At 73.0% G+C, this 55,973-nt stretch carries 52 protein-coding genes and 1 pseudogene (2 of these 53 only partly in view); 29 read left to right on the top strand and 24 right to left on the bottom strand.

Translation table 11 applies throughout. The features are described 5' to 3' along the window. The 3 genes from CG747_RS30575 to CG747_RS30565 all read right to left on the bottom strand — a co-directional run. On the bottom strand, window positions 1–722 hold the 5' portion of the coding sequence (locus tag CG747_RS30575) for an amidase (protein ID WP_100605081.1). The gene continues 643 nt to the left of window position 1, outside the view; only the first 722 of its 1,365 coding nucleotides appear in the window; it begins with the start codon at window positions 720–722; the stop codon falls past the left edge of the window. Window positions 723–813: 91 nt separating this feature from the next. Continuing rightward, window positions 814–1,818, bottom strand: coding sequence for an NADP-dependent oxidoreductase (locus CG747_RS30570; protein ID WP_100605080.1), 1,005 nt, complete (start codon window positions 1,816–1,818; stop codon window positions 814–816). A gap of 145 nt (window positions 1,819–1,963) precedes the next feature. Further along, a complete protein-coding gene (locus CG747_RS30565) occupies window positions 1,964–4,036 on the bottom strand; it encodes a thioredoxin domain-containing protein (protein WP_100605079.1) in 2,073 nt (690 codons plus the stop codon). A 215-nt stretch (window positions 4,037–4,251) separates the two neighbouring features. Between CG747_RS30565 and CG747_RS30560 the strand changes: the two genes are divergently transcribed. Next, complete coding sequence (locus CG747_RS30560) at window positions 4,252–7,533, top strand: tetratricopeptide repeat protein (RefSeq protein WP_100605078.1); 3,282 nt, start codon at window positions 4,252–4,254, stop codon at window positions 7,531–7,533. Window positions 7,534–7,713: 180 nt separating this feature from the next. On the opposite strand, the gene CG747_RS30555 is transcribed toward CG747_RS30560, so the two are convergent. Both CG747_RS30555 and mca read right to left on the bottom strand, forming a co-directional pair. Beyond that, window positions 7,714–7,962, bottom strand: a complete 249-nt coding sequence (locus tag CG747_RS30555) for a hypothetical protein (RefSeq protein WP_100605077.1) — start codon at window positions 7,960–7,962, stop codon at window positions 7,714–7,716. A gap of 4 nt (window positions 7,963–7,966) precedes the next feature. Continuing rightward, on the bottom strand, window positions 7,967–8,839 hold the full coding sequence (gene mca / locus CG747_RS30550; protein ID WP_100605076.1) for a mycothiol conjugate amidase Mca: 873 nt from the start codon (window positions 8,837–8,839) through the stop codon (window positions 7,967–7,969). Window positions 8,840–8,970: 131 nt separating this feature from the next. Between mca and CG747_RS30545 the strand changes: the two genes are divergently transcribed. Continuing rightward, window positions 8,971–9,387: a DUF4307 domain-containing protein gene (locus tag CG747_RS30545; RefSeq protein ID WP_100605075.1), complete on the top strand. Its 417-nt coding sequence runs from the start codon at window positions 8,971–8,973 to the stop codon at window positions 9,385–9,387. Between the two features lie 248 nt (window positions 9,388–9,635). Then, window positions 9,636–10,133, top strand: coding sequence for a transcription elongation factor GreA (gene greA, locus CG747_RS30540; protein WP_100605074.1), 498 nt, complete (start codon window positions 9,636–9,638; stop codon window positions 10,131–10,133). A gap of 118 nt (window positions 10,134–10,251) precedes the next feature. On the opposite strand, the gene CG747_RS30535 is transcribed toward greA, so the two are convergent. The 3 genes from CG747_RS30535 to ilvA all read right to left on the bottom strand — a co-directional run bounded on the left by CG747_RS30535 (window position 10,252) and on the right by ilvA (window position 13,848). Continuing rightward, the gene (locus CG747_RS30535; RefSeq protein WP_257980853.1) at window positions 10,252–11,007 is read right to left on the bottom strand and encodes an ABC transporter permease; all 756 of its coding nucleotides are present in this window, start codon (window positions 11,005–11,007) and stop codon (window positions 10,252–10,254) included. A gap of 115 nt (window positions 11,008–11,122) precedes the next feature. Continuing rightward, window positions 11,123–12,199 (bottom strand): ATP-binding cassette domain-containing protein, encoded by a 1,077-nt coding sequence (locus CG747_RS30530; RefSeq protein WP_100605072.1) that lies wholly within the window; start codon window positions 12,197–12,199, stop codon window positions 11,123–11,125. A gap of 374 nt (window positions 12,200–12,573) precedes the next feature. Then, window positions 12,574–13,848, bottom strand: coding sequence for a threonine ammonia-lyase (gene ilvA, locus CG747_RS30525; RefSeq protein ID WP_257980849.1), 1,275 nt, complete (start codon window positions 13,846–13,848; stop codon window positions 12,574–12,576). 183 nt (window positions 13,849–14,031) lie between these two features. On the opposite strand from ilvA, the gene CG747_RS30520 reads away from it, so the two are divergent. The 3 genes from CG747_RS30520 to CG747_RS30510 all read left to right on the top strand — a co-directional run bounded on the left by CG747_RS30520 (window position 14,032) and on the right by CG747_RS30510 (window position 15,525). Then, window positions 14,032–14,532 carry a MarR family winged helix-turn-helix transcriptional regulator gene (locus CG747_RS30520; protein ID WP_100605071.1) on the top strand — a complete coding sequence of 167 codons (501 nt, stop codon included), beginning with the start codon at window positions 14,032–14,034 and terminating at the stop codon, window positions 14,530–14,532. A gap of 262 nt (window positions 14,533–14,794) precedes the next feature. After that, window positions 14,795–15,259, top strand: a complete 465-nt coding sequence (locus CG747_RS30515; RefSeq protein ID WP_100605070.1) for a sigma factor-like helix-turn-helix DNA-binding protein — start codon at window positions 14,795–14,797, stop codon at window positions 15,257–15,259. After that, on the top strand, window positions 15,256–15,525 hold the full coding sequence (locus CG747_RS30510) for a hypothetical protein (protein WP_100605069.1): 270 nt from the start codon (window positions 15,256–15,258) through the stop codon (window positions 15,523–15,525). Before CG747_RS30515 ends, CG747_RS30510 begins: the two co-directional genes overlap by 4 nt. 72 nt (window positions 15,526–15,597) lie before the next feature. Here CG747_RS30510 and CG747_RS30505 read toward each other — a convergent pair whose 3' ends face one another. Further along, window positions 15,598–16,758 carry a cystathionine gamma-synthase gene (locus CG747_RS30505; RefSeq protein WP_100605068.1) on the bottom strand — a complete coding sequence of 387 codons (1,161 nt, stop codon included), beginning with the start codon at window positions 16,756–16,758 and terminating at the stop codon, window positions 15,598–15,600. Between the two features lie 212 nt (window positions 16,759–16,970). Here CG747_RS30505 and CG747_RS30500 point away from each other — a divergent pair, with 212 nt between their 5' ends. Together CG747_RS30500 and msrA are read left to right on the top strand one after the other, a co-directional pair. After that, window positions 16,971–18,113, top strand: coding sequence for a hypothetical protein (locus tag CG747_RS30500; RefSeq protein WP_100605067.1), 1,143 nt, complete (start codon window positions 16,971–16,973; stop codon window positions 18,111–18,113). Window positions 18,114–18,269: 156 nt separating this feature from the next. After that, the gene (gene msrA / locus CG747_RS30495; RefSeq protein ID WP_100605066.1) at window positions 18,270–18,950 is read left to right on the top strand and encodes a peptide-methionine (S)-S-oxide reductase MsrA; all 681 of its coding nucleotides are present in this window, start codon (window positions 18,270–18,272) and stop codon (window positions 18,948–18,950) included. A gap of 103 nt (window positions 18,951–19,053) precedes the next feature. Here msrA and CG747_RS30490 read toward each other — a convergent pair whose 3' ends face one another. Then, the gene (locus tag CG747_RS30490; protein WP_100605065.1) at window positions 19,054–19,488 is read right to left on the bottom strand and encodes an ArsI/CadI family heavy metal resistance metalloenzyme; all 435 of its coding nucleotides are present in this window, start codon (window positions 19,486–19,488) and stop codon (window positions 19,054–19,056) included. A 79-nt stretch (window positions 19,489–19,567) separates the two neighbouring features. On the opposite strand from CG747_RS30490, the gene CG747_RS30485 reads away from it, so the two are divergent. The 3 genes from CG747_RS30485 to CG747_RS30475 are packed head-to-tail and all read left to right on the top strand — an operon-like array spanning window position 19,568 to window position 21,511. Beyond that, window positions 19,568–19,969: a helix-turn-helix transcriptional regulator gene (locus CG747_RS30485; RefSeq protein WP_100605064.1), complete on the top strand. Its 402-nt coding sequence runs from the start codon at window positions 19,568–19,570 to the stop codon at window positions 19,967–19,969. After that, window positions 19,966–21,081 carry an ACR3 family arsenite efflux transporter gene (gene arsB / locus CG747_RS30480; RefSeq protein WP_100605063.1) on the top strand — a complete coding sequence of 372 codons (1,116 nt, stop codon included), beginning with the start codon at window positions 19,966–19,968 and terminating at the stop codon, window positions 21,079–21,081. The genes CG747_RS30485 and arsB overlap by 4 nt, the downstream gene beginning before the upstream one ends. Further along, window positions 21,074–21,511 carry an arsenate reductase ArsC gene (locus CG747_RS30475; protein ID WP_100605062.1) on the top strand — a complete coding sequence of 146 codons (438 nt, stop codon included), beginning with the start codon at window positions 21,074–21,076 and terminating at the stop codon, window positions 21,509–21,511. The genes arsB and CG747_RS30475 overlap by 8 nt, the downstream gene beginning before the upstream one ends. Before the next feature lie 96 nt (window positions 21,512–21,607). Here CG747_RS30475 and CG747_RS30470 read toward each other — a convergent pair whose 3' ends face one another. The 3 genes from CG747_RS30470 to CG747_RS30460 all read right to left on the bottom strand — a co-directional run bounded on the left by CG747_RS30470 (window position 21,608) and on the right by CG747_RS30460 (window position 25,366). Then, window positions 21,608–23,032, bottom strand: a complete 1,425-nt coding sequence (locus tag CG747_RS30470; RefSeq protein WP_100605110.1) for a DUF2786 domain-containing protein — start codon at window positions 23,030–23,032, stop codon at window positions 21,608–21,610. 277 nt (window positions 23,033–23,309) lie between these two features. Beyond that, window positions 23,310–24,617: an Ig-like domain-containing protein gene (locus CG747_RS30465; RefSeq protein ID WP_180985762.1), complete on the bottom strand. Its 1,308-nt coding sequence runs from the start codon at window positions 24,615–24,617 to the stop codon at window positions 23,310–23,312. A 410-nt stretch (window positions 24,618–25,027) separates the two neighbouring features. Then, window positions 25,028–25,366: a hypothetical protein gene (locus CG747_RS30460; protein ID WP_257980848.1), complete on the bottom strand. Its 339-nt coding sequence runs from the start codon at window positions 25,364–25,366 to the stop codon at window positions 25,028–25,030. 108 nt (window positions 25,367–25,474) lie between these two features. On the opposite strand from CG747_RS30460, the gene CG747_RS30455 reads away from it, so the two are divergent. Beyond that, complete coding sequence (locus CG747_RS30455; protein ID WP_100605059.1) at window positions 25,475–25,897, top strand: hypothetical protein; 423 nt, start codon at window positions 25,475–25,477, stop codon at window positions 25,895–25,897. 96 nt (window positions 25,898–25,993) lie between these two features. On the opposite strand, the gene hutH is transcribed toward CG747_RS30455, so the two are convergent. From hutH to CG747_RS30430, 5 genes are all read right to left on the bottom strand, one after another. Continuing rightward, window positions 25,994–27,538, bottom strand: a complete 1,545-nt coding sequence (gene hutH, locus CG747_RS30450) for a histidine ammonia-lyase (protein WP_100605058.1) — start codon at window positions 27,536–27,538, stop codon at window positions 25,994–25,996. A gap of 131 nt (window positions 27,539–27,669) precedes the next feature. Continuing rightward, window positions 27,670–28,839, bottom strand: coding sequence for a diguanylate cyclase domain-containing protein (locus CG747_RS30445; RefSeq protein ID WP_374701840.1), 1,170 nt, complete (start codon window positions 28,837–28,839; stop codon window positions 27,670–27,672). A gap of 113 nt (window positions 28,840–28,952) precedes the next feature. Next, entirely contained in the window at window positions 28,953–29,747 is a 795-nt protein-coding gene (locus tag CG747_RS30440; protein ID WP_100605057.1) for an enoyl-CoA hydratase/isomerase family protein, read from the bottom strand. Window positions 29,748–29,846: 99 nt separating this feature from the next. Further along, window positions 29,847–31,130: an adenylate/guanylate cyclase domain-containing protein gene (locus tag CG747_RS30435; protein ID WP_100605056.1), complete on the bottom strand. Its 1,284-nt coding sequence runs from the start codon at window positions 31,128–31,130 to the stop codon at window positions 29,847–29,849. 274 nt (window positions 31,131–31,404) lie between these two features. Then, window positions 31,405–32,274 carry a biotin--[acetyl-CoA-carboxylase] ligase gene (locus CG747_RS30430; RefSeq protein ID WP_100605055.1) on the bottom strand — a complete coding sequence of 290 codons (870 nt, stop codon included), beginning with the start codon at window positions 32,272–32,274 and terminating at the stop codon, window positions 31,405–31,407. Window positions 32,275–32,405: 131 nt separating this feature from the next. Between CG747_RS30430 and CG747_RS30425 the strand changes: the two genes are divergently transcribed. The 7 genes and pseudogenes from CG747_RS30425 to CG747_RS30400 all read left to right on the top strand — a co-directional run bounded on the left by CG747_RS30425 (window position 32,406) and on the right by CG747_RS30400 (window position 38,189). Continuing rightward, window positions 32,406–33,995, top strand: a complete 1,590-nt coding sequence (locus tag CG747_RS30425; protein ID WP_100605054.1) for an acyl-CoA carboxylase subunit beta — start codon at window positions 32,406–32,408, stop codon at window positions 33,993–33,995. Between the two features lie 25 nt (window positions 33,996–34,020). Beyond that, window positions 34,021–34,236 (top strand): acyl-CoA carboxylase epsilon subunit, encoded by a 216-nt coding sequence (locus CG747_RS30420; RefSeq protein WP_100605053.1) that lies wholly within the window; start codon window positions 34,021–34,023, stop codon window positions 34,234–34,236. Between the two features lie 109 nt (window positions 34,237–34,345). Beyond that, a complete protein-coding gene (mmpB, locus tag CG747_RS49900) occupies window positions 34,346–34,474 on the top strand; it encodes a morphogenic membrane protein MmpB (RefSeq protein ID WP_257980847.1) in 129 nt (42 codons plus the stop codon). 182 nt (window positions 34,475–34,656) lie between these two features. Continuing rightward, the gene (locus CG747_RS30415; protein WP_100605052.1) at window positions 34,657–36,141 is read left to right on the top strand and encodes a penicillin-binding protein 2; all 1,485 of its coding nucleotides are present in this window, start codon (window positions 34,657–34,659) and stop codon (window positions 36,139–36,141) included. A 251-nt stretch (window positions 36,142–36,392) separates the two neighbouring features. After that, window positions 36,393–37,034, top strand: a pseudogene (locus CG747_RS30410) (tyrosine-protein phosphatase); the annotation flags it as partial. 11 nt (window positions 37,035–37,045) lie between these two features. After that, a complete protein-coding gene (locus tag CG747_RS30405) occupies window positions 37,046–37,549 on the top strand; it encodes a hypothetical protein (protein ID WP_100605050.1) in 504 nt (167 codons plus the stop codon). Between the two features lie 28 nt (window positions 37,550–37,577). Further along, window positions 37,578–38,189 carry a nucleoside triphosphate pyrophosphatase gene (locus tag CG747_RS30400; RefSeq protein ID WP_100605108.1) on the top strand — a complete coding sequence of 204 codons (612 nt, stop codon included), beginning with the start codon at window positions 37,578–37,580 and terminating at the stop codon, window positions 38,187–38,189. 263 nt (window positions 38,190–38,452) lie between these two features. Here the strand turns inward: CG747_RS30400 and CG747_RS30395 are convergent, their stop codons facing one another. Further along, window positions 38,453–38,911 carry a hypothetical protein gene (locus tag CG747_RS30395; protein ID WP_100605049.1) on the bottom strand — a complete coding sequence of 153 codons (459 nt, stop codon included), beginning with the start codon at window positions 38,909–38,911 and terminating at the stop codon, window positions 38,453–38,455. A gap of 458 nt (window positions 38,912–39,369) precedes the next feature. Here CG747_RS30395 and CG747_RS30390 point away from each other — a divergent pair, with 458 nt between their 5' ends. Then, window positions 39,370–41,139, top strand: a complete 1,770-nt coding sequence (locus CG747_RS30390; protein ID WP_100605048.1) for a biotin carboxylase N-terminal domain-containing protein — start codon at window positions 39,370–39,372, stop codon at window positions 41,137–41,139. 73 nt (window positions 41,140–41,212) lie between these two features. On the opposite strand, the gene CG747_RS30385 is transcribed toward CG747_RS30390, so the two are convergent. After that, window positions 41,213–42,397, bottom strand: a complete 1,185-nt coding sequence (locus CG747_RS30385) for an esterase family protein (RefSeq protein ID WP_100605047.1) — start codon at window positions 42,395–42,397, stop codon at window positions 41,213–41,215. A 271-nt stretch (window positions 42,398–42,668) separates the two neighbouring features. Between CG747_RS30385 and CG747_RS46940 the strand changes: the two genes are divergently transcribed. Continuing rightward, the gene (locus CG747_RS46940) at window positions 42,669–42,842 is read left to right on the top strand and encodes a hypothetical protein (protein WP_308303812.1); all 174 of its coding nucleotides are present in this window, start codon (window positions 42,669–42,671) and stop codon (window positions 42,840–42,842) included. Window positions 42,843–43,029: 187 nt separating this feature from the next. Further along, a complete protein-coding gene (locus CG747_RS30380) occupies window positions 43,030–43,599 on the top strand; it encodes a TetR/AcrR family transcriptional regulator (RefSeq protein ID WP_100605046.1) in 570 nt (189 codons plus the stop codon). Window positions 43,600–43,791: 192 nt separating this feature from the next. Here the strand turns inward: CG747_RS30380 and CG747_RS30375 are convergent, their stop codons facing one another. Continuing rightward, window positions 43,792–44,766, bottom strand: a complete 975-nt coding sequence (locus CG747_RS30375) for a DeoR/GlpR family DNA-binding transcription regulator (protein WP_100605045.1) — start codon at window positions 44,764–44,766, stop codon at window positions 43,792–43,794. Window positions 44,767–45,047: 281 nt separating this feature from the next. Next, window positions 45,048–46,493: an NAD(P)H-quinone dehydrogenase gene (locus CG747_RS30370; RefSeq protein ID WP_100605044.1), complete on the bottom strand. Its 1,446-nt coding sequence runs from the start codon at window positions 46,491–46,493 to the stop codon at window positions 45,048–45,050. A 140-nt stretch (window positions 46,494–46,633) separates the two neighbouring features. On the opposite strand from CG747_RS30370, the gene CG747_RS30365 reads away from it, so the two are divergent. The 3 genes from CG747_RS30365 to CG747_RS30355 all read left to right on the top strand — a co-directional run bounded on the left by CG747_RS30365 (window position 46,634) and on the right by CG747_RS30355 (window position 49,792). Next, window positions 46,634–47,071, top strand: coding sequence for a gamma-glutamylcyclotransferase (locus CG747_RS30365; protein ID WP_100605043.1), 438 nt, complete (start codon window positions 46,634–46,636; stop codon window positions 47,069–47,071). 127 nt (window positions 47,072–47,198) lie between these two features. Next, window positions 47,199–48,014: a purine-nucleoside phosphorylase gene (locus CG747_RS30360; protein WP_100605042.1), complete on the top strand. Its 816-nt coding sequence runs from the start codon at window positions 47,199–47,201 to the stop codon at window positions 48,012–48,014. Between the two features lie 92 nt (window positions 48,015–48,106). Then, entirely contained in the window at window positions 48,107–49,792 is a 1,686-nt protein-coding gene (locus CG747_RS30355; protein ID WP_100605041.1) for a phospho-sugar mutase, read from the top strand. A 115-nt stretch (window positions 49,793–49,907) separates the two neighbouring features. Here CG747_RS30355 and CG747_RS30350 read toward each other — a convergent pair whose 3' ends face one another. Together CG747_RS30350 and CG747_RS30345 are read right to left on the bottom strand one after the other, a co-directional pair. Next, window positions 49,908–50,537 (bottom strand): PH domain-containing protein, encoded by a 630-nt coding sequence (locus CG747_RS30350; protein WP_100605040.1) that lies wholly within the window; start codon window positions 50,535–50,537, stop codon window positions 49,908–49,910. A gap of 113 nt (window positions 50,538–50,650) precedes the next feature. Then, on the bottom strand, window positions 50,651–51,376 hold the full coding sequence (locus CG747_RS30345) for a TetR/AcrR family transcriptional regulator (RefSeq protein ID WP_100605039.1): 726 nt from the start codon (window positions 51,374–51,376) through the stop codon (window positions 50,651–50,653). A gap of 147 nt (window positions 51,377–51,523) precedes the next feature. On the opposite strand from CG747_RS30345, the gene CG747_RS30340 reads away from it, so the two are divergent. The 4 genes from CG747_RS30340 to CG747_RS30325 form a co-directional block, all read left to right on the top strand. Continuing rightward, a complete protein-coding gene (locus CG747_RS30340; RefSeq protein ID WP_100605038.1) occupies window positions 51,524–52,978 on the top strand; it encodes a serine hydrolase in 1,455 nt (484 codons plus the stop codon). Window positions 52,979–53,196: 218 nt separating this feature from the next. Beyond that, window positions 53,197–54,192: a deoxyribose-phosphate aldolase gene (gene deoC / locus CG747_RS30335; RefSeq protein ID WP_180985766.1), complete on the top strand. Its 996-nt coding sequence runs from the start codon at window positions 53,197–53,199 to the stop codon at window positions 54,190–54,192. Between the two features lie 2 nt (window positions 54,193–54,194). Continuing rightward, on the top strand, window positions 54,195–55,625 hold the full coding sequence (locus CG747_RS30330) for an aldehyde dehydrogenase family protein (RefSeq protein ID WP_100605037.1): 1,431 nt from the start codon (window positions 54,195–54,197) through the stop codon (window positions 55,623–55,625). Continuing rightward, window positions 55,618–55,973 carry the beginning of an aldehyde dehydrogenase family protein gene (locus tag CG747_RS30325; RefSeq protein ID WP_100605036.1) on the top strand. The gene runs 505 nt beyond the window's last position, so 356 of the gene's 861 nt are visible here — the first part of the coding sequence; the start codon lies at window positions 55,618–55,620; its stop codon lies off the right edge, out of view. Before CG747_RS30330 ends, CG747_RS30325 begins: the two co-directional genes overlap by 8 nt.

The following is a 55,973-nucleotide window of genomic DNA, read 5'->3' as shown; positions in this document are numbered from 1 at the left end:
GGCCCGTCGCCGTCCGCGGTCCGCCATCCGTCGCAGAGCACCGGCGCGGCCAGCGCAATCCCGGCCAGCTCCGTCGCGTAGCACCCGAGGGTGTCGAAGCTGCTCGCGTTCGGGATCACCCCGTCGAGGGGGATCCGCCCGTAGGTCGGCTTGAAACCGACCACTCCGCAGTAGGCGGCGGGCCGGATCATCGAACCGACCGTCTGCGTCCCGATGGCCAGCGGGATCATCCCGGCGGCGACCGCGGCCGCCGAGCCGCTGCTCGAACCCCCGGGCGAATGCGCCGGGTTGTGCGGATTGCGGGTCGGCCCCGGGGCGGTCACCGCGAACTCCGCGGTCACCGTCTTGCCCGCGATCAGCGCCCCCGCGGCGCTCAGCCGGTCCACGACGGCCGCCTGCGCACCGGCCAGCTCCTCGGGCGGCAGCGCCGAACCCGCCCGGGTGGGCAGCCCGTCGACGTGCACGATGTCCTTGATGCCGACCGGGATGCCGTACAGCGCGGGGCGCCCGGCGGGGCCCGGTGGACCGGCCGCGGCCAGCTCCCGGGCCGCCGCCGACAACCGTTCACGGCGCCCCGGCTCCGGCACGAAGGCCTGGATCCTGGGGTCCACGGCGTCGATCCGGTCGCAGGTGCGGCGCACCGCGTCGAGGGGGTCGTCCACACCGGACCGCAGCGCCGCGGCCTCCTGGACGAGCGAGCGGTACCCGAGCAAGGTCGTCACCCTTGCAGGCTACCTCCGGATCGGAATTCACCCGGAGGAATGACAGCACCCGGTACCGCCCGGCAGCGGCCCCTCGCCCGTGGGCCGCGCCTCACAACTCCACCAGTACGGCGCCCAGATGGCGGCCCGCGATCAGGTCCTGGAGCGCCCGCGAGGCCTGCTCGATGCCGTGGAGCCGGGAGTGCGGGAAGGTGAGGGTGCCGTCGCGCAGCCCCTGGCCGAACAGCTCGTTCCACTCCGGGATCAGGTCCAGGTGGTCGTAGAGGGCGACGCCGCGCAGGGTGATGCTCCGGGACAGCAGCGACAGGGTGTCGATCGGCGTGGTGGACGTGGCCCCGTCGGCGAGCTGGGTGGAGAGCGCACCTACGAGGGCGAGCCGGGCGCCGCGGTTGGCGACGGCGATCGCGGCCTGGAGCTGCTCGCCGCCCACGTTGTCGAAGAGCGCGTCGATGCCCTCCGGGGCGGCCGCGCGCAGCTGCTCCTCGATGGGCCCGGCGCCGCGGACGACCACCGCGTCGTAGCCGAACTCCTTGAGCAGCCGGTCGGCCTTCTCCCGCGATCCGGTACTGCCGATGACCCGCGCGGCGCCGCGCAGCTTGGCGATCTGCCCGGCCAGCGAGCCGACGCCGCCGGCCGCCCCGGTGACGAACACCGTGTCCCCGGGTCGCACTTGGGCGCCGCGGTCGATGCCCATCAGGGCGGTGGGCCCCTGCGAGAGGTAGCCGGCCGGGTCGGGCAGCTCGCCGGGGGTGAGGCGCCGGACCTCTCCCGTGTCGAGCAGGGCGTACTCGCGCCAGCCGAGGCGGTGCTCCACCAGGTCGCCGGGCCGGAGGTCGGTCCCGGGGGCGGCGACCACCTCGCCGACGGCCGCCCCGTGGAGCGCCTCGCCGATCCCGAAGGACGGCATGGGGACGGTGGTGACCTCGTCCATCAGGGTGCGCATCACGGCGGCGACGGCCATCAGGGAGTTGCGTACCAGGACCTGGCCCGCCGCCGGTTCCGGGACGGGGACCTCCACGATCTCGAAGAGGTCGTCGGTGACGGGACCTGTGGGACGGGCGGCCAGGCGGACTTCGCGGTGCGTGCGGTTCGTCATGCCCCGAGGCTAGAACTTGACGCACACGTCAAGTTCAATCCGGTCGCTGGTCCTAGGACTTGAGGCGGGGGCGGGGCCGGCCGGGCCGCACGGCGCCGGGGGACACGACGGCAGGCCCTACGGGCCGCGGCCCCGCCGCACCGCCTCAGGACCGCAGCCGCTCCGCCAGTTCCTCCGGGTCCGTCGTCGGCCGCTCGCAGGTGAAGTGCCGGCATACGTAGGCGGCCGGCTTGCCGTCGACCAAGGGGCGCGCCATCAGCAGCGGCACCTCTGCGGCGGCGTCCCCCTCGGGGGCGCCCAGCGCCACCACCGTCCCGGGGGCGGTGCCCAGCAGCGCGGCGCGGTGCAACGCGCGGGTGGCCGGATCGTCCGGCGGGCCGACCACCGCGACCTCGCGCGGCCCGTCCAGGGCGGCCTCGGCGACCGCCAGCCCCCAGCCGATGAAGCGCGGCGCCCGGCTGCCGAGGGCGGTGACGATGCCCAGGGCGCGTTCCGCGGCGTCCCGATGGAGCGCGCTGCCGGTCAGCGCCGCGTACGAGAGCAGCGCCCCGGCCGCGGCGGTCCACCCGGAGGGCGTGGCGTTGTCGGTCGGGTCCTGGGGGCGGCGGATCAGCCGCTCGGCGTCCGCGGCGGTGTCGTAGAGCGTGCCGTCCGGGGCGGTGAACTGCACCAGGACGGTGTCCAGGAGGAAGCCCGCGAACTCCACCCAGACGCCCTCCCCGGTGGCCGAGGCCAGCGCGAGGAAGCCCTCGGCGACGTTCGCGTAGTCGTCCAGGACGCCGGCGTTGGCGCCTGCCGTGCCGTCCCGGGAGGTGCGGTGCAGCCGGGCCTGCCAGTCCATGTGGACGCGGACCAGCAGGTCGGCGGCGTCGGTGGCGGCCTGAACCAGGTCGGGGCGGTCGAAGTAGACGCCGGTCTCGGCGAGTGCGGCGATGGCCAGCCCGTTCCAGGAGGCGACGACCTTGTCGTCGCGCCCGGGGCGGGGACGCTCCGCACGGGCCGCGAGCAGCCGCTCCTTCACCGACGCCGCCCGCTCGACGTCCACCGGGCCGTGGGTGTCGGGGAGTTGGAGCACGGAGGCGCCCTCCTCGAAGGTGCCCTCCTCGGTGACGCCGAAATACGTGGCGGCGAACTCGGCGTCCTTCTCCCCCAGGACGGCGCGCAACTGCTCCGGTGTCCACACGTAGTACGCGCCCTCGGTGTGCCGCCCCGTCCCGTCGTCGCTGTCGGCGTCCAGCGCGGAGGCGAAGCCGCCCTGTTCCGTGCGGAGTTCGCGGACCATGAAGTCGGCGGTCTCCAGGGCGATCCGCCGGGCCAGGTCGCCGAGTCCGCCGGCGGCTGCGCCGTCGGCGGTGGCGCGCCACAGGTGGGCGTAGGCGCGGCACAGCAGGGCGTTGTCGTAGAGCATCTTCTCGAAGTGCGGAACGACCCATTCCCGGTCGACGGAGTAGCGGGCGAAACCGCCGCCGAGCTGGTCGTAGATCCCGCCGCGGGCCATCGCAGCGGCGGTCGACTCGGCCATCTCCAGGGCGCCGGCGGAACCCGTCCGGGCATGGTGGCGGAGCAGGAACTCCAGGACCATGGACGGCGGGAACTTCGGCGCGCCGCCGAACCCGCCGTGCACCGCGTCGCATTCGCGGGTCAGCCCCATCAGGGCGGCGTGCAGCTCCTCGGGGCGCGGGGGCCGCTGGTCCCCCGCGGGCAGCGACTCGGCCAGCGAGCGGCCCGCGAGGTCGGCGACGATCCGGCCGGCGACCTCGCCGACCTCGTCGCGCCGGTCGGTCCAGGCCCCCCGGACCCCTTCGAGGACCTGCCCGAAGGAGGGCATGCCGTGGCGCGGCTCGGGCGGGAAGTACGTGCCGAAGTAGAAGGGCTCGGCGTCGGGGGTGAGGAACACGGTCATCGGCCAGCCGCCCTGGCCGGTGGCGGCCTGCACGGCCTCCATGTAGACGGCGTCGACGTCCGGGCGCTCCTCGCGGTCGACCTTGACGGCCACGAAGTGCTCGTTGAGCAGCGCGGCGACGGCTGTGTCCTCGAAACTCTCGTGGGCCATGACGTGGCACCAGTGGCAGGAGCTGTAGCCGACGCTGAGCAGCACCGGCACGCCGCGCCGCCGGGCCTCCTCGAACGCTTCGGGGGACCACGGCCACCAGTCGACGGGGTTGTCGGCGTGTTGGAGCAGATACGGGGAAGTCTCATGAGCCAGGCGGTTCGGCATGGGGCCATCCTCTCCCAACGGGGCAGCGGATTCCGGGAGAGGCGGGAGTTATCCACAGCCCTGCCGGAAACCGCCCGGACGCGAAACACTGTGGGGACGGCGGTGATCACGCCGGGGCGGGCCGCGAGGGCGCGGGGACGCGCCGGCGGGTAGGGGTGATCCGCCGGCGACCGCTGGACCGCCAGGACTGCTGGCGACTGTTGGAGGGGGATGGCATGCCGGGCGAACTGGCTGGACTGCGGGACGGCCACCGGAAGGAAGCGGACGAGCTGCTGACGCGGACCGTCGAGGAGGAGGCGCGCCGCGCGGGCGGCCGGCTCGACGGGCCGGCGCTGCTCGGCAGAGCGCGGGCGGCCCTGGACGAGCTGACCGCCCCCGCGGCGGAGGAGTACGCGGCATACGTCCGCGCGCTGGACGAGGCGGCGGCCGGCCGGCGGCCGCTCGCGGAGCGGCTGTCGCGCAGGGAGCTGGGCACCCCGGTGGTGGCGTCGGCGGTGGCCGCCGTGGCCGCGTTCGGTGCGGACCTGGCGTACGGCACGGGTGGCGGACCGGCGCTCGGGGCGGGCGCCGCGGCGCTGGTGGCGGGCGCGGCGGCCACGGTCGTGAAGCTGACCGCCGGTCACTTCCCGGCGGCGCACCGCCAGGCCGGGATGCGGGGCCAGCCCGGCGGGCCGGAGCAGCTCCGGCTCCAGTGGCTGACGGCACTGGAGGTGCGCGGCATCCGCCCGTTCCTGGACCAGCAGCGGATGCTGAGCGCGGCGGCCCGGAGCGGCGGCGCGTCCTCCGCCCAGCCCGCGGGGAAGGTCTCCCGGGGGCCGCAGCTGCGCGGTGCGGACCGCAGTGCGGCGGCCCGCCGGCGGTCGGTCCTGGAGCGGTCGTTCGCGCAACTCCCGCAGCCGGACGGCCCGTTCGCCGGGCGGCGGACGGAGCTGGCGCAGATCGCCCAGTGGGTGCAGGCCGGCCGGGCCAGCACGGAGACCCGGCCGATCGTGGTGGTGCTGCACGGCGAGCCGGGCGCGGGCCGGACGGCACTGGCGGTGCGGGCGGCGCATCAGCTGCGCGATCAGTTCCGCGGCGCGTGTCTGGTGGATCTGCGGGGGGACACCCCCGGCGAGGTGCCACTGCCGACCCGGGACGCGCTGCTGCACCTGCTCAACCGCCTGGGCGCGCCGCGCGAGCAGCTGCTGTTCCGCGAGCGCCCCTCGCAGGAGCAGCACGTCAGGCGGCTCACCGAGATCTACCACCAGCATCTGTCCGGGCTCCCGGTGACGGTGCTGCTGGACGACGCCGCGGATGCGGAGCAGGTGCGGGCCCTGGTGCCGGACCGCTCCGACAGCCTGGTCCTGGTCACCTCCCGCACGCCGCTCGAACTTCCCGCGGATCTGGAGGCGCGGGTGCACCAGCTGCCGGTGGCGGCGCTCGACGCGGCGGGCACCGAGGAGCTGCTGCGGTCGGCGGCGCCCGCCGGGGAGGAGCCGGCCGACGGCGCCGGCCCGTACGACGCGCAGTCGATCGACCGGATCTCCGAGCTGTGCGCCGGGCTGCCGCTGGCGCTGCGGGTGATCGGCTCCGCACTGGGCGACCACTCCCCCGCCACGCTGGCGCGGGAGTTGGCGGCGGTCGGCGGGGCGGCACCGGTGGAGCGGGCCCTGGCGCTGCGCTACGCCGACCAGCCGCCGCAGGCCCGGCAGTTGCTGCGCCGGCTGGCCCTGGTGGGCCGGGCGAGCCTGGGCGCGGCCGCCGCGGCGGCGCTGCTGGGGGTCCCGGACGCGGAGGCGAAGCGGCAGCTCACCTCGCTGGCCGAGGCCGGGTTGATCGAGCACGTCCGCGGCGCCCGCTACCGCCTGCACCCCCTGGTGCACCACTTCGCGCACGACCGGCTGACCGACGAGGAGGAGCCGGCCGAGCGCGCCGCGGCCCAGGAGCGGCTGATCCGCGGCTACGCGGAGCTGGCCGACGCGGTGATCCGGCTGGTCGACGGCAATACGTCCACCCGCGCCGACCGCTTCGGCCCGCACGGTTTCGCGTCGTTGGACGCGGCCCTGCAGTGGCTGGACGACGAGACCAGCTTCATCACCGCCGCCCTGCGCCACGCCGATCAGGACGTGGACCAGGACACCGTCTCGCACCTGCTGGGCGCGCTGTGCGACTACTGCCTGCTGCGCGGCGACCTCTACCGCCTGGGCGAGCTGAGCGAGCTGACCCGGGCGGCCGGCCAGGGGATGCTGGTCCGCTCGGTGCAGTGGCGGACGGGTGTCGCGGCCCGCCAGCTGGGCGAGCTGGACCGGGCCCGGACGACCCTGTCGTCGGTGGTCGACCTCTATTTCGAGGCGCAGCACCCGGTGGGCGCGGCCCGTGCGCTGCGCGACCTGGGCATCACGCTCCAGCAGCAGGGCAGTCTGACCGAGGCCGCGGCCAAGCTGCGGGAGGCGCTGGACCTCCAGGCCGGTCCCGAGATGCGCGGCGACCGGGCGTGGACGCTGCACGCCCTGGCGGCGGTGGAGCGGGATCGGGCCCGGCTCCCCGAGGCGCTGGAGATGCTGCGGGAGTCGTTGGTGCTCCATGAGGAGAGCGAGAGCCTGCACGGCCAGGCGTGGGCGCACTTCCAGCTCGGCCAGGTCCATCTGCGGCAGGGCGACGTCCCGGCCGCCGAGGCCGCACTGCACGCCGCCCTGGAGCTGTACGGCCGTACGCACGACGACCGCGGTACGGCCTGGGCGATGACCCAGTTGGCGCGGGCTCGGCTGGTGGCCGGCGACCCCGGCCCGGCCGTGGACCAGTTGCGCCAGGCGCTGCCGCTGCACCGCCAGCACGAGGACGCCCGCGGTGAGGCGTGGACGATGTACTACCTCGGCCAGGCGCTGGAGGAGCGGGGGGAGCGCGATGAGGCGCTGCGCCAGCTGGAGCGCTCGCGGAACATGTTCAGTCGGATGCACGACGGCTACGGCCTGGCCTGCGCCCGGCACCACGCAGGCCGGGTGACCCGGGACCTGCGGGCCGAGCAGACCGGTTCGCTGCGCAACAGCGGCTTCGCCCGGCAACTGCTCCAGGACGCCCGGAAGGACTTCCAGCGGATCGGGGTGGCGCACGGTGAGGCGTGGTCCGTGCTGGAGCTGGTGATCGTCGATGCGGGCAACGGCCGGACCGCCCAGGCGCTGGCGCTGGCCGACGAGGCCGGGCAGCTCTTCGCCGGTTACGGCGACCGGCGCGGCACCGACTGGGCGCGGTTCCTGCGGTGCACGCTGCTGCCGTTCGCCTCACCGGGCGGTTCGGTGGTCGGCACGGCGGTGGCGCAGGAGGAGCTGGCGCAGCTGGTCCGGGAGCGGCACGACGGCCGGGACGCCAAGCTGGAGGACTGCGCGCAGACGTTCGGGCTGCTGCTGGAGCGCGGGGTGGAGCCGGAGACGGGGTGGCAGGCATGGCGGCTCGGCATGGTGCCGGACCGGCACGCCCGGGAGATCATGGGCGTGCCGACGGCGCCGGCCGCCGCGGAGTGACGGTGCCGGCGTCTGCCGCTCGTACGGAGCCGGGGCGTCCGGCCCGCGATACGGCTCGCTGACCGCTTGGACCAGCGAGCCGCCGGGCCGGTCGGCCGGCCGCTGCCAGACGGCCGGTTCAGGGACCGCCACCCGGTCCGTACGCCCGCGCGCCGTGCACCGCGGCCCGGCGCCGGGCCGTCAGCTGGTCTTCGGCTTCGGGGCCGCGGCGGCCGGGGCGGTGGTGCCCGCCTGGCCGTCCTCCGCGGACTCCTCGAAGTCCACCTTCCGCATGTGCTTGTTCATGGACTTCATCAGCAGCCACACGGCGCCGCCGATGATCGCGAAGACGATGAAGCCGAGGACGCCGGGGGTCACCTTGTCCTTGTCGAAGTTGTCGGCAAGGGTGACGAAGTGCGTCAGGGCGAGGGTGCTGGTCGCGCTCATCATGGGCTCAATTGTTGCGGATGCCCGCGAAGAGGTCGTCCTCGGGGAGCGAAGTGTCCACGAGCGACTTCGCGAGCTCGTATTCCTCGGTCGGCCAGACCTCGCGCTGGATGTCCATCGGCACCCGGAACCACCCGCCGTCGGGGTCGATCTGGGTGGCGTGGGCGATCAGTGCCTTGTCGCGGATCTCGAAGTAGTCGGCGCAGGGGATGTAGGTGGTCAGCGTGCGCTCGCGCCGCTCGAACTCCTTCCACCGCTCCAGCCACTCACCGTAGGGCGACTCCATGCCGCGCGACAGCAGCGCCTCGTGGAGGGCGAGGGTGCGCGGCTTGTTGAAGCCCTGGTTGTAGTAGAGCTTCTGCGGCTGCCAGGGCTCGCCGGCCTCCGGGTACTTCTCCGGGTCGCCGGCCGCCTCGAAGGCCACCATCGTGATCTTGTGGGTCATGATGTGGTCCGGGTGCGGGTAGCCGCCGTTCTCGTCGTAGGTCGTGATGACCTGCGGCTTGAACTCCCGGATCAGCTTCACCAGGCGCCCGGCCGCGACCTCGACGTCCTGGAGGGCGAAGCAGCCCTCGGGCAGCGGCGGCAGCGGGTCGCCCTCGGGGAGCCCGGAGTCGACGAAGCCCAGCCACTCCTGCTTGACGCCCAGGATCTCCCGGGCCTCGTCCATCTCCTTCTTGCGTACCTCGTGGATGTGCTCCTCGATGTACGGGTCCCCCTGGAGTTTGGGGTTGAGGATGGACCCCCGCTCGCCCCCTGTGCAGGTGACGACCAGCACGTCCACCCCCTCGGACACGTACTTGGCCATGGTGGCCGCACCCTTGCTCGACTCGTCGTCGGGGTGGGCGTGGACCGCCATCAATCGCAGCTGCTCAGTCAAGACTCGATCCTCAGTGAAATGCCGGAGAAGATGCCTCCTATAGTGACCGAAGCGAGGGGGCGCTGTATTCCCTGGGGCGGGGACCCCCCGGGGGCCTGCTTCTTCCCCGGTCCCTATCAGGAGGATGGATCATGAGCGCGGTGCGCGAAGGGCTCCCGGACGGACGCTACGGCCGTTCCGCCGACCAGCGCGCGGACCGCAAGCTCAAGATCATCGGGGCGGTGCTCGGCGCGGCCCTGCTCGGCGTGGTGGGCTGGCTGGGCGTCTCGTACATCTCCGGGCAGGACCTCAGCGGCCGGATCATCACCTGGGACGCGGTCTCCGATCACGCGGTCAAGGTCCACCTCGAAGTCGTCAAGGGCAAGGACGACACCGGCGTCTGCACGCTCCGGTCGCAGGCCACCGACGGTTCCGAGGTCGGCCGCAAGGACGTCACCATCGACCAGCGCACGGGACAGGTCGACACCGAGGTCACGGTGCGGACGACGAAGCGCGCGACCAACGCCGTCCTGGTCGGCTGCACGGGCGCCCCGGCCGGCAACGGCTGATTTCGCACGTCGCGCCGGCGGGGTCCGGTGCTGACCGTCCGGAAGGGCCCGGTGACCCGATCGGCCGACGCCGGCGCGCCGCCGGATCGGCCCTGATCAGCGGTGATGCATTCCTGTGCGACCACTGTGAAATTCCTCTTCCCCCTTTTGTGCCGGAATTGTTAGGCTCGTGGTTTCGCCCACCTGTGAAGGCGCAAACCTTCCTGGTAGGGCGTTTGATTTATCCCCAGTACCGACGAGGAGCACCTGTGACCCAGACCAGCGAGAACGTCACCTGGCTGACCCAGGAGGCGTATGACCAGCTCAAGGCCGAGCTGGAGTACCTGTCTGGTCCCGCACGCGCCGAGATCACCGAGAAGATCCAGGCGGCCCGCGAGGAAGGTGACCTGAAGGAGAACGCCGGGTACCACGCGGCCAAGGAGGAGCAGGGCAAGCAGGAGCTGCGCGTCCGCCAGCTGACCCAGCTGCTGCAGTCCGCGAAGGTCGGTGAGGCCCCCGCGGCCAACGGCGTGGTCGCCCCCGGCATGGTCGTCACCATCGCGTTCGACGGAGACCCGGACGACACCCTGGAGTTCCTGCTGGCCTCGCGGGAGTACGCGAGCTCGGAGATCGAGACCTACTCCCCGCAGTCGCCACTGGGGACCGGCGTGAACGGCAAGAAGGTCGGTGCCGACGCCGAGTACGAGCTGCCCAACGGCAAGAAGGCGTCCGTGAAGATCCTCGACGCCAAGCCGTACAGCGGCTGAGCGACGCGACGCACGCAGATCAGGCGCAGCAAAAGCGGCCCGGAGCATACGGCTCGGGGCCGCTTCCGCATGTGCGGGGCGGGTACCGGCCGGGCCGCGGTGCGGCGCCGGCCGGGTCTCAGGCGGTCGCCGAGCGGTACTTGCGGACCGCCAGCGTCCGGAAGACCGCGATGATCAGGACGGACCAGATCACCGAGGCCAGCACCGGGTGCTGCATGGGCCAGGCGTCGGGCACCGGGTAGTTCGGCGGCAGGTTGCCGAACAGTTCCCGGGCCGCCTGGACGGTGGCGCTGAAGGGGTTCCACTCGGCGATGTGCCGCAGCACCGTCGGCATGTTCTGCGAGGGGACGAACGCGGTCGAGATGAACGTCAGCGGGAAGAGCCAGATCAGCCCGCCGGAGGTGGCCGCCTCGGGGGTGCGGACCGAGAGCCCGATGAGCGCGCCGATCCAGGAGAAGGCGTAGCCGAGCAGGAGCAGCAGCCCGAACCCCGCGACGACCTCCAGGATGTTCTCGTGGCTGCGCCAGCCGATCAGCAACGCGACCACGGCCAGCACCACCAGGGTCAGCGCGGTCTGCACCAGGTCGGCGAGGGTCCGGCCGGTGAGCACCGCGCCGCGGGACATCGGCAGCGAACGGAACCGGTCGATCAGCCCCTTGTGCATGTCGTCCGCGATCCCCGCGCCCGCGCCGGCGGTGGCGAAGGTGACGGTCTGCGCGAAGATCCCGGCCATCAGGAACTCCCGATACGCCTGGGCGTCGCCGGCCTGGGAGCCGGGGAGGGCGATGGACCCACCGAAGACGTAGGTGAACAGCACCACGAACATGATCGGCTGGATCAGCCCGAACAGCAGCACCTCGGGAATCCGGCGCATCCGGATCAGGTTCCGCTGCGCAATGACCAGGGAGTCGATGACGGTACTCACCGCGCCTGCTCCTTCCCGGCGCCGGACTGCCGGATTGCCGCACCGGCCGCGTGACCGACCGCACTCATCGCACACCCTCCTTGGTGGTCGCCGCGCCGGCCCGGTCGCCGTCCGCGCGTGCGTTGCCTTTCCTCTTGCCGCTGCCGCTGCCGTCGCCGTCGCCGTCGGGGTTGCCGTCGCCGTTCCCGCTCTCCGCTTCCGCGGCGGCGGTGTGCCCGGTCAGCGCGATGAAGACGTCGTCGAGGGTCGGGCGGCGCAGCCCGATGTCGTCGATCTCCACTCCGCGGATGTCCAGTTCGCGGATGACCTCGGCGAGCAGCTTGGCGCCGCCGGTCACCGGGAACGTGAGCTTCCGGGTGTGCGGTTCGACCGCGCCCTCGCCCTTGGCGACCGTGCGCAGCACGCCCTCGGCCACCGGGAGCTGCTCGGGGGTGTGCACCACGACCTCGATCCGCTCGCCGCCGGTGCGGGCCTTGAGCTGGTCGGAGGTGCCGCGGGCGATGACCCGGCCGTGGTCGACGACGCAGATGTCGTGCGCGAGCCGGTCGGCCTCCTCCAGGTACTGGGTGGTGAGCAGCAGGGTGGTGCCGCCGGCGACCAGCTCCTGGATGACCTCCCACAGCGCCTGGCGGTTGCGCGGGTCCAGGCCGGTGGTCGGCTCGTCCATGAACATCACGGGCGGGCTGACGACCAGGGCGGCGGCCAGGTCGAGCCGGCGGCGCATCCCGCCGGAGTAGGTCTTGGCGGTGCGGTCGGCGGCGTCGCCGAGGTTGAACCGCTCCAGCAGCTCGGCGGCCCGGCGCTTGGCGTCGCGTCCGCTCATCTGGTAGAGCCGCCCGACCATCACCAGGTTCTCCCGGCCGGTCAAGTACTCGTCCACGGCGGCGAATTGGCCGGACAGGCCGATGGCGCGCCGCACCGCGTCGGGGTGCGCGAGGACGTCGATGCCGGCCACCCGCGCCGTCCCCCCATCGGGCCTTAGCAGGGTCGCCAGGACCCTGACGGCGGTGGTTTTGCCGGCACCGTTCGGGCCGAGCATTCCGAGGACGGTTCCTTCGGGAACGTCGAGATCGACGCCGTCCAGTGCCCTCACCTCGCCGAAGGTCTTCACCAGACCTTCGGCATAAATGGCACCTGGCATGTGGGTACCCCCATGGCTTGGATCAGTTCCGGATCAAATGCGACAGATAAGCCGAATAGTACGTTTTGCGGCGTGCGGTGGCCCTGTTCACGGCGTCCCGTTCCCGCCGCTCCACGGGGGCGCGGGCGCGCTCCCGGGCGCACGGGTGACTCACGGGCACCGGTCCGCGGCGGGGCGCCATGGCGCAGCGACCCCCGCGACGGCAGCGATGGTACTCCAGACGCGATACATCGCGATATAGGTTGGAGAGAAGAAAAAGACCGACCGGGCATCGCGGCACGGGGAGGGGAAGCCGCGCCCCGGCGGCCCGGACCCCGCAAACGCGGCGGGGCGGTGGCTGCCCGCCACCGCCCCGCTCCAACCCTCCGCGCCACTCAGACCGCGAGCACGTCGTACCCCGCCTCGCGCAACGCCGCGGTCACCTCGGCGCAGTGCTCCGGCCCCTTGGTCTCCAGGTGGAGTTCGACCTCCACCTCGGTGAGCCCGAGCCGGGGATCGATGCGTACGTGCCCCACGTCGAGGACGTTGGCGTCCACCACCGTGAGGACGCCGAGGAGGGTGGCCAGCGCGCCCGGGCGGTCGGTGAGCCGGACCCGGAACGAGAGGTAGCGGCCGGCGGCGGCCATGCCGTGGCGGAGGATCCGCTGCATCAGGAGCGGATCGACGTTGCCGCCGGAGAGCACCGCGACCACCGGCCCCTCGAAGGAGCCGGGCGACGACAGCAGCGCCGCCACCGGGCTCGCCCCGGCCGGCTCCACCACCAGCTTCGCCCGCTCCAGACACAGCAGCAGGGCCCCGGACAACTCGTCCTCGGTGACCGTGCGGACCTCGTCCACCAACTCCCGCACGATGCCGAACGGCACATCGCCGGGCCGCCCCACCTTGATGCCGTCCGCCATCGTGGCCAGCGGCTCGATCGCCACCGGGCGCCCCACCGCCAGCGACGGCGGATAGCAGGCCGCGGCCGCCGCCTGCACCCCGACCACCCGCACGTCCGGCCGCAGCGCCTTGACCGCGAGGGCGACGCCCGCCGCGAGCCCGCCGCCGCCCATCCCGACGACGACGGTGCGCACCTCCGGGCACTGTTCGAGGATCTCCAGGCCGACCGTGCCCTGGCCCGCGATGATGTCGCGGTGGTCGAAGGGGTGGATGAAGACCGCACCGGTCTGCCGCGCGTACTCCTGGGCGGCGGCCAGCGTCTCGTCGACGACCTGGCCGTGCAGCCGCACCTCGGCGCCGTAATCGCGGGTCGCGGCGACCTTCGGCAGCGGGGCGCCGACCGGCATGAAGACCGTCGAGGCCACCCCCAGCAGGGACGCCGCGAGGGCCACCCCCTGGGCGTGGTTGCCGGCGCTCGCCGCCACCACACCGGCGGCCCGCTCCTCCGCCGAGAGGCCGGCGATCCGCACATACGCGCCGCGGATCTTGAACGAGCCGGTGCGCTGGAGGTTCTCGCACTTCAGATGGACGGGGGCGCCCACCAGTTCCGACAGATAGCGGCTGCCCTCCATGGCGGTGGTCCGCGACACCCCGGAGAGCAGCTTCTGCGCCTCGCGCACCTCGTCGACCGTGATCCCCGCGAGCCCCGCCGATGCGGTGGCCGCAGGGTCCGCGGACGAGTGCGGCGGATGCGACGTGTGGTCGACCATGCGGCCAGTCTCGCAGTTCGGCCAGGAGCGGGCCTTTTCCGGCCGGATGGCGGACACCGGCGGCTCGGCCGGGCCGCTCGCCAGGGCCGGGAGAGCCGTACGCGGCAGCGCCGGCACGGTCCGCGCCTACGCCGCGTACGCTGTCTTCCCACCGTACCCACCCCGATTAAGCGAGCCCCGGCCATGCCCACCTCTCCGGACATGACGACCCACCCCGACACCGGTCACCTCGACGCGCTCCAGCACCAAGTGGCGGTCTTCGCCCGCCGTGCCGAACAGAGCCGGCTCGGTGGCGTCGGGCAGGCGCGCAACTCCATGGACCGCGCCGCCTATCTGCTCCTCAACCGCCTGGACCAGGAAGGCCCGATGGGCGTCAAGGCCCTGGCCTGCGGGATGGGGATCGACTCCTCCACGGTCACCCGGCAGGTCGCGCCGCTGGTCGACGCCGGACTGGTCGACCGCGCCACCCACCCCGAGGACGGCCGCGCCGTGGTGCTGGAACTGTCCGAGCGGGGCCACGCCCGGCTCGACGAGGTCCGGGCCTCGCGGCGGGCGCTGATGGCGATGGTGACGGAGAAGTGGACCGACGAGGAGCGCGACGCCTTCACCGCGCTCCTGACGCGCTTCAACACCTCGCTCGCCGAAATCACCGCACTGGCACCGATCGGCCCCCCGTCGTCCTGACGACGTCGCGCCGGCGGTGACGCCCTGACGGCGTTGCGCCGAACGGTGACGCCCTGACGGCGTCGCCCGCGGATCCGCGAACCACCCCGGCCCGTTGCGCGGGGGTGGAGCGGCACCGGGACACACCCGGCCGGGTGCCCGTGTCACACCTCTTGACCCCGCCCCCGGACTGCCGTGCCATGGAGGGCCGAGGGGCTGTCGGACGGGCCGGGGCGTCGCCACAGGGGCCGGGCGCCGGATGCCCCGTCATCCGGGAGGCGCGGTGGGAGAGCGACGGCGGGCGCGGGAACGGCGCCGGGCCCGGGAGTTCGAGGCGTTCACGGCGGCCGCCGCGGGACGGCTGCTGCACGCCGCCGCCCTGCTCACCGGCGAACCCGCGGACCGACCGGCCCCCGTCGCCGAGGAGTTGCTGCTCCGGGCACTGGCCCGGACGTACGCCGGCTGGGACGGGCAGTGCGCCGCGGACCCCTACGAGCGGGCCCGCCGGGAGTTGGCCGCGGCGTTCGCGCACACCGCGTGGCGGCACCGCCGGCCGCGGGGCGGGCTGCTCGACCGGCTGACCCCTCGCGAGCGCCTGGTACTGGTGCTCCGCCTCCACGAGGACGTGGCCGAGGAGCAGACCGCGGCCCAACTGGCGCTGCCCGCCGAGCGGGTGCGCACCCTGTGCCGGCACGCCGTCGCCGAACTCCGCAGCCGCCGCCCGCAACCGGCCGCCGTACCGCCGTGAACCCGCCGGAGCGCCGGCCGCCCGACCGCAAGGAGACCGAGGCCCGGCGGATGCTGCGGGCCGGACCGTATCCACCGGTGCCGCCGGACCTGGCCGTACGGGCCGCCGCCCGGGGCCGCCGGCTGCTGGCCCGGCGCCGCCTGCTGCACCGCGCCGGATCACTGCTCGCCCTCCTGGCGCTGCTGACCCTCGTCGTATGGGCGGGAGTCGAACAGCCCTGGCGCCCGCCGCCGGCCCGCACCACCCCTCCCGTAGCGGGGTACTGAGGGGCACGGAACGGACCGCGGCGGGCTGCCGGGACCGGCCGCCGGGGAGCGGCCGGACCCGGGCGGGGTGGCTCAGCCCAGCGCCTGCGTGAGGTCGGCCAGCAGGTCGTCGGCGGACTCGATGCCGACCGAGAGGCGCACGAGGTCGGCGGGGACCTCCAGCGCCGAACCGGCCGTCGAGGCGTGCGTCATCCGCCCCGGGTGCTCGATCAGCGACTCCACGCCGCCCAGCGACTCCCCGAGCGTGAACAGCTCGGCGCGGTTGCAGACCTCCACCGCCGCCTCTTCACCGCCCGCCACCTGGAACGACACCATGCCGCCGAAGGACCGCATCTGCTTGGCGGCGATCTCGTGGCCGGGGTGCTCGGCCAGGCCCGGGTAGTAGACCCGGGTGACCTTCTTGTGGGAGGCCAGCAGCTCGGCGACGCGCGCCGCGTTGGCACTGTGCCGGTCCATCCGGACGGCCAGCGTCTTGATGCCGCGCATCACCAGCCAGGCGTCGAACGGTCCGGCGATCGCGCCCATCGCGTTCTGGTGGTAGGCCAGCTCCTCGCCGAGGGTGTCGTCGTTGACGACCAGCGCCCCGCCGACCACGTCCGAGTGGCCGCCCATGTACTTGGTGGTGGAGTAGACCACCGCGTCCGCCCCGAGGGCGAGCGGCTGCTGGAGGTAGGGGCTGGCGAAGGTGTTGTCGACCACCAGGCGGGCGCCGGCGTCCCGGGCGACCCCGGCGAGCGCGGCGATGTCGCTGATGCCGAGCAGCGGGTTGCTGGGCGTCTCCACCCAGATCACCTTCGTACGGGGGCGCAGCGCGTCCCGCACCGCCTGCGGGTCGGAGGTGTCGGCCACCGACCACTCCACGCCCCACCGCTCGACGACCTTCGCGAACAGGCGGAAGGTGCCGCCGTAGGCGTCGTTGGGGATCACCACGTGATCACCCGGGGCGAGGAGGGTGCGCAGCAGGCAGTCCTCGGCGGCGAGGCCGGAGGCGAAGGCCAGGCCGCGGCGGCCGCCGTCGAGGGCGGCGAGGTTCTCCTCCAGGGCGGTACGGGTCGGATTGGCGCTGCGGCTGTACTCGTAGCCGCCGCGGAGCCCGCCCACGCCGTCCTGCTTGTAAGTAGAGACCTGGTAGATGGGCGGTACCACCGCGCCGGTGGCCTGGTCGGGCTCCTGACCTGCGTGGATGGCAAGGGTTTCGAAGTGCTGGTGGCGCTCGTCGCGCTGTTCGCTCATGCCTGCCGAGGGTAGTCGGCCACCGGACCGAACTTTCCGGAACTTTCTGGTTCGCTGGATAGTGGATACATACGAGAGCGAGGGACCGGGAGAACGGGACCGCCGGGCAGGCGGTCGCGCCACCGCCCGCGGCCCCCGCCGCCACCCCTCCACACCCAGCCCCAGCCCCGCTATCTGCCCCAGCCCCTGCCCCTCCGACCGGGACACACCACATGGACGTTCTGCTGCTCCTCTTCGCCGCGATCGCGCTCGGCGGTCTGGTCTTCCTGCCCTGGATGCGGCGCCGGAAGGCCGTACAGCAAGCCGAGCAGGGCCTGGCGGTGGCCACCGACCCGATGGCCGGCTACGGCTTCGTCCCCCTGGAGCACCTCGACGTACGGCTTCCCGGCCCCGACGAGGAGCTGGCCGAGGCGCTCGTCGAGATGCGCCGGACGCACGACTGGCGCCCGGCCGCGGAACTGCTCCGGTCCACCGGCGGCGACGAGGAACTGCGCTGGCAGCGGGTGCAGACGCTGGCCGGCGCGGCCGCGTTCGAGCTGGCGGAGGCCCCCCGCGGCCCGGCGGCCCCGGCCGCCCCCGGCGGCACGCGGACCGGCGGCATCTGGCTGCGGACCTGGCGCGCCGAGGCCCCCAAGGACCCGGGCGGCGCCCAGACGCACGCCCAGTTCCTGGTCGTCCAGGCGCTGCGCGACCCCGGCTCGCAGGACTACCGGATGATCCTGGAGGAGGCCCGTACGGTCTGCCGGGAGGCGGCGCTGCTGGCACCGGGCAGCCCGATCCCGTACCTCACCGAACTGGCCGTCGCCCGCGGCCTGGGCGAGCGCCCGGCCGACTACGAAGAGCTCTGGTCCAAGGTCCGCCAGCGGGCGCCGCACCACATGGGCGCGCATCTGGCCGCCCTCCCGTACTGGTCGGAGAAGTGGCACGGCTCCCGTGAACAGGCCGAGAAGTTCGCCGCGCGGGCGGCCGCCGAGGCCCCGGCGAAGAGCCTGCTGCCGGCCCTCCCGCTCTTCGCGGTCTACGAGCACCTGCCCGAGGCCAACATGGTCCGCAGCCTCTTCCAGAGCGCGGTCGTCGAACGCGCCATAGAGGGCGCCCACTTCGCCCTCCGGGAGGCCCCCGCCGACCACCCGATGGCACCGCACGTCCGCCACCTGCTCGTCTGGTTCCTGGTCCGCGCCGAACGCTACGCCGAGGCGATGGAGCAGCTCCGCCTCGTCGACGGCCACGTGGGCGCCGTCCCCTGGTCCTACGGGCGCAGCCCCGCCGCCGAGTACGCCGCGTACCGCGCACTGGCCATCGCCGGCTGGGAGCAGCTGGGCGGCACCCCGGCGGGGTTCCGGGCCCAGAGCTAGGGCGCGGGCGGTGGAGCGGGGGCGGAGGGGCCTTGGCCGCGGACCCGCGGCGGACCCGCACCGGGCCCGCCGGCCGGAATGCCGGCCGACGCCCGGACGTTCCATCCATCGGATACCGCACCCGTCCCCCGCCCCCTCCCCTGGAGCACGATCCTGATGCTGTTCTCCCGCTTCAAGACCCACCTCCCGACCCCCGAGGAAGCGCTTCCGGGCCGCCCCGAGCGGGACTTCGCCGTCCCCGACCGGCACACCGTCCTCGGCAACCCGCTGCTCGGCCCGTACCCGGACGGCCTGGAGGTCGCCGACTTCGCACTGGGCTGCTTCTGGGGCGCCGAGCGGAAGTTCTGGCAGGCCGACGGCGTCTGGACCACCCTCGTCGGCTACCAGGGCGGCCTCACCCCGCACCCCACCTACGAAGAGGTGTGCAGCGGCCACACCGGCCACACCGAGGCCGTCCGCGTCGTCTTCGATCCGGCGGTCGTCCCGTACTCCGCCCTCCTGAAGCTCTTCTGGGAGTCCCACGACCCCACCCAGGGCTTCCGCCAGGGCAACGACGTCGGCACCCAGTACCGCTCGGCGATCCACACCCACTCCACCGCCCAGCAGCAGGCCGCCGAAGCCTCCCGCGACGCCTACCGCAAGGTCCTCCAGTCCTCCGGCTACGGCGACATCACCACCGAGATCCTCCCCGCCGACGCCTCCCGCCCCTTCTACCTGGCCGAGGGGTACCACCAGCAGTACCTCGACAAGAACCCCGCCGGGTACTGCGGGATCGGTGGGACGGGTGTGAGCTGCCCCGTGGGGGTCGCACCGGCCCCGGAGGCAACGGGCGAGTAGCTTGCGGGGCCTGCCCAAGTCCACCACGGACGAGTGCAGTCACCGATTCCCGACGCCACCGGCCGATACACGTGCGCCTGGCGCGCATTCGCGCGGCTGCGGCTCAGACGACGGGCCGATCACCGGCGCAGCAGTCGCCGCCTCCCGGTACAGGAGCCTTGCCCATCCGGTCGGCGTCGGCCTTGACGACGTAGACCTCCCAGGGCTCCTTGCCTGGGCCGTGGACCCAGACCTTGTCCTGGAGGGCGTAGCAGCAGGAGGTGTCGTTCTCTTCGAAGGTGGCCAGGCCGGCTTCCCTGAGGCGGTCGGTGGCGGCGGTGACCTGGTCGGTGGAGGCGACCTCGACGCCGAGGTGGTCGAGGCGGGTCTCCTGGCCGGGCTCACCTTCGATCAGGACGAGCTTCAGCGGCGGTTCGGCGATGGTGAAGTTGGCGTAGCCGGGCCGGCGCTTGGCCGGTTCGACGCCGAAGAGCTTGGCGTAGAACTCCACCGAAGCGTCGAGGTCGGGGACGTTGAGGGCGAGCTGAACGCGGGACATGACGGCCTCCCCATCAGGTTGCATTGATGTCTTTCGATGCAACCTTGCGTCTTGGATCGAAGTTCGTCAACATAGACGTATGTCGAAACAAGAGCTTGAGGTGCTCGGCCAGACCCAGGAGTGCTGTCCGGGGCTGCTGACTGCGCCATTGGACGAGGACCAGGCCAACGAGCTGGCGAGGGTCTTCAAGGCCCTCGGAGATCCAGTGCGGCTGCGACTGCTGTCGATGATCGCCTCCCGGGCCGGCGGCGAGGTGTGCGTGTGCGACCTGACCCTGGCGTTCGACCTGTCCCAGCCGACGATCTCCCACCACCTCAAGCTCCTGAAACAGGCCGGGCTCATCGACTCCGAACGCCGCGGAACATGGGTGTACTACCGGCTGCTGCCCGAGATGACCGATCGGCTGGCCGGCATCCTGACCCGCCCCGCCGGTCAGCTCCTTCCCGAGATCGGCCAGGCGACCGCGGGGGCCCACTCATGACCGCGCAGAACTCCGAGACAGCGGGTCCGGTCGCGGCCCGGCTGTCGTTCCTGGACCGCTTCCTGGCCGTGTGGATCCTGCTGGCAATGGCCATCGGCCTGGGCCTGGGCCGCGTGGTGCCGGGGCTGGGGGACGCGCTGGCGAAGGTGACCGTCACGGGCGTCTCGCTGCCGATCGCGCTCGGGCTGCTGGTGATGATGTACCCGGTGCTGGCCAAGGTCCGCTACGACCGGCTGGACACCGTCACCCGGGACCGGCGCCTGCTGATCCCCTCCCTGGTGATCAACTGGATCCTCGGCCCGGCCGTGATGTTCGCCCTCGCCTGGATCTTCCTGCCCGACCTGCCGGAGTACCGGACCGGGCTGATCATCGTCGGGCTGGCGCGCTGCATCGCCATGGTCGTCATCTGGAACGACCTGGCCTGCGGCGACCGCGAAGCCGCCGCCGTCCTGGTGGCCCTGAACTCCGTCTTCCAGGTCCTCGCGTTCAGCCTGCTGGGCTGGTTCTACCTCTCCGTCCTGCCCGGCTGGCTCGGTCTGCAGCAGACCGGGCTGAACGTCAGCGTGTGGGAGATCGCCCGCAGCGTGCTGATCTTCCTCGGGATTCCGCTCGCCGCCGGATTCCTCACCCGCCGCCTGGGCGAGAAGGCCAAGGGCCGCACCTGGTACGAGGCGAAGCTGCTGCCCCGCATCGGACCGTTCGCCCTCTACGGACTGCTGTTCACCATCGTCGTGCTGTTCGCCCTCCAGGGGCAGGCGATCACCTCCCGCCCGCTCGACGTCGCGCGCATCGCGCTCCCGCTGCTGGTCTACTTCGCGCTCATGTGGGCCGGGTCCATGGCCCTGGGCAAGGCCGTCGGCCTCGGCTATCCGCGGGCGACGACGCTGGCGTTCACCGCGGCCGGCAACAACTTCGAACTCGCCATCGCCGTCGCCATCGCGACCTTCGGTGCGACCTCCGGACAGGCCCTGGCCGGCGTCGTCGGCCCCCTCATCGAGGTGCCGGTGCTGATCGGCCTGGTCCATGTCGCCCTGGCCGCCCGCCGCCTCTTCCCCGGCGCCCCTGCCCCGGCCGCCGAACTCTCCGGCCTCAAGGAGCCCGCCCGTGACTGACTCCCGCAAGCCGTCGGTGCTGTTCGTCTGCGTCCACAACGCCGGACGCTCCCAGATGGCCGCCGCCTTCCTCACCCACCACTCCCAGGGCAAGGTGGAAGTCCGCTCAGCGGGCTCCGCCCCCGCCGACACCGTCAACCCGGCCGTCGTCCAGGCCATGGCCGAGGTCGGCATCGACCTCTCGGCCGAGACGCCGAAAGCGCTGACCGCCGAGACGGTGCAGGCATCCGACGTGGTGATCACCATGGGCTGCGGCGACGCCTGCCCGATCTTCCCCGGCACGCGGTACCTCGACTGGGAACTGGAGGATCCGGCAGGCCAGGGCGTGGAAGCTGTCCGGCCGATCCGCGACGAGATCCAGGCCCGCATCCGGGAGTTGCTGACCGGGCTCACCGGCTGGAGCGCAGGCCCACCGCCTTCGGGCTGCTGAGTGGGCCACCGGCGCCCGCTCCGGCGGCGGCTCGGGGTGACCGGCACTTCCACCCCGCGTCGTTCTGCGGGGCCCGGGACCCGCGGCCCCGCCCCCTCAGTCGGAGGTCCCGGGCTCCGGGTGGCCGAGGTGGGCGCGGTCGGCGGCGGCGGTGCCCTGGTGCCAGCCGGCGGCGTCGCGGATGCCGCGGAGCCGGACCGGGGCGGTGTCGGGGAAGAGGGTGCCGGTGGTCTCCTCGACGGCGAGTTCGCGGGCGGCGAGGACCGGGAGGAGCCGGTCCGGGGTGGTGGACTCGGCGGAGGCCGCGGCGGTCGCGGCGGCGGTGGCCGCGGTCAGGCGGGTGCGGATGCGGTCCGCGTACGCCACGAGGAAGGTCTGGCGGAAGTCGCGGGTGCGGCGGGAGCGGCCGCGGGCGTGGTGCTCGTCGCCCGCGCGGTTCATCGCCGAGGTGGCCTGGAGCAGCAGCGAGGTGTAGAGGAGTTCGGTCGCCTCCAGGTCGGGCGGGAAGCCGACGACGGTGGAGAAGGCCAGGTCGGCGGCCCAGACGGCCTGGCAGCGGTTGGCGGCCGCGACGGCGTCGAGGAGCAGTGCCTTGCCCTGTTCGTAGGGGCCTTCGATGCCGATGCGGATCGCCGCGGGGCCGTCGGCGGGACCGCCGCCCTCGGGGCCGTGGGCGTGGGCGAGGAGGGCCTCGTCGATGCTGTGGCGGGCCATCAGTTCCTGGGCCTTGGCGGACAGTGCTTCGGCCTCCTCCGGGAAGGTGGTCGCCTCCGCCTTGGCGAGCAGGCCGCGGATCCGGCCGAGGGCACGGGCCGCGGACGTGCTGCCGCCGGTACCGCTTCCGCGGCTCCCGCCGGTCGCGTCGGAGGCGCTGGTCGGGGGCGGCAGCGGGGTGATCGCGGGGAGCCGGGCGACCAGGCGCAGCGCGGTCAGTACGTCGTACGCGGTCTCGAAGCGGGAGGTGCGGCGCCGGGCCGCCAGGGCGTCCAGGTAGGCGGGGTCGGAGTCCCACCAGACGCGGGCGTCCAGGGCGTCCAGCTGGGCCTGCCAACGCAGGTCCCGGGCGGCGCCGGAGGACCGCGGCCGGCGGGCCTCCGCCGCGGCGACGGCGTCGATCACCAGGGCCGCCGGTGCGGCGTCCGGTGCCGCCCGCCGGACGACCCGTTCCAGGTCGGCGGGTTGCCAGCCGCCCGACCAGCAGCGCCGGACGGCGTCGACGGCGGCGGCGACCACGGCCGCGCTCATCGCCTCCCAGCCGGGCGCCGCGGCGGCCAGCGTGGAGGCACCCGCCTCGACGGCGTCCTCGGCGGCCGCTCCGTCCGCCGCGTATCGGACCCGGCCGAGGACGGTGCCGAGCAGGTCGGCGGCCTGGCGGGCCCGGTCGGTGGTGCGGGCGTTGCCGCTGTCGCCGGTGTCACCGTCGGGCCGGGCGCCGCGGCCGGTTGTGCCGCCGCGCCCGCGGCCGTTCCCGCGGTGGTCTCTGCCGCGCTTCCCGGCGCCGTTTCTCGCGTGCTCGCTCACTCGGCCACTGTACGGACGGCCGTCGGGGCCGCCGTCGGCGCCGGTCGGCAGGTCGGCGCCCGCCCCGTGCGCCCGCCCCGTGCGCCCGCCCCGTGTGCCCAGCACGTACGCCCCCGCGTCGGCGCGAACCGCTGGGCCGCGCCGCCCTGTTGGGCCGGCGCGGTCACCGGGGTACGGCGGTCGGCGGCGGGCGGGGCGCCCGGGGACAGCGATCGGCGCCCGGCGCCTCGCGTTCATCGCAAGGCGCCGGGCGCCGTCGTACCGGGGTCGCGCCGGGTCAGACCGCGCTGCCGGCGACCCACTGGGTCCAGGACATGTTCCAGCCGTTGAGCCCGTTGTCCGGCTTGATGGTCTTGTCCGGGGAGTTGACCACCGTGACGACGTCGCCGATCTGCGAGTTGGCGAAGAACCACGCGCCGTCGGTGGACGCGTCCTTGGCGCCCTTGACGTCCTTCAGACCGATGCAGCCGTGGCTGGTGTTGGTCTTGCCGAAGATGCCCTTGCCCCAGTAGTTGCCGTGGATGAACGTGCCGGAGTTCGACAGCCGCATGGCGTGCGGGACGTCGGGGATGTCGTACTCGCCCTTGCCGTCGTTGTTGGTGAAGCCGACGGTGGAGCCGTCCATCCGGGTCTGCTGGAACTTCTCGGAGATGACCATCTGACCGTTGTAGGTCGGGTGGTCGTCGCTGCCCGAGGAGATCGGGATGGTCTTGATCGTCCTGCCGTCGCGCACCACGGTCATCAGGTGGGTCTTGGTGTCCACGGTGCTGACCTGGGAGTGGCCGACGGTGAAGCGGACGGTCTTGTTCTGGATGCCCTGCACGCCCGGCGACGCCTCGACGCCGTCCAGGGCGAGCTTCAGGGTGACCTGGGAGTTCGGCTTCCAGTAGTCCTTGGGGCGGAAGTCCAGCCGCTTGTCGCCGAACCAGTGGCCGACGACCTGCTGGTTGCTGCTGGACGCGACCTTGATCGCGGACTGGACGGCCTGGCGGTTCTTGACCGGCTTGTCGAAGTTGATCGACACCGGCATGCCGACGCCGACCGTCGAGCCGTCCTCGGGGGTGAAGTTCCCGAGGAAGCTGTTGGTCGGGGAGACCGTGGTGAAGGTGGAGTTCTCCACCGCGGTGCGGCCCTGGGCGTCCACGCCGTGCGCGGTGATCTTGTAGGTGGTCGCGCGGGAGAGCGCCTGCGCGGGCTTCCAGGAGCTGCCGTCGGCGGACAGGGTGCCCGCGACGGTCTTCGGCCGGTCCTGCTGGGTCTGGTGCGCGGCGATCTTGGTCATGGTGACGTCGGTGAGCTTGCCGCCGCTGGCGGTCACCCCGACGGCGTTGAGGCCGGTGTCCGTCGAGCCGTCCTTCGGCGAGATGGTGATCTTCGCCTGCGAGGCGTCCTGGGCCGCCGCCTCGTCCACCTGCTGGGTGCTCTCGTGCTGGGTGCCCTCCTGGCGTCCGGCGTTCGCACCGCCGCCGTGGCCGGTGGCGCTGCTGGCACCACACGCGGCGACCGTGAGAACGCCCCCGAGCAGCGCGGCACTGGCTATGAGGCCCTTGCGGCGCTTGCTGTCCGTCATCACACGCTTCTCCATTGCTACCGATTGCGAAAAATCCCCGAGCGATCAGCCGACCGAACGCAGGCATATCTGGACGCAGGCATTCCGGCCGACGTCCATTGGAACGCCATATCCCTTTCGTCCGCTGCATTCCGGGCTGAAATGTGGGGAAGGACACGCAATGGCGCCAAAACGCCCATCGCGCAAAGAATGGCGCAGATCACGCATACGGCTGCGGAGTGCCGTATGGCGTACGGCGAGCGTCATGGCGGGTGGTGGACGGCGGAATAGCCCGCCGTCCGGCGGGCGGCGCGGCCTTTCCGCGCGCCGTCCGGGAAAGCGGCCCGACTGCATAAACGATCCGGCGTCGTAGACGTATCGACCCCCGCGCGGTACGGAACCGCACGGGGGCCTCGATGGGGTGAGTGGGGGTGGCGGGACCGCGGTCAGCCCTCCTCGTCCGCGTCGTCCGCCAGGTCCCACTCCGCCGCGTCCCACTCGGCGTCCGGGTCGTAGTCGGTCATCTCCTCGCTGCTCCAGGACGCCTGGGCGAGCTCGGTGCCGGGCACCTCGGCGACCAGGTCGAAGGGGTCGATGAGGTGGGCCAACGCCTCCGCCGGATCGTCTCTGACCGTCTCCAGGGACTGCCTCCGCTCGTCGTCGGGGAGCGCGGGGTCGCCGTTGATGCGGCCGACGGCGGCGCCGGTCAGCTCGGCGGCGTCGGTGACCTCCATGACCAGTTCGACGTGAAGCCGTACAAAGCGTGATGTCTCGCCATTGCTCATGGACGGAGGGTAAGCACCTCCGGGTCCCGACTACCGCACGACCCGCGGCGGTCACTAACATCTGCGGTCAACGGCCAATTCGCCGAACCCACAAGGGGGATAGCTTTCGTGACCGCACGACGACCGCTGCTGACCGCCACTGCCGCGGGATCGGTGCTGTTCGCCCTGTGGTTCGTGCCGTCCGCCAATGCGATCGTGGGAGATGGCGGAGCGCCGCATTCCGGCGTCCGGGCGGATTCCGTACCGGGCGCTCCGGGGCGGGCGAATGTGTCGGACGCGGCCCGCACCGACGGTCACTCCGGCGGCCCGGCCGCCGAAAAGCAGAACTCCGGTGCGCGGCACTCCGAAAGCGGTTCCACCACGACCCGGCCCGGCGGCGAAGGGGCCGAGGGCGGCGGGGTGGCCCACTACCTCGCCGACACCGGCAGCCTGGACACCACGCCCTACGCGGTCGGCGGCGCGGCCTGCCTCGCCCTGGGCGCCGCGCTGGTCGGCTACTCCGTACGCCGCACCCGCGACGAGACGGCCTGAGCCCGCCGCCGCCCCGCGACGGGGACGGCGGCGGGCCGTACGCCGGTGGGCGCCGAGCGCCACCGATGCGGGCGGCCGGCGCCGGTCGGCGTGGGGTCAGGCCAGCTCGCCGGTGACCGACTCCGCCGCCGCCACCAGCTTCCCGTCCCGGACGAAGGCGTACGCCGCCTCCAGGTCCGGCGCCAGGAAACGGTCCTCGCCCGGGCCCTGGACGCCCGCGGCGCGCAGGGCGTCCAGCACCGCGCGGGTCGCCGGGGCCGGTGCAAGGCCCTCGCGCAGCTCGACGGCGCGGGTCGCGGCGTAGAGCTCGACGGCGACGACCCGGGTGAGGTTCTCCACCGCGGTGCGCAGCTTGCGCGCCGCCGACCAGCCCATCGAGACGTGGTCCTCCTGCATGGCGGAGGACGGGATGGAGTCCACCGACGCCGGGGCGGCCAGCCGCTTCAGCTCGCTGACCAGCGCGGCCTGGGTGTACTGGGCGATCATCAGGCCGGAGTCGACGCCCGGGTCCCCGGCGAGGAAGGCGGGCAGCCCGTGCGAGCGGTTCTTGTCGAGGAGCCGGTCGGTGCGGCGCTCGGCGATCGAGGCCAGGTCGGCCGCGGCGATGGCCAGGAAGTCCAGGACGTAGGCGACGGGTGCGCCGTGGAAGTTGCCGTTGGACTCCACCCGGCCGTCGGGCAGTACGACGGGGTTGTCGACGGCGGCGGCCAGTTCCCGCTCCGCGACCAGGCGGGCGTGCGCGAGGGTGTCCCGCCCGGCGCCGGCGACCTGGGGGGCGCAGCGGATGGAGTAGGCGTCCTGGACGCGCGGGGCGTCGTCCTGGTGGTGGCCGGTGAAGCCGGAACCGGCCAGGAACGCCAGCATGTTGGCGGCCGACGCGGCCTGGCCCGGGTGCGGCCGGATGGCGTGCAGCTCGGGCGCGAGGACCTTGTCGGTGCCGAGCAGCGCCTCCATGGAGAGCGCGGCGGTGATGTCCGCGGAGGTGAACAGCCGGGCCAGGTCGGCGCAGGCCATCACCAGCATGCCGAGCATGCCGTCGGTGCCGTTGAGGAGCGCCAGCCCCTCCTTCTCGCGCAGCTCGACGGGCTCGATGCCGTGCTCGGCGAGCAGTTCGGCGGACGGCCGGACGACGCCGTCGGGGCCCTCCGCCTGGCCCTCGCCCATCAGCGTCAGCGCGCAGTGCGAGAGCGGTGCCAGGTCGCCGGAGCAGCCGAGCGAGCCGTACTCGTGGACGACCGGGGTGATGCCGGCGTTGAGGAGGGCGGCCATGGTGTCGACGACCAGCGGGCGGACGCCGGTGTGCCCGGAGGCGAGGGTCTTCAGCCGCAGGAACATCAGGGCGCGGACCACCTCGCGCTCGACCCGCGGGCCCATACCGGCGGCGTGCGAGCGCACGATGTTGCGCTGGAGCTGGGCGCGCAGCTCGGGGCTGATGTGGCGTACGGCGAGGGCGCCGAAGCCGGTGGAGACTCCGTAGACCGGGTCCGGTTTGGCGGCGAGCTCGTCGATGAAGGCGCGGGAGGTGGCGACGGCTGCCCGGGCCTCCTCGGACAGCTCGATCCGGGCCGCGCCGCGGGCCACCGCGATGACGTCCTGTGCGGTGGTGCCGGACGTCCTCAGCACCACAGTGTGCATATCCATATTCAGGCACCCTAGAGACTGAATCGCCAGATGTCACCACCGGATTTCGGGATCACCCCTTACCGATCGTCACCACATCCGCCACCGATCATCGCCCGGACCGGCCGCACCCCGGCCCCCGGCACCCGCGCTCACCTCCGGAACCTCCGCCGCTCCGGCCCCGGCGGCGGCTCCGGCGCGTCCGCCAGCCGCACGACCGGATCGTCCGCGCCACCGTGCCACCCGGCCACCACCGGCTCGCCCGACTTCGCCGCCTTGGCCCGGTACTGGGCGGCGTCCGCCAGCCGGAACAGCCGCCGGGCGCTGTGCACCGGGCCGATCGGATCGCCGGTCGAGGCCACCCCCACCGCGACCCCCTCGCCGAGGTCCAGCTCCGCGGCCCGTCCGCACAGTTCAGCGGCCACCTTGACCACCTCGTCGGACACCGGGCCGACCGCCAGCAGGCAGAACTCGTCCCCGCCCAGCCGCGCCGCGAGCGTCCCCGGCAGCATCGCGCCGCACAGCGACAGCACCGACCCGAAGCGCTCCAGCAGCCGGTCGCCGACCGCATGCCCGCGCGAGTCGTTCACCTGCTTCAGCCCGTTCAGATCGCACACCACCAGGCTGACCACCGCCCCGTCGGCGCGGTGCTGCTCCAGCGCCTCGTCCAGCCGCATGTCGACGGCCCGGCGGTTGGCCAGACCGGTCAGCGCATCGGTGAACGCCAGCCGGCGGGCCTCCGCCAGCCGCTCGGTCTGGGCGATCCCGGCGGCCGTGACCGCGGCGAGCACGGTCGCGAAATCGGCGTCCGCCCGCCCGAAGACCGGCTCCCCGGGCCGCCGCGCCACATACAGCTCGCCCCACGCCCGGCCGTGCAGCACGAGCGGGGCCACCACACAGCAGCCGCGCCCGCGCCGGCGCAGCGCGGCCACCCGTCCCCGCCTGCCGGGCGGCACCTCCGGGCCGTCGGGAGCCTGGCCGCCCGCCGACTCCCCGTCGGCGACGTCCACCCAGGCGCTCGGCGCCCCGCCGCCCGCCCACTGCTCGTGCAGGAAGCCGACGATCTCCGCGAACTCGTGCACCGGATACGCCTCGTCGTCCGGGAACTCCCGCTCACCCGGGGCGAGTTCGCCGACGTTCACCAGTACCCGCAGTCGGCCCCGCTCGCGCTCCCACTTGGAGATCGCCGCGAAGGAGCCGCCCAGCGCCTTCCGCACGCCCTGCGCCGCGGCCCGGGCCGAGTCGCGCAGTGCCGGCGCGGCCGCCATCGCCTGCGCCAGCTCCACTACGGCCCGCAGCCTCGCGTCACCCTCGCCCGTCACCGGATCCTCACATTCCGTAGCCGTGCGCACGCTCCGTATTACAGCGTAGGAATGATGGGCCCAATGTGCCCCTTCCGCTGGTCAACCACCACCGGAAGGGGCGGACCGGGCGGTCACTCCCCCGGCCAGTCCGGGTCCCGCTTCTCGTTGAAGGCCGCGACCCCCTCGGCCCGGTCCCCCGAGAACGCCACGCTCCGCCACGCACCGTCCTCAAGATCCAGACCGGCCCGCAGGTCCAGTCCCTGCCCGAGCCGCATGGCGCGCTTGGCCGCGCGCAGCCCGACCGGCGAGTTGCGGGCGATCGCGGCGGCCAGCGCCAGCGCCTCCGCCCGGTCCTGCCCGTCCGCCACGACCCGGTCCACCAACCCCAGCTCGCCCGCCTCCGCCGCAGCCACCCGGCGCGCGGTGAACACCAGCTCGGCGGCCCGCGCCGCCCCCACCCGGCGCGGCAGCAGCTGCGTGCCGCCCCCGCCGGGGATGACGCCCACCGACACCTCCGGCAGCCCGACCACCGCGGTCCCGTCCGCGACGATCAGATCGCAGGCCAGCGCCAACTCGTAGCCGCCACCGAGTGCGAACCCGTGCACGGCGGCGACGGTCGGCATCGGCAGCTCCAGCACCCCGGTGTACGCGGCCCGGGTGCGCGGACGCTGCCGCATCAGGTCCGCGTCCGTGAAGGAGTTCCGCTCCTTGAGGTCGGCGCCCACGCAGAACGCCCGCTCATGGGTGGAGGTGAGCACCACCGCCCGCACGGACCGGTCGGCGGCCAGCGCGGCGCACGCCTCCGCCAGCGCGTCGGCCATCGCCGTCGACACCGCGTTCATCGCCTTGGGCCGGTCCAGGACCAGCTCCGCCACGAAGCCGTGGCGCGCCACACCGACCCACTCCTGTGCACCGAACCGCTGCATACCGCCCTCCCGATCCCCGGTTAACGATCGTTGACCCGACGACGAGGATCATGTCAGCTCAACGGCGATTCCGGCAGGGCCTCCGCGGCCCGACCCGGCTCACCTGCGGCGGGTCAGCATCCACGGTTCGACGACGCCCAGCCCGCGCACCGGCCGCTGCCACATCGGCTGCAACGCGAAGCGGTACGGGGGCGGCGGGCTGCCGGTGCCCTCCTGGGCGGCCTTCTCCGCGGCCGCGGCATCCGCCTCGGAGACCGGCGCATCGCCGGTACGCCCCAGCTCCACCGCGAACGCCTCGTCCACCAGCACGGTGTCCTTCGGCGCTATCGAGGTCAGCCGGCTGGCCAGATTGACCGTCGTCCCGAAGACGTCGCCCATCCGGGTCGTGACCGTGCCGAACGCAATGCCGACCCGCAGCTCCGGCATCGTCTCGTCGTGGCCCATGGTCTCGATCAGCCGCAGCCCGATCTCGGCGGCGATGCCCGCGTCGTCCGCCGAGAAGAGCACCTCGTCGCCGAGCGTCTTGATGAGCCGGCCGCCGTGCGCGGCGACCAGGTCGGCGGCGGTGGTCTCGAACGCCTCGACCAGCTCGCCCAGTTCCTCCTCCTCCAGCCGCCGCGTCAGCCGGGTGAACCCGACCAGGTCGGCGAACCCGACGGCCAGCCGCCGGTCCACCATCTCCACGTCGTCCTGCGCCTGGACGACCCGCCCGGTGGCCGCGGCGAGCTGCCGCCGCCAGACGTAGACCAGGAACTCCTCCAGCTCCGGGAGCAGCAGCTCGACCAGCGGATAGGTGATCTCCGTACGGGTCAGGCCGGAGTCCTGGGGCTCGGTCAGCCCCTCCAGGAAGGAGTCGATCTGCCAGTCGGCGAGCCGGGCCGTGGTCTGACCGGTGGAACGGGCGACCTGCACGGCCATCGCCTCGCTCAGCAGCCCCGCCTCGACCAGGCCGGCGAGTCGGCGCAGGGCCAGTACGTCGGCCTCGGTGAGGGCCTTGACCTGGCCGATGTCGGCGAAGCCCATGGCCCGCCAGAAACGGGCCGCGAGATCCATGGAGACGCCGGCGCTGCGGGCCGCCTGGAACGGGGTGTAGCGGCGGTCGGCACCGAGGATGAGCTGTTCGAGCTTGACGGCGATGTTGTTCTCGCCGTTCTCGCCGTTCTCGCCGCTCTCGCCGTTCTCCCCGCCGTGCCCTTCGCCGTCGCCCTCGCCGCTGCCGTCGTCGTCCGCGTCGCCGCGCCCGTCGCTGCCGCCGCCGGCCCCCTCGGGGCCGCCGTCGCTCCTTGCGGGGTCACCGGTGGGCTCGCCCGCGGGCGCCTCGCCCACCGCCTCGCCCTCGGCGTCCGCGCCGCGCGGGGTGGCCCCCGGCTCGTCGGCGGTCACCGACCGCTCCCTGTCCGTTCCCTGCGCACGGCCCTTCCGATCTCGCTGCTCGCCCATGATCCGCTGCCTGCCGACGGACCGCCTCAACGATACGGCAGGTGTGCTCTGCCTCACGTAGTCGCTGTGTGCGGCTGGTGGCCCGGGTGGGGGTTCCGGTGGGGTGCGCGGGCCGCCGGGACCGGCCGGCGGGCCTCCGCCGCCGCCGTCCGGGTACCGCGTCGCCCCCCGGCCCGGCGGAAGGGCGCCCGCCGGACCCGCAACGCGAAGGGCCCGGCTACGACGCCGGTCGGAGGTGGACGATGTCCCCGGCGTCCACCGCTCGTCGGGTGCCGTCGGGGGTGGCGAGGACGAGACGGCCGTCGGCGTCGAGGGCGACCGCTTCACCCTCGATGGACCGGTCGCCCGGAAGGTCCGCCCGCACGTTCCGCCCCAGGGTGGCGCAGCCCGCCGCGTACGCCTCCTGGAGGCGGCACAGGGCCGGGTCGCCCTGGGTCGTCTGCCATGCGCCGTACCAGTCCTCCAGCGAGCGGAGCACGGCCCGGAGCAGGGGGTCCCGGTCGGTGTGGTGGGCGCCCGCGAGGGCGAGGGAGCCGGCGGTGGCGACGGGGAGTTCGTCGGCGGTGAGCGAGACGTTGAGACCGATGCCGACGACGACGCCGTCCCCGGCGCGTTCGGCGAGGATGCCGCCCGTCTTGCGTTCGTCGCCGTCCACGGTGACCAGCAGGTCGTTGGGCCACTTGAGTGCGGTGTCGACGCCGGCGAAGCGGGCGATCGCGGTGGCCGTGGCCACTCCGGTGAGGAGCGGGAGCCAGCCCCAGCGGGCGGGCGGCACGGTCGGCGTGAGGTAGACGGAGAGGAAGAGGCCGGAGCGCGGCGGCGCGGACCAGCGGCGGTCCAGGCGGCCGCGGCCGGCGGACTGCTCCTCGGCGACGAGGACAGCGCCCTCGCGCAGGTCGCCGGCGGCCGCGCGCTCGGCGAGGTCGGTGTTGGTGGAGCCGGTGGCGGGGACGACGTCCAGGGAGGACCAGAGCGAATCGGGGCGGATCAGGGCCCGGCGCAGTGCGGTGGCATTCAGCGGCGGGCGGCTCAGATCGCTCCAGCGACCGGCGTCTTTGTCCCGGTTTTCCGGTGGTTGAGGCGTCATGGCCCCAGCCTAGGTGTGGTCAACGACGCAGTGCCGGAGTGCAGTCCCGCCGATACGCTACGAGTCGGTAGCCACACCCGTACCTCCCTCCGTACGAGTGCCAGTCCAGGACGAGCAGGAGCCGCATCCCGATGTCCGAACCGGAAGCAAACATCCACACCACCGCGGGCAAATTGGCGGATCTGCAGCGACGGGTCGAGGAAGCCACTCATGCCGGCTCCGCCCGCGCGGTGGAAAAGCAGCACGCCAAGGGGAAGTTGACGGCGCGTGAGCGTATCGATCTCCTTCTGGACGAGGGCTCGTTCGTCGAGCTCGACGAGTTCGCCCGGCACCGGTCGACGAATTTCGGGATCGAGAAGAACCGGCCGTACGGGGATGGCGTCGTCACGGGGTACGGGACCGTCGACGGCCGACCGGTGTGCGTGTACTCGCAGGACTTCACGATCTTCGGCGGATCGCTCGGCGAGGTCTACGGCGAGAAGATCGTCAAGGTGATGGACTTCGCGCTGAAGAACGGCTGCCCGGTCGTCGGGATCAATGACGGCGGCGGTGCCCGCATTCAGGAGGGGGTGGCCGCCCTCGGACTGTTCGCGGAGATTTTCCGGCGCAATGTGCATGCGTCCGGAGTGGTGCCGCAGATTTCCCTGATCGTGGGTCCGTGTGCGGGCGGCGCGGTGTATTCGCCGGCCATAACGGATTTCACCGTGATGGTCGACCAGACGTCGCACATGTTCATCACCGGACCGGACGTCATCAAGACGGTCACGGGCGAGGACGTCGGCTTCGAGGAGCTGGGCGGGGCCCGTACGCACAACACCACCTCGGGCGTGGCGCACCACATGGCGGGTGACGAGAAGGACGCCATCGAGTACGTCAAGGGGCTGCTGTCGTACCTGCCGTCCAACAACCTCTCGGACCCGCCGGCCTTCCCCGAGGAGGCGGACCTGGCGGTCTCCGACGCGGACCACGAGCTGGACACGCTGATCCCGGACTCGGCCAACCAGCCGTACGACATGCACACGGCGATCGAGCACGTGCTGGACGACGGCGAATTCCTGGAGACCCAGGCGCTGTTCGCGCCGAACATCCTCACCGGCTTCGGGCGGGTCGAGGGCCATCCGGTCGGCGTGGTGGCCAACCAGCCGATGCAGTTCGCCGGGTGCCTGGACATCAACGCGAGCGAGAAGGCCGCGCGGTTCGTGCGCACCTGCGACGCGTTCAACGTCCCGGTGCTGACCTTCGTCGACGTCCCGGGCTTCCTGCCGGGGACGGACCAGGAGTACGACGGGATCATCCGGCGCGGCGCCAAGCTGATCTACGCCTACGCGGAGGCGACGGTCCCGCTGATCACGGTGATCACCCGGAAGGCGTTCGGCGGGGCGTACGACGTCATGGGGTCCAAGCACCTCGGCGCGGACCTGAACCTCGCGTGGCCGACCGCGCAGATCGCGGTGATGGGCGCGCAGGGCGCGGTGAACATCCTGCACCGCCGGACGCTGGCCGCGATCGAGGACCCGGCGGAGCAGGACTCCCGGCGCCAGGAGCTGATCCAGGAGTACGAGGACGCCCTGCTGAATCCTTACGTCGCGGCCGAGCGGGGCTACGTCGACGCGGTGATCATGCCCTCCGAGACCCGGCGGCACATCGTCCGCGGGCTGCGCACGCTGCGCAACAAGCGGGAGGCGCTGCCGCCGAAGAAGCACGGCAACATCCCGCTGTAATCCCCGCCGTAGGAGGTCGTTGACGATGATCAAGGTCGTACGGGGCAATCCCACGCCCGAGGAGTTGGCCGCCGCACTGGCGGTGGTGCAGGCCCGGGCGGCGGCGGTGGCCGCCGGTGCCGCCCCGGAGGAGGGCGGGCGCCGGAGCGAGTGGTCGGATCCGGCCGCGACGGTTCCGGCCCGGTCCCGGCTGCCCCATCCGGGACCGCGGGCCTGGCGGACCAGCTTCTGGCCGCGGTGACCTGGCCACATCCGGTCGGTGCATAGTGCACTGACTAGTCCTTCGCGGTGCGGCGCCTGAGTACGCGTACTCAGGCGCCGTCGCCATGGGGGGCGGGAGGATCGAGGTCATGCTGTGGTCCGATCCGCCCGACGAACCGCCCGAGGAGCTGCACGAGGTGCAGGCGAAGCTCCGTCGGATGGGTTTCGTGCTCGCCACGGCGATCATGGTCGGAACGCTGGTGCTCCTGGTGAGGTGACGCCCCTTCCGGGGGCTCCGGTTCCCGCGGCCCGGGCGGGCTGCGGTACCCCTCGCCCCAGGGACCTCTTCACCCCCTGCAACCGCAGCGGCCCAATTTGCATCTTTCTCTCTCGACAGTGCAATTCGGGCATGCGGCGGTGCGGCGACCGGTCGGTCGTCTGCCGGGCCGGAGGGGAGACCATGAACAGGCCGCTCAGACACATAGCCGTCTTCTGCGGGGCGCTGGTGCTCGCCCTGCTGGTCCGGGTGACCTGGGTGCAGTTCGTACAGGCCGATCAGCTCGCGAACGACGCCAACAACCGGCGGGTCAAGATCGAGGCGTACTCGTACCCGCTGGGCAACATCATCGTGGAGGGCAAGCCGGTCACCGGGTCGGTCGAGACCAGCGGCGACTTCAAGTACAAGCGGACCTACACCGACGGTGCGATGTACGCCCCGGTCACCGGATACGCCCGGCAGGCGGCGGGCGAGACCATGCTGGAGGGCGTCTACCGGAAGGTGCTCAGCGGCAAGGACGACCGGCTGTTCTTCAACCGGGCGCGGGGGGTGCTGACGGGCGAGAAGCCGCGCGGCGGCGACGTCCTGACGACCATCAGCGAGAAGGCGCAGAAGGCCGCGTACAAGGGGCTGACCGACCTGCACGCCAACGGCGCGGTGGTCGCCCTCGACCCGCGGTCCGGCAAGATCCTGGCGATGGCCAGCACGCCGTCGTACGACCCGTCGGTCTTCGCGGGGCTGTCCGCCGCGGAGGGGAAGAAGTACGTCGAACTCGACGGCGACAAAGCCAAGCCGATGAACAACCGGGCGCTGCGCGAGATCTACCCGCCGGGGTCCACCTTCAAGGTGCTCACCGCGGCCGCGGCCCTGGAGCACGGCACCGTCACCGACATCAACGCCTCCTCCGGCGCCCCGGCCCCGTACACCCTTCCGCAGACCCGCACCCAGGTCGGCAACGACGTCGCGGGGGCGCCGTGCGACAAGGCGTCGCTGAAGACCGGCATGCAGTGGTCCTGCAACAACGTCTTCCTGGATGCCGCGCACAAACTGGGCACGGACAAAATGCGGGAGACCGCGGAGAAATTCGGATTCAACTCGGAGCAGTTCATTCCGGTGCGTTCCGCGGTGAGTGGATATCCGAGCAAGCTGGACCAGCCGCAGACCGCGCTGACCGGTATGGGGCAGGGCAGTGTGACCAGCACGCCGTTGCAGATGGCGATGGTCGCCGCCGGTATCGCCAACAACGGCAAGGTGATGAAGCCGTATCTGGTCGAGGAGCTGCGCGGTCCGGACCTGTCCACGATCGAGAAGTTCGATCCGACGCCGCTGAACTCGAAGGATCCGCAGGCGGTTTCGGAAGGCACCGCGAAGAAGGTGCAGGAAATGATGGAGTACACCGTTTCGGACGGCACCGCCTCGAAGGCGAAGATCGACGGTGTGACGGTCGGCGGCAAGACCGGTACCGCGCAGCACGGTGCGAATGTGAACGACGAGCGGCCGTACGCCTGGTTCGTCTCCTATGCGAAGTCGCCCGACGGGAGTTCGCCGGTGGCGGTGGCGGTCTTCGTCGATCCCAAGGACATGGACATGCCGCGGTCGGAGATCGCCGGCGGGAAGTTGGGCGGGCCGATCGCGAAGTCGGTGATGGAGGCCGTACTGCAGAAGTAGGGAATTCCGGAGGCGGAATGCGACGGGCCGGGCGGCCGGGCGCCGAGGGGAAATGATCTCCCTTTGGCACCGGGGCCCGGCCCGTTTCCTGTGGGTTTCCTGTGGCGTCGGCTGTGCGTGGGCTGTGAACGCCGGAAATGCTTACGGAGGATTTACCGCGGGCGCCCCTACCTTCGCCTAATGGTCGCCATTAATACGTTCCCGGTGCGGCGGTCCGCGCTCCGCCCCGTCGCCGCGGCCAGGCCCTCACCAAGGACGGCATCACCGAGGACCTCGACTTCCGCTCCCCGGCGGAGGTCGCGACCGCCCCGGACGCGCTGCCGCCCGGGGTCCGGCGCACCGCCCTCCCGGTCTACGACCCGCGTGCCGACCTCTCCCACACCATGGGCGCCCTCCTCGCGGGCGGCCCGGCGGCCCAGCAGCAGGCCCTCGGCGGCGGCAAGGGGGTGCGGATGATGGACGCGTACTACACCTGGCTGGTCTCCGACCCGGCGGCCGGCAAGGCGTTCGGGGCGGCGGTCCGGGCCGTCGCCGACGGCCGGGGCCCGGTGCTCTACCACTGCACCCAGGGCAAGGACCGCACCGGCTGGATGAGCGCCGTCCTGCTGACCGCGGCGGGCGTGCCGCGGACCACCGTCGACCAGGACTACCTGGCGTCCAACCACTACCTCCAGGCATCCGACGACCATCAGCTGGCGCAGCTCCGGGCGGCCGGCAAGGTCAAGGACCCGGCGCTGCTGGAACCGGTGCTGGGGGTGCGGCAGAGCTATCTGGACGCGGCGTTCGACGAGGTCACGGCCAAGTACGGGTCGTTCGACGGCTATCTGGGAAAGGGGCTCGGACTGGACGCGGCCACGGAGCGGAAGCTCCGGCAGCGGCTGACCACCGCATAGGGGCCGCGCGGATGTCCCCGAAGCTGCACGCCCTCGTCATGGCCGCCCTGTGCGCGGCGCTGGTCCTCGCCGGGCTGCTGGTGTGGCGCCCGCTCGTCCGCCGCCGCGGATGGCCGCCCGTCCCGACCCTGCTCTTCCTGGTGACCTGCGGTCTGTGCGTCGGGATCACCCTCCCCGACCAGATCGCGCCGGGCGTCCTGGCGCGGCTGCACGCGTGCGTCGTCGAGGGCGGGGCCGGGGTGCGGACGCTGGGTACGGGCGCCGGGCACCAGCTGGTCAACGTCGCGCTGTGGATCCCGCCGGCGCTCTGCGGGGTGCTGGCGACCCGGCGGGCACTGCTGGTGCCGCTCGGCATCTCCGCCACCTGGGCCGCCGTCGAACTGCTGCAGACCCTCGACCCGGTGCGGGACTGCCAGCCCGCGGACTGGGCGCACAACGCCCTGGGGGCCGCGCTCGGCGCGCTCGCGGGGTGGCTGGCGCTGCGGGTCGCCCGGCGCCGGACCCCGGCCCACTGACCGCCGCCGGCTCCGTACGATGGCGGACATGACCGAAGCTCCCCGCCCCCGCCGTCTCGTCCTCGCCTCCCAGTCCCCGGCCCGGCTCGGCCTGCTCCGGCAGGCCGGGTTGGCGCCCGAGGTCGTGGTCAGCGGGGTCGACGAGGACGCGCTGACCGCCGACACCCCCGAGGAGCTGGCCCGGGTGCTGGCCGAGGCGAAGGCCGCCGCGGTCGCGGCCCGGCCGGAGGCCGCCGGTGCGCTGGTCGTCGGCTGCGACTCGGTCCTGGAGCTGGACGGGCTGGCGCTCGGCAAGCCCGCGGACGCCGAGGACGCCACGGCCCGCTGGAAGTCCATGCGCGGCCGGTCCGGGGTCCTGCGCACCGGCCACTGCGTGATCGACACCGCGACCGGCCGGCAGGTCTCGGCCACCGCGTCCACCACGGTCCGCTTCGGCGAGCCCGGCGACGCCGAGATCGCCGCGTACGTGGCCAGCGGTGAACCGCTCCACGTGGCGGGCGCGTTCACCCTCGACGGCCGCTCGGCGCCGTTCATCGACGGGATCGACGGCGACCCGGGCAACGTCATCGGCCTCTCGCTGCCGCTGTTCCGGCGCCTGCTGGCCGACCTGGGCATCGCGATCACGGAGCTGTGGGCCTGAGCGGTCCGGGGTCCGGCCCCCGGTGATTTTCAGCCAGCCGGTGGGTGGTGTGCGGCACCGGGGAACCGAGAAGGCGCTCGCTCGGCCCTCCAACCACAGGCGGAGGGCCGAGCCAGCTCAGATCGCCCGTTCGAACACCTTGGCGACCTACGCCCTAAGGGCCTACAAGGGGCGCCCGAACGCTCCGGCGGCGGTGCCCAACGGGGGCCGCGGCGCCCGGAGTTCGGGCCGCGCGGGCCGCAGGGTCGCGCCAGTCGCGGGGCTCAGGCGGGGGCGCCGCCCGGGGCGGTGTCCTCGGCCGCCGCCCGGGCCGGGCGCGCCTCGCCGTAGGCCACCAGCGTCAGCACGAGCAGCGCCAGCACCACCATCGCGGCGCCGAACGCCGGCCAGCCGACCAGCCCGACGGCGAGCGCCCCGAGGACGCCGTGCACGACGGCGCAGCAGATCAGCGCGAGGCGCGGGAGGCGGCCGGGGGCCCGGTCCCGCAGCGCGCCGTACAGCAGTACCGCGGCGCAGAAGAGGAGGAAGAGGGCGAAGACCGCGCCGCCGGCCCAGGCGCCGGCGGACATGGCGCCGGGCCGCAGCCCGGCCAGGGACATCTGCTGCCGGTCGACCACGATGCTCAGGATCCAGTTCAGCAGCAGGATCCCGGCCGCTTCGAGGATCAGGACCACCGCTGCCGCCAGGGCCGCCGGTCTGCGCGCCGCCACCACCCCACCCACCCCACTTCCACCGTCATGCACCGTCGCGCGCTGTCCGCGCCACCGTGCGCCGCCGTCACAAGCCGTTACCAGGAGTACAGAAGGCATCACGCACGCTACTAACGGGTAACACTCACGGCAAGGGGTCTGCACCACCACATGCAACCCCCGTCCGGCATGCCCCCGCCCGCCGCGCTCACCCGAAAACTTTCACTCGCCCATTCGTAGGGACTCCACAAAGAATTGACGGTCCGCCGGGCGTCCACAGTTCGAGACCTAGGCCACACCGTGCCGCGAGCACGGCCCCGGGAATCCGGGCCTACCCTGGGATTCCAACGGACTTTGATCCCTCACCATCGCCGCGTGCACGCTCCGTGTGGGCAAGCTCACCCCAGGGAACGGGTCGGCACGCGGTGTCGCCAGTCCCTAAACTCGCTGCGTTCAGTGTGTTGCGGCGTAGCGCCCAGGAAGGACCCATCGTGCGCAAGGTGCTCATCGCCAACCGTGGCGAAATCGCTGTCCGCGTTGCCCGTGCATGCCGGGACGCCGGAATCGGGAGCGTAGCCGTCTACGCCGACCCGGACCGGGACGCCCTGCACGTGCGTGCCGCGGACGAGGCATACGCCCTGGGCGGTGACACCCCTGCCACGAGCTACCTGGACATCGCCAAGGTCCTCCAGGCGGCCGCCGATTCCGGTGCGGACGCGATCCACCCCGGCTACGGCTTCCTCTCCGAGAACGCGGAGTTCGCCCAGGCCGTCCTGGACGCGGGCCTGACCTGGATCGGCCCGCCCCCGCACGCCATCCGCGACCTCGGCGACAAGGTCGCCGCCCGGCACATCGCCCAGCGCGCCGGCGCCCCGCTGGTCGCCGGCACCCCGGACCCGGTCTCCGGCGCCGACGAGGTCGTCGCCTTCGCCAAGGAGAACGGGCTGCCGATCGCCATCAAGGCGGCGTTCGGCGGCGGCGGCCGCGGCCTGAAGGTCGCCCGCAACCTGGAAGAGGTCCCCGAGCTCTACGAATCCGCCGTCCGCGAGGCGGTCGCCGCCTTCGGTCGCGGCGAGTGCTTCGTCGAGCGCTACCTCGACCGCCCGCGCCACGTCGAGACCCAGTGCCTCGCCGACAAGCACGGCAACGTGGTCGTCGTCTCCACCCGTGACTGCTCGCTCCAGCGCCGCCACCAGAAGCTCGTCGAGGAGGCCCCCGCGCCGTTCCTGAGCGACGAGCAGAACGCCGAGCTGTACCGCGCGTCCAAGGCCATCCTCAAGGAGGCCGGCTACGAGGGCGCCGGCACCTGCGAGTTCCTCGTCGGCCAGGACGGCACCATCTCCTTCCTGGAGGTCAACACCCGCCTCCAGGTGGAGCACCCGGTCACCGAGGAGGTCACCGGCCTGGACCTGGTCCGCGAGATGTTCCGGATCGCCGACGGCGAGGAGCTGGGCTACGACGACCCGGCGGTGCGCGGCCACTCCTTCGAGTTCCGCATCAACGGCGAGGACCCGGGCCGCAACTTCCTCCCCGCGCCCGGCACGGTCACCGCGTTCGACGCGCCGTCGGGTCCGGGCGTCCGCCTGGACGCGGGCGTCGAGTCCGGCTCGGTCATCGGCCCGGCCTGGGACTCCCTGCTGGCCAAGCTGATCATCACCGGCGCCACCCGCGAGCAGGCCCTCCAGCGGGCCGCCCGCGCGCTGAACGAGTTCCAGGTGGAGGGCATGGCCACCGCCATCCCGTTCCACCGCGCGGTGGTCAAGGACCCGGCGTTCGCCCCCGAACTCACCGGCTCCGCCGAGCCGTTCACCGTCCACACCCGCTGGATCGAGACCGAGTTCGTCAACGAGATCGCGCCGTTCGCCGCCCCCGGCGGCGAGGAGGCCGAGGCGGACACCCGCGAGACGGTCGTGGTCGAGGTCGGCGGCAAGCGCCTGGAGGTCTCGCTGCCCTCCTCGCTCGGCATGCCGCTGGCCCGCGCCGCGGTCGCCGGGGGCGCCAAGCCCAAGCGCAAGGCCACCAAGAAGACCGGCAGCGCGGCCTCCGGCGACACCCTGGCCTCCCCGATGCAGGGCACCATCGTCAAGGTCGCCGTCGAGGAGGGCCAGCAGGTCGCCGAGGGCGAACTGGTCATCGTCCTGGAGGCGATGAAGATGGAGCAGCCGATCAACGCGCACCGCTCGGGCACCGTCAAGGGCCTGGCCGCCGAGGTGGGCGCGGCCCTCACCTCCGGCGCGGTGATCTGCGAGATCAAGGACTGACCGGTCCACGGACCGATACAAGGGGCGGGCTCCCGGTACGTACCGGGAGCCCGCCCCTTGTGCCGTCCGCCGGCTACGACTTCCCCACGACCTCCTCCGGGAACACCAGCGTCCGGCTCATCCACTGGAGGGCGGCGGGCAGTTCGCGGCGCCAGGTGGCGAAGTTGTGGCTGCCGTGGTCGAGCACGATCGAGTCCGCCTTCATGGGCGGGCGGACCGCGGCCAGGAACGCCTGCGCCGCCGGATAGTTCTTCTCCCCGCTGCGGCTGGTGCCGATCAGGACGTTGACGTCGGGGGCCGGCAGGTTCTTCAGCCGCCACATCAGGTCGTGCTCCGCGCGGCGCGTACCGCGGTCCTTGCCGTCGCCGAAGAGGTTGCCGGTGGTGGGGTCGGTGGAGACCTTGTAGTCGGGCGAGAGGGCGGCCGCGGCGGCGTACGTGCGCGGGTGGCGCATGGCGAGCTGGAGCGCGCAGCTCCCACCGGAGGAGTAGCCGAGCACGCCCCAGGCGCCCGGGTCGTGCCCCACCCGGTAGTGCGACTTCAGCGCCTCCGGGACGTCCTGCGCGAAGAAGGTCTCGGCCTGCGGGCCACCGGGGACGTCGACGCACTCGGTGTCGCGCGGCGGCGCGATGGTGGGCCGCAGCATCACGATGACGGACGGCTGGAGGGTGCCGTTGCGGACCAGCTTCGCGGCGGTCTCCGGCAGCCGGAGGTGCTGGCCCAGCAGGAATATCCCGCCCGGATAGCCGCTGAGCGCGACGATGACCGGGAAGCGCTGACGGGCGTACTGCTTCTGGAAGTACTGCGGCGGCAGGTAGACGTACGCCGGGTCCACCACCCGGGTCCGCTTGCCCACGATCCGCACCGTCTCGACCTTGCCGTTCTTCTCCGGCGGCCCCTTGGGCAGCCCGTGCACCTTGTCCAGGCCCTCCGGGCCGGACGCCTGCACCAGGCCCTTGGACGGGTCGCCGGCGGGTCCGGCGGCGCCCTCGTCGCCCCACTTGCCGACCGCGGCGGGCGCCCCGTCGTACAGGCCGAGCAGCTCGTGCCAGGAGGCGTAGAACTGGAAGTTGGTGTTCACCACCAGGCCGAGCGCGGCCACGACGGCCAGCTGCGTCGCGGCGATCACGCCCAGCCGCCCCAGCACCGCCCGCGGCCCGCGCCCGGCGAACCGCGGCCAGAGCCACACGGTGAGCCCCACACAGGCCACGGAAAGGGCGATCATGGCGTACAGCAGTGGCCGGCTGGTCAGTCCCATCGATGTTCCCCAGACTTCCTGGACGGCCCCCGGACGTCCCCGGAAGACCTCTTTGCGCCTGGTTTGATGACCCTTGGACGGGTGGCGTTGCCGCCTTTCCGAGGTGTTCGCCACCCCGCCGGACGCGGTACCCCGAGGCGTCACCGACCGGCCGCCGCCCGTCCACCTCCGACGCCGGCCGGCACCATGAACTTCACCGCGGCGCCCCCTTCCACGCCGTCTCGCTCGCCTACGTGGAGGCTGCGTCTGCCTGCGCCCCAAGCCGTGGGACGTGGCCGCCGGCACGGCCCTCGTCCGGGACCGGGGCCTGGCGGTCCTGGGTGCGGACGGCCGCGACTTCGCCTTCGGCTCCCCGCTGCTGGTGGCGGGCGACCCGGCGCTGGCACAACGCGTGCTCGACATGGTGGGACGGCGCGTCCACCGGGGCGGAGAGCGCCCCCGGTAGATCCTGGCGCACCGCACCGGGACGCCCCCTGACCGGGCAATGGCATCCTGGAGCCACCGGCCGCAACCGGCCGGTGTGAGGAAGGACGGCGATGGCGACCGAGACGGCAGGGCAGCGACGGGCGGAGCGGGCCGCGGCGGCGCCCGCACCGGCGGGGGCGCCCGTGGGAACGCCCGCGGCACGCCCCATGCGGGCCGACGCCCGTCGGAATTACGAGCGGCTGCTGACCGAGGCGCGGACGGCCTTCACGGAGCACGGCACGGACACCTCGCTGGAGGACATCGCGCGGCGGGCCGGCGTCGGCATCGGCACCCTCTACCGGCACTTCCCCAACCGCACCGCCCTGATGGGCGCGGTCTTCCAGGGTGAGGTGCACGCGCTGGTCGGCTACGCACGGGAGTTGGCCGACGCGCCGCAGCCGTGCACCGCGCTGGTCGACTGGCTGCGTGCGCTGATCACGCACGCCAGCACCTACCGGGGCCTGTCGCGCGCCCTGATGACCGCGTCGGCGGACGAGAGTTCGGGGATGGCGCGGTGCAGTGTGCCGCTGGGCGAGGCCGGCGCCGCGCTGCTGGCCCGGGCCCAGCAGGCCGGGGCGGTGCGCCGGGGCGTCGTCATCGGCGATCTGCTCCAGCTCACCAACGGCATCGCGCTGGCCGCCGAGGAGTCCCCGGACGATCCGGAGCTGGCCGACCGCCTGCTGACGCTGACCCTGCGCGGGCTGAAGGCGGGCGCGCCGGACCCGGCGGGGGCGTAGCTCCGGCGCAGGCGTAGCTCCGGCGGGCCGATGCGGGCCCCGGCGTCCGAGGCGGACGATCGGCCCGCTCGTCCGGGACGGACGGCGCCGGCCCCCGTGCCCGGGGGCGGCAGGCCACCGGCCCGGTGTCCGGGGCGGGCGGCACCGGGCCGGACTCTCCGGCCCGCCCGACGCCCGCTCTCCCGTCCCGGCTCAGCGCCGCCGGGGTGCCAGGTCGGCCACCCTGCCGTCGCCGAGTCCGCCCGCCGAGCGCAGTTGCGGCGCCCCGGGCGCGGCGCCCGGGTGGCTGCGTCGCTGGCCCGGCAGCGGCACGTCCCGCCGTGGGCCCCGGCGCTCCGGCGGAGCGGCGTCCAGGCCCGGCTGGGCCGGTGGCTGCCCGGGGAGGGAGTTGCCGGCGACGGCGATCTGGACGCCCTGGTCGGCCAGCGCCTGGAGTTCCGTGGCGGCCCGGTCGTCGTGGGCGGGCGGCTCGTCCGTCACGAGTCGGGTGATGACGTCCGTCGGCACGGTCTGGAACATGGTGTCGGAGCCGAGCTTGGTGTGGTCGGCGAGCACCACCACCTCCCCCGCCGCCTGCACCAGTGCGCGGTCGACGCTGGCGGAGAGCATGTTGGAGGTGGACAGTCCGCGCTCGGCGGTCAGGCCGCTGCCCGACAGGAAGGCGCGGGAGACCCGCAGTCCCTGGAGCGACTGCTCGGCACCGCTGCCGACCAGCGCGTAGTTGGAACCGCGCAGGGTCCCGCCGGTCATCACCACCTCGACGCGGTTGGCGTGGGCCAGCGCCTGGGCGACCAGCAGGGAGTTGGTGACGACGGTCAGGCCGGGGACCCTGGCGAGCCGGCGGGCCAGCTCCTGGGTGGTGGTCCCGGCGCCGACGACGATGGCCTCGCCCTCCTCGACGAAGCCGGCGGCGAGGTCGGCGATGGCCGTCTTCTCCGCGGTGGCGAGGTGGGACTTCTGCGGGAAGCCGGACTCGCGGGTGAAACCTCCCGGTAGGACCGCACCGCCGTGCCGGCGGTCGAGCAGTCCCTCTGCCTCCAGCGCCCGCACGTCGCGCCGTACGGTCACTTCGGAGGTCTGGACGACACGGGCGAGCTCACGGAGCGACACCGCTCCGTTCGCACGCACCATTTCTAGGATCAATTGGCGACGTTCTGCAGCGAACACGAAACTGACAGTAACGCCAACGACCGTCTGTTTTCAGCAGGTTGCACCAATTAGCGGAAGTTGTTCACACGGCGTCGGTTCTCGTGGTATGCGGCATGCACATGCCCCCATCACCGTCACCGTGCGTGCCCAAATCCGCTCGGTGCCTGGTCAGTTGCGCTCTTCGGCGACACGCCGCCGACCCGTGGAACGGGGCGCCGGCCCCGACCGTGCAGGACCGTTTCACCCCAAGTGCCCATCGTGGGCACAAATATTCCATGGGCCCGCTTACGGGGCGCCGGTCAGTCGCCGGCCGCCTTGCGGGTGTGCAGCTGCCGGGCGACCTCGGCGATCGAGCCGGACAGCGACGGGTAGACGGTGAAGGCGCTGGCGATCTGTTCGACCGTCAGGTTGTTGTCGACCGCGATCGAGATCGGGTGGATCAGCTCGCTGGCCCGCGGCGAGACCACCACACCGCCGACGACGATGCCGGTGCCGGGGCGGCAGAACAGCTTCACGAAGCCGTCGCGGATGCCCTGCATCTTGGCGCGCGGGTTGCGCAGCAGCGGGAGCTTGACCGCCCGGGCGTCGATCACGCCGTTGTCGACGTCGGCCTGGGAGTAGCCGACGGTGGCGATCTCGGGGTCGGTGAAGACGTTGGCGGAGACCGTCTTGAGGTTGAGCGGCGTGACCGCGTCGCCGAGGAAGTGGTACATCGCGATCCGGCCCTGCATGGCGGCGACCGACGCCAGCGCGAACACGCCGGTGCAGTCGCCGGCCGCGTAGACGCCGGGGGCGGTGGTGCGGGAGACCTTGTCGGTCCAGATGTGGCCGGAGTCCTTGAGCCTGACCCCGGCGCCCTCCAGGCCGATCCCCTCGGTGTTCGGGATGGAGCCGACCGCCATCAGGCAGTGCGTGCCGGAGATGGTCCGGCCGTCGGCGAGGGTGACCTCGACCCGGTCGCCCACCCGCTTGGCGGACTGCGCCCGGGACCGCGCCATGACGTTCATCCCGCGGCGCCGGAAGACGTCCTCCAGCACGGCCGCCGCGTCCGGGTCCTCGCCCGGCAGCACCCGGTCGCGCGAGGAGACCAGGGTGACCCGGGAGCCCAGCGCCTGGTACGCGCCGGCGAACTCGGCACCGGTGACACCGGAACCGACGACGATGAGCTCCTCGGGGAGTTCGGTGAGGTCGTAGACCTGCGTCCAGTTGAGGATCCGCTCGCCGTCCGGCTTGGCGTCCGGGATCTCGCGCGGGTGGGCACCGGTGGCGATCAGCACGGCGTCGGCGATCAGGCCCTCGGTCGAGCCGTCGGCGGCGGTGACGGTGACCTTGCGCGAGCCGTCCGGCGCCTGGCCCGGCTCCAGTCGGCCGCGGCCGCGCATCACCCGGCCGCCGGCGCGGGTGACCGAGGCGGTGATGTCGTGGGACTGGGCCAGCGCCAGCCGCTTGACGCGTCGGTTGACCTTGCCGAGGTCGACCCCGACGACCCGCGCGGGACGCTCGTTGTAGGGGGTGTCGTCCTCGACGATGATGCCGAGCTCTTCGTAGGAGGAATCGAAGGTCGTCATCACCTCGGCCGTGGCGATGAGGGTCTTCGACGGGACGCAGTCGGTCAGCACCGACGCTCCACCCAGACCGTCGCAGTCGACGACGGTCACCTCCGCGCCGAGCGAGGCGCCCACCAGGGCCGCTTCGTATCCGCCGGGTCCGCCACCGATGATCACGATCCGAGTCACGTACTCCATTCTCCCGCACGCCCGACCGTGGCTCTCCCCCGGGGGCGCGGAGACCACCGGGCGGGCGCCGGGCGTGTGCTCTTGCCAGCCGGTTGTACGAATCTCCGGTACCACGAGCCCAACGGGGAACCTCCCGTACCCTCGGAAGCATGTCGCTCTACGCCGCGTACGCCGGCAACCTCGACGCGCGGCTGATGTCCCGCCGCGCACCGCACTCACCGCTGCGCGGCACCGGCTGGCTGAACGGCTGGCGGCTCACGTTCGGCGGCGAGCAGATGGGGTGGGAGGGCGCCCTGGCGACGGTCGTCGAGGACCCCGGCTCCCAGCTCTTCGTCGCGCTCTACGACATCGCCCCCATGGACGAGGAGTCCATGGACCGCTGGGAGGGCGTCGGCCTCGACATCTACCGGCGGATGCGGGTCCGGGTGCACACCCTCGACGGCGACGAGACCGCCTGGATCTACGTCCTCAACGGCTACGAGGGCGGCCTCCCCTCGGCCCGCTACCTGGGCGAGATCGCCGACGCGGCCGAGTCCGCCGGCGCCCCGCACGACTACGTGATGGAGATCCGCAAGCGCCCCTGCTGACCGGAGCGCCCCGCCCGGCCCGCCGCCGCACCCGGGCACCCTTTGGCGGAAGCCACAAATCGGCACCCGCAGGCCCGTGGGCAGTGACATCTACGCGCGTAGGGCATTACCGGCTACCCTCGTCCGCGTGAACGCATCTGTTACCCCGGACATCGACCCGAAGGGCGCTGCGGACGCCGCGGCCGCCCGCCTGCGCGAGCTCACCGGCGCCGAGAACCACGACGTCGCCCTGGTCATGGGCTCCGGCTGGGCTCCGGCCGCCGAGGCCCTGGGCGCCCCCGAGCACGAGTTCCCGGTCACCGAGCTGCCCGGCTTCCCGGCGCCGGCCGTCGCCGGCCACGGCGGCACGGTCCGCTCGTACCGGATCGGCGAGAAGCGCGCCCTGGTCTTCCTCGGCCGCACCCACTACTACGAGGGCCGCGGCGTCGCCGCGGTCGCGCACGGCGTCCGCACCGCCGTCGCCGCCGGCTGCAAGACCGTGGTGCTCACCAACGGCTGCGGCGGCCTGCGCGACGGCATGCGCCCCGGCCAGCCGGTCCTCATCGGCGACCACCTCAACCTCACCGCCACCTCCCCGATCGTCGGCGCCAACTTCGTCGACCTGACCGACCTGTACTCGCCGCGGCTGCGCGCGCTGTGCAAGGAGGTCGACGCGAGCCTCGAGGAGGGCGTCTACGCCCAGCTCCCCGGCCCGCACTACGAGACCCCGGCCGAGATCCGGATGCTCCGGACCATGGGCGCCGACCTGGTCGGCATGTCCACCGTCCTGGAGGCGATCGCCGCCCGCGAGGCCGGCGCCGAGGTGCTCGGCCTCTCGCTGGTGACCAACCTCGCCGCCGGCATGACGGGCGAGCCGCTGAACCACGAGGAGGTGCTCCAGGCGGGCCGCGACTCGGCGACCCGGATGGGCGCGCTCCTCGGCCAGGTCCTCAGCAAGATCTAGCCGGAAACGGCCCCGGGCGGGCCGGGCCGCCGTACCGGACGGCCCGGCCCGTTGCGCATCCCCCACATCGCATCCACAGGCAGGAGCATCACGTGGCTACCGTTCCCGCGGAGCTGATCAGCCGGGCACAGGCGTGGCTGGCCGAGGACCCCGACCCGGACACCCGGGACGAGCTGGCCGGGCTCATCGAGACGGGCCGGCACGACGAGCTGGCGGTGCGGTTCGCCGGCACCCTCCAGTTCGGCACCGCCGGACTGCGCGGCGAGCTGGGCGCCGGCCCGATGCGGATGAACCGCTCGGTGGTCATCCGGGCCGCGGCCGGGCTCGCCGCGTACCTCAAGGACAGCGGGCAGGGTGGGGGAGGCCTGGTGGTCGTCGGCTACGACGCCCGCTACAAGAGCGCCGACTTCGCGCGGGACACCGCGGCGGTCATGGTCGGTGCGGGGCTGCGCGCCGCGCTCCTGCCCCGGCCCCTGCCGACCCCCGTCCTCGCCTTCGCCATCCGGCACCTGGGCGCGGTGGCCGGCGTCGAGGTGACCGCCAGCCACAACCCGCCGCGGGACAACGGCTACAAGGTCTACCTGGGCGACGGCTCGCAGATCGTGCCGCCCGCGGACGGCGAGATCGCCGACCGGATCGCCGCGGTCCGGTCGCTGGCCGACGTGCCCCGCCCCGAGGCCGGCTGGGAAACCCTGGACGACACCGTCCTCGCCGCCTACCTGGAGCGCACCGACGCGGTGCTGACCCCCGGGTCCGCCCGGGACGTGGGCGTGGTCTACACGCCGATGCACGGCGTCGGCCGGGACACCCTCGTCGCCGCCTTCGAGCGGGCCGGCTTCCCGGCCCCGACGGTGGTGCCCGAACAGGCCGAGCCGGACCCGGACTTCCCGACGGTCGCCTTCCCCAACCCGGAGGAGCCGGGCGCGATGGACCTCGCGTTCGCCACCGCCCGGGCCCAGACCCCCGGCAGCGTCGACCTCGTCGTCGCCAACGACCCGGACGCGGACCGCTGCGCCGTCGCCGTCCCGGCCCCCGGCACGCCCGAGGGCTGGCGGATGCTGCGCGGCGACGAGGTCGGCGCGCTGCTCGCCGCGCACCTGGTGCGCAAGGGCGCCGCCGGGACGTTCGCGACGACGATCGTCTCCTCCCAGCTGATGTCCCGCATCGCGGCCGGCGCCAAGCTGCCCTACGAGGAGACGCTGACCGGCTTCAAGTGGCTGGCCCGCGTCGACGGCCTGCGCTACGCCTACGAGGAGGCGCTGGGCTACTGCGTCGACCCCGAGGGCGTCCGCGACAAGGACGGCATCACCGCCGCACTGCTGATCACCGAGCTGGCCGCCGAGCTGAAGCAGGAAGGCCGCGGCCTGGCGGACCTCCTCGACGACCTGGCCGTGGAGTTCGGACTGCACGCCACCGACCAGCTCTCGGTGCGGGTCGAGGACCTGTCGCTGATCGCCGACGCGATGCGCAGGCTGCGCGCCCAGCCGCCGACGGCCCTCGCGGGCCTGACGGTCACCCGGGCGGACGATCTGAACGCGGGCAGCGCCGCCCTCCCGCCGACCGACGGGCTGCGCTACTACCTCGCGGGCGCGCCGGAGGACGGCATCGAGGCGGCCCGGGTCGTGGTCCGGCCCAGCGGCACCGAGCCCAAGCTCAAGTGCTACCTGGAGGTCGTGGTGCCGGTGGCCGACCGGGACGGGCTGCCGGGCGCGCGGGCCAAGGCGGCGGCGACCCTCGCGGCGATCAAGAAGGACCTGTCGGTGGCGGCCGGGATCTGACGCGGCACCAGGACATGGCGGCGGGGGCCGGGCTCGTGCGAGCCCGGCCCCCGTTCGCCGTTCGCCGTTCCGACGGCCCGCCTGGGTGCCGGCGCCGGAAGGGCGGCGGCGCGCCCTACAGCGCCAGCATCACCGCCAGCCCCACCGCCCCCACCAGGCTCGGTGCGAGGATCTCGTAGGACCAGCGGACCCGCGGCTCGCCCTGGGCGGTCTCCCGGTGGGCCGCCCGCTCCTTGATCTCGCGCAGTTCGGCGAGGGTCTGGTCGGCCATCGCCCTGGGGACCGGTCCGGCGTCCGCGTTGAGGCCGAAGCGGGGCCGGTCGGCGCGCGGCCCGCGGGCGGCCTGCCGGGCCACCTTCTTCCGCTGGCGGAGGGAGACCGGGATGGCCCAGAGCTGGTACTTGGTACCGCCGCCGGCGAACACCTCGGCGGAGAAGGTCGCGCGCAGTTCCTCGACGGCGGCCCAGGGCAGCGTGATGGTGCGGAACGGGTTGCGCACCACCAGCCGGTCCTCGTTCGCCCGGACCAGCGGCCGCAGCGAGAAGGCGGCGACCAGCGGCACCCCGAGCAGCAGCGCGAAGAGCGCGGTGAGCTTGGTGTGGGCGGTGCCGCGCAGCACGGCATCGGCGCCGAGCCACAGGCCGAGCAGGATGAGCAGCGCGCCGCCGACCAGGGCCGCCGGCGAGCGGTAGCTGCGTTCCGCGTACTGCGGAGGGGGCGAGGTGGACGTTTCCGGGCGCGTCATGCCGCCGATTCTGCCCGACCGTCCGGATGCCGGACACGGAGTGGATATTGCGTTACGGCATCGATGTCCGGCCGGTCCGGCCCCGGTCCGCGGGGCGGGCGCCGGGTCCCGCCCTAGGGCGCGAGTCGGGCCGCCAGGCCGTCGAGGACCCGGTCGAGCCCGTACGCGAAGTTGTCGTCGCGGATCCGCCGCGGATGCACGTCCTGCCGGGCGGAGCTTCCCGCGCGCAGCCGGGGGTGCTCCCGCGTGGCCTCGTCGAAGGCCGGTCGCAGGCCCGCCACCCACTCCTGCTCGGTCCGGCCGCTGCGGGCGATCAGCGAGAGGTACGCGGCCTCCGCGGTCGCGATCCCGATGACGTACGCCATGAGTGTGGCCATGGCCTGGTCCGTCTCGTCCGCGGGGAAGCCCGCCGCCTCGAACTGCGCGAGCAGCGCCGACGACATCCGCATGGCGTTCGGGCCGATGTGGACGAGGCCGACCTGGCCCAGTTCGGGGGCGATCCACGGGTGGCGCAGGGTCATCGCCCGCAGCTCGGTGGCGGTGTGGCCGACGGCCGCCCGCCACCCGGTCCGGTCGCCGACGGCCGGTACGTCCGGTTCGCCGTAGACGTCGTCCACGACCAGCTCGATCAGCTCGTCCTTGTTGGCCACGTGCCGGTACAGGGAGGTGGCGGCCGTGCCCAGGCGGGTGCCGAGCTTCCGCATGCTGAGCTCCTCGACGCCCTCCGCGTCCAGCAGGCGGATCGCCTCGGCGACGATCTGCTCGCGGGTCAGGTGTTCCCGCTGCCGGGGGCGCGGCCGGGTCCACACCGAGGTGGTCGGCTTCTCGTCGTTCGGCATGCGGCCCTCGTCCCTGTTCGTCCCGCGTCGTCCCACGTCCGTCGCCCCTCACGTTAGCGCACGCCGTACGCACCTTGCGTACAGCGTTACGTCAGGCGTACAGTGTTCGCATCGAGAGAACGATGTACGCATCGAAGGGGAGTCGACATGCCGAAGAACGTGAGCTGGGACGCGCAGGGCAGCTGGAAAGCCGAGGGCGACTGGGGGACCCGGGACTCGGCGGGCAGGAAGCTGGACCTCGCCCACTGGCAGAACCGCCTCGACGCGCTGCGCGCCGAGCACCACGTTCCGGCCGCCTCCCTCGCGATCCTCGTGGACGGGACCGTCCACGAGCTGGCCGGCGGCGTGCTCCACCGCGGCACGGGCGTCACGGCGACGACCGACTCGGTCTTCCAGATGGGCTCGATCGCCAAGGTCTACACCGCCACCCTGATCATGCGGCTGGCCGATGCGGGCCGACTGGACCTGGACGCGCCCGTCGTGGACGTGCTGCCGGAGTTCTCGCTCGCCGACCCCGAGGCGGCCAGGGCCATCACCACGCGCCAACTGCTCAGCCACACAAGCGGCCTCACCTGCGACTTCACCTACGACAGCGGGCGCGGCGACGACTGCCTCGCCAAGTACGTCGAGGCCGCCAGGGACGTGGCGCTCGACTGCCCGCCCGGCACCGCGATCTCCTACAGCGGCATCGGGTACAACGTGCTCGGCCGGATCATCGAGGTGATCACCGGCAAGGTCTGGGACGAGGCCCTCAAGGACCTGCTCCTCACCCCGCTCGGCCTCACGCACACGATGACGCTGCCCGAGGAGGCGCTGCGGTTCCGCGCGGCGATGGGGCACCTGGGCGAGGCGGGCCAGGACCCGGACCCGGCACCGTCCTGGGACCTGATGCCGCGCTCGGCGGGCCCCTACGGCAGGGTCCTCGCCACGGCCGGGGACGTCGCGCGGCTCGCGCAGATGCACCTGGACGGCGGTGTGGCGCAGGACGGCACGCGCGTGCTCTCCGAGGAGGCGGTCGCACTGATGCAGCGGCGCGTGGTCGACTCCCCCGACAAGTGGACCGTCAGCGCGGACGGTTGGGGCCTCGGCTGGACCCTGTACGACTGGAACGGCGTCCAGGGATACGGGCACGACGGCGCCTCGATCGGGCAGTACGGCTATCTGCGCGTGGTGCCGTCGGCGGGCGTCGCGGTCGCGCTGCTCACCAACGGCGGCGGGGCGCGCGAGCTGTACGCGGCGCTCTACCGGGAGCTCCTCGCCGAGTTGGCCGGGGTGACGATGCCGGAGCCGTTCGCCCCGCCGGCCCAGCCGCCCGTGGTCGACTTCGCGCCGTTCGTCGGCACGTACCGGCGCGAGGGCGTGGTCATCACCGTGACCGAGCGGGACGGCGCGGGCCACGCGGTGTACGAGTTCGTCGACGGCATGAAGGACTTCTCCGAGCCGCTGGAAATAGACCTTGTCCCGGTGACGGAGACGGTCTTCGCGGGTACCGGGGTGGGCGCGGCGTTCAGCGAGGACTACATGCCGGTGGTCTTCTCCACGCTGGTGGACGGCACGGCCTGCGTCTACATCGGCATGCGCTGCGGCCCCAAGGTCGCGTAGCGCCGAGGCGACACCGCGGCGGACTCCCCCACCGGCCCGATGCGTGATCCCGGGCCGGGACCTGCCATCCTTCAGGGCGGCGGGGCCCGCCGCGGTGTCGCCACGGCCGCCGCGGTCGGCGTCCTCCCCTTCCGCGCACCGCCCCCCTCGGAGGCAAGAGCGGCGGGATCCGGGGGGTGACAGGAAGCTACGCGCGTAGATATGCTCCCCTCGTGACCATGCCCACCACTGTTCCCGCATACGGCAACGAAGCCGCGGGGCGCCTGGCGTCGATGGCGGACGTGACCGCCTCGGACGGAGCGCTGCGCCGCTTCCTGCACGGACTCCCCGGCGTCGACGCGGTAGGGCTCCAGGCCCGCGCCGCCACGCTCGGCACCCGCTCGATCAAGACCACGGCGAAGGCGTACGCCATCGACCTGGCCATCTCGATGATCGACCTGACGACACTCGAAGGCGCGGACACCCCCGGCAAGGTCCGGGCACTGTGCGCCAAGGGCGTCCACCCCGATCCCACGGACCGCACCGCTCCCAAGGTCGCCGCGATCTGCGTCTACCCGGACATGGTCGCCACCGCCAAGGAGGCGCTCGGCGACTCCGGCATCCACGTCGCGTCCGTCGCCACCGCCTTCCCGGCGGGCCGGGCCGCGCTGCCGGTCAAGCTGGCCGACACCCGGGACGCGGTGGCCGCCGGCGCCGACGAGATCGACATGGTGATCGACCGGGGCGCCTTCCTCTCCGGCCGCTACCTCGACGTCTTCGAGGAGATCAAGGCCGTGAAGGAGGCGTGCGCGCGACCCGACGGCAGCGCCGCCCACCTGAAGGTCATCTTCGAGACCGGCGAGCTCCAGACGTACGACAACGTCCGCCGGGTCTCCTGGCTCGCGATGCTGGCCGGCGCGGACTTCATCAAGACCTCGACGGGCAAGGTGGCGGTGAACGCCACTCCCCCGGTCACCCTGCTGATGCTGGAGGCCGTCCGGGACTTCCACGCGGCGACCGGCGTCCAGGTCGGCGTCAAGCCGGCCGGCGGCATCCGGACGACCAAGGACGCGATCAAGTACCTGGTGATGGTCAACGAGACGCTGGGCGACGCGTGGCTGACCGCCGACTGGTTCCGGTTCGGCGCGTCCAGCCTCCTCAACGACCTGCTGATGCAGCGTCAGAAGCTCAGCACCGGCCGCTACTCCGGCCCCGACTACGTCACGGTGGACTGACCATGACCTTTGACTACGCACCGGCGCCCGAGTCGCGTTCCGTCGTGGATCTCGCGTCCTCCTACGGGCTCTTCATCGACGGCGAGTTCACCGAGGGGACCGGCGGCGGCCTGCGCAAGACCGTCTCGCCCGCCACCGAGGAGGTGCTGGCCGAGTACACCCAGGGCACCGCCGACGACGTCGACCGCGCCGTCAGGGCGGCCCGCACGGCCTTCGAGAAGTGGTCGGCGCTGCCCGGCGCCGAGCGCGCCAAGTACCTCTTCCGGATCGCCCGGATCATCCAGGAGCGCTCGCGCGAGCTGGCCGTCCTGGAGACGCTGGACAACGGCAAGCCGATCCGCGAGGCGCGGGACGCCGATCTGCCGCTGGTGGCCGCGCACTTCTTCTACTACGCGGGCTGGGCCGACAAGCTCGACCACGCCGGCTACGGGCCGAACCCGCGCCCCCTGGGCGTGGCCGGCCAGGTCATCCCGTGGAACTTCCCGCTCCTGATGCTGGCGTGGAAGATCGCCCCGGCGCTGGCCTGCGGCAACACCGTCGTCCTCAAGCCCGCCGAGACCACCCCGCTCTCCGCCCTGTTCTTCGCGGACATCTGCCGCCAGGCCGGGCTGCCCAAGGGCGTCGTCAACATCGTCACCGGCGACGGCTCGACCGGCTCCGCCCTGGTGGCCCACCCCGGCATCGACAAGGTCGCCTTCACCGGCTCCACCGAGGTCGGCAAGGCGATCGCCCGGACGGTCGCCGGTACGGACAAGAAGCTCACCCTCGAACTGGGCGGCAAGGCGGCCAACATCGTCTTCGACGACGCGCCGATCGACCAGGCCGTCGAGGGCATCGTCAACGGCATCTTCTTCAACCAGGGCCACGTGTGCTGCGCGGGCTCCCGGCTGCTGGTCCAGGAGTCGGTCCAGGACGAGCTGCTGGACGCGCTCAAGCGGCGGATGGCCACCCTCCGGGTGGGCGACCCGCTGGACAAGAACACCGACATCGGCGCGATCAACTCCGCCGAGCAGCTGGCCCGGATCACCGAGCTGGCCGACGCGGGCGAGGCCGAGGGCGCCGAGCGCTGGTCCCCGGCCTGCGAACTTCCCGGCTCCGGCTACTGGTTCGCGCCGACGCTGTTCACCGGCGTCACCCAGGCCCACCGGATCGCCCGCGAGGAGGTGTTCGGCCCGGTGCTGTCCGTGCTGACCTTCCGCACGCCGGAGGAGGCGGTGGCCAAGGCCAACAACACGCCGTACGGCCTGTCGGCGGGCATCTGGACCGAGAAGGGTTCGCGGATGCTGTGGATGGCGGGCAAGCTGCGGGCCGGGGTCATCTGGTCCAACACGTTCAACAAGTTCGACCCGACCTCGCCGTTCGGCGGCTACAAGGAGTCGGGCTTCGGCCGCGAGGGCGGCCGGCACGGTCTGGAGGCGTACCTCAATGTCTGATCGTTTGAGCGTGCTCAAGACCTACAAGCTGTACGTCGGGGGCAAGTTCCCCCGGTCCGAGAGCGGGCGGGTGTACGAGGTGACCGACGCGAAGGGCAAGTGGCTGGCCAACGCCCCGCTGGCGTCCCGCAAGGACGCGCGGGACGCGGTGGTCGCGGCCCGCAAGGCGTTCGGCGGCTGGTCGGGCGCCACGGCGTACAACCGCGGGCAGATCCTCTACCGCGTCGCGGAGATGCTGGAGGGCCGCCGGGACCAGTTCGTCGCCGAAGTGGCGGACGCCGAGGGGCAGTCGAAGGCCAAGGCGGCGGCGCAGGTGGACGCGGCGATCGACCGCTGGGTCTGGTACGC

This window comes from Streptomyces sp. CB02959, assembly GCF_002803155.1.
Lineage (GTDB): Bacteria > Actinomycetota > Actinomycetes > Streptomycetales > Streptomycetaceae > Streptomyces.
Note: the sequence above shows the minus strand (reverse complement) of the source record. Positions and strands in the feature narration are given on the sequence as shown.

What these genes read in the sequence shown, in the direction of transcription:
- CG747_RS30570 (WP_100605080.1), bottom strand. Translation starts at nt 1,818, where the DNA reads ATGACGAACCGCACGCACCGCGAAGTCCGCCTGGCCGCCCGTCCCACA.
- CG747_RS30565 (WP_100605079.1), bottom strand. Translation starts at nt 4,036, where the DNA reads ATGCCGAACCGCCTGGCTCATGAGACTTCCCCGTATCTGCTCCAACAC.
- CG747_RS30560 (WP_100605078.1), top strand. Translation starts at nt 4,252, where the DNA reads ATGCCGGGCGAACTGGCTGGACTGCGGGACGGCCACCGGAAGGAAGCG.
- CG747_RS30555 (WP_100605077.1), bottom strand. Translation starts at nt 7,962, where the DNA reads ATGATGAGCGCGACCAGCACCCTCGCCCTGACGCACTTCGTCACCCTT.
- CG747_RS30545 (WP_100605075.1), top strand. Translation starts at nt 8,971, where the DNA reads ATGAGCGCGGTGCGCGAAGGGCTCCCGGACGGACGCTACGGCCGTTCC.
- CG747_RS30535 (WP_257980853.1), bottom strand. Translation starts at nt 11,007, where the DNA reads ATGCGCCGGATTCCCGAGGTGCTGCTGTTCGGGCTGATCCAGCCGATC.
- CG747_RS30530 (WP_100605072.1), bottom strand. Translation starts at nt 12,199, where the DNA reads ATGCCAGGTGCCATTTATGCCGAAGGTCTGGTGAAGACCTTCGGCGAG.
- ilvA (WP_257980849.1), bottom strand. Translation starts at nt 13,848, where the DNA reads ATGGTCGACCACACGTCGCATCCGCCGCACTCGTCCGCGGACCCTGCG.
- CG747_RS30520 (WP_100605071.1), top strand. Translation starts at nt 14,032, where the DNA reads ATGCCCACCTCTCCGGACATGACGACCCACCCCGACACCGGTCACCTC.
- CG747_RS30505 (WP_100605068.1), bottom strand. Translation starts at nt 16,758, where the DNA reads ATGAGCGAACAGCGCGACGAGCGCCACCAGCACTTCGAAACCCTTGCC.
- CG747_RS30500 (WP_100605067.1), top strand. Translation starts at nt 16,971, where the DNA reads ATGGACGTTCTGCTGCTCCTCTTCGCCGCGATCGCGCTCGGCGGTCTG.
- msrA (WP_100605066.1), top strand. Translation starts at nt 18,270, where the DNA reads ATGCTGTTCTCCCGCTTCAAGACCCACCTCCCGACCCCCGAGGAAGCG.
- CG747_RS30490 (WP_100605065.1), bottom strand. Translation starts at nt 19,488, where the DNA reads ATGTCCCGCGTTCAGCTCGCCCTCAACGTCCCCGACCTCGACGCTTCG.
- CG747_RS30485 (WP_100605064.1), top strand. Translation starts at nt 19,568, where the DNA reads ATGTCGAAACAAGAGCTTGAGGTGCTCGGCCAGACCCAGGAGTGCTGT.
- arsB (WP_100605063.1), top strand. Translation starts at nt 19,966, where the DNA reads ATGACCGCGCAGAACTCCGAGACAGCGGGTCCGGTCGCGGCCCGGCTG.
- CG747_RS30465 (WP_180985762.1), bottom strand. Translation starts at nt 24,617, where the DNA reads ATGGAGAAGCGTGTGATGACGGACAGCAAGCGCCGCAAGGGCCTCATA.
- CG747_RS30460 (WP_257980848.1), bottom strand. Translation starts at nt 25,366, where the DNA reads ATGAGCAATGGCGAGACATCACGCTTTGTACGGCTTCACGTCGAACTG.
- hutH (WP_100605058.1), bottom strand. Translation starts at nt 27,538, where the DNA reads ATGGATATGCACACTGTGGTGCTGAGGACGTCCGGCACCACCGCACAG.
- CG747_RS30440 (WP_100605057.1), bottom strand. Translation starts at nt 29,747, where the DNA reads ATGCAGCGGTTCGGTGCACAGGAGTGGGTCGGTGTGGCGCGCCACGGC.
- CG747_RS30430 (WP_100605055.1), bottom strand. Translation starts at nt 32,274, where the DNA reads ATGACGCCTCAACCACCGGAAAACCGGGACAAAGACGCCGGTCGCTGG.
- CG747_RS30425 (WP_100605054.1), top strand. Translation starts at nt 32,406, where the DNA reads ATGTCCGAACCGGAAGCAAACATCCACACCACCGCGGGCAAATTGGCG.
- CG747_RS30420 (WP_100605053.1), top strand. Translation starts at nt 34,021, where the DNA reads ATGATCAAGGTCGTACGGGGCAATCCCACGCCCGAGGAGTTGGCCGCC.
- mmpB (WP_257980847.1), top strand. Translation starts at nt 34,346, where the DNA reads ATGCTGTGGTCCGATCCGCCCGACGAACCGCCCGAGGAGCTGCACGAG.
- CG747_RS30415 (WP_100605052.1), top strand. Translation starts at nt 34,657, where the DNA reads ATGAACAGGCCGCTCAGACACATAGCCGTCTTCTGCGGGGCGCTGGTG.
- CG747_RS30405 (WP_100605050.1), top strand. Translation starts at nt 37,046, where the DNA reads ATGTCCCCGAAGCTGCACGCCCTCGTCATGGCCGCCCTGTGCGCGGCG.
- CG747_RS30400 (WP_100605108.1), top strand. Translation starts at nt 37,578, where the DNA reads ATGACCGAAGCTCCCCGCCCCCGCCGTCTCGTCCTCGCCTCCCAGTCC.
- CG747_RS30385 (WP_100605047.1), bottom strand. Translation starts at nt 42,397, where the DNA reads ATGGGACTGACCAGCCGGCCACTGCTGTACGCCATGATCGCCCTTTCC.
- CG747_RS30380 (WP_100605046.1), top strand. Translation starts at nt 43,030, where the DNA reads ATGCGGGCCGACGCCCGTCGGAATTACGAGCGGCTGCTGACCGAGGCG.
- CG747_RS30370 (WP_100605044.1), bottom strand. Translation starts at nt 46,493, where the DNA reads ATGGAGTACGTGACTCGGATCGTGATCATCGGTGGCGGACCCGGCGGA.
- CG747_RS30365 (WP_100605043.1), top strand. Translation starts at nt 46,634, where the DNA reads ATGTCGCTCTACGCCGCGTACGCCGGCAACCTCGACGCGCGGCTGATG.
- CG747_RS30350 (WP_100605040.1), bottom strand. Translation starts at nt 50,537, where the DNA reads ATGACGCGCCCGGAAACGTCCACCTCGCCCCCTCCGCAGTACGCGGAA.
- CG747_RS30345 (WP_100605039.1), bottom strand. Translation starts at nt 51,376, where the DNA reads ATGCCGAACGACGAGAAGCCGACCACCTCGGTGTGGACCCGGCCGCGC.
- CG747_RS30340 (WP_100605038.1), top strand. Translation starts at nt 51,524, where the DNA reads ATGCCGAAGAACGTGAGCTGGGACGCGCAGGGCAGCTGGAAAGCCGAG.
- deoC (WP_180985766.1), top strand. Translation starts at nt 53,197, where the DNA reads ATGCCCACCACTGTTCCCGCATACGGCAACGAAGCCGCGGGGCGCCTG.
- CG747_RS30330 (WP_100605037.1), top strand. Translation starts at nt 54,195, where the DNA reads ATGACCTTTGACTACGCACCGGCGCCCGAGTCGCGTTCCGTCGTGGAT.